This is a genomic window from Streptomyces sp. NPDC056361, assembly GCF_042262805.1.
GTDB lineage: Bacteria > Actinomycetota > Actinomycetes > Streptomycetales > Streptomycetaceae > Streptomyces.
The window spans coordinates 1-56,608 of sequence record NZ_JBHJQI010000016.1 but is presented as its reverse complement, the minus strand read 5'-3'; the positions used below and the strand labels follow the sequence as shown (position 1 = coordinate 56,608).

Below are 56,608 nucleotides of genomic sequence, written 5' to 3'. Positions count from 1 at the left end.
GATCTGCAGGCCGTCGGAGGTGAGTTCCAACCAGGCACCCGCGCTGCCCCCGTAGTCGGCGGATGACCAGATCACGGTGCTGGAGGTGTCGTAGACCTCGAGGTTGCCCTCGGCCGAGAACGCGGCACTCGCGCCGGTGCCCGCGGTGTCGGTGCTCCAGACCGCGGTGCCGTCCGGGAGGAACAGGGTGAGGTCGCCGCCGGCCTGGAAGGCCAGGGCGAATCCGCCCGCGGACATGACCGCACCGACCGGCAAGGGGGTACCGGCGGGGGAGGGGCTGGACAGGGACCGGAAGACCACGGTGTCATCGGCGTCGAGGATCTGCAGGCCTGTCGGGGCGAGCTGGATCCGGGTGCCCGCGGTGCCACCGAAACGGTGGGAGGACCAGATCGTGGATCTGTCGGACCCGTAGATCTCGAGACTGCCGCCCTCGGTACCGTTGCTCTGGGTGAACATGGCGTTCACCCCGGCCCCCGCGGTGCCGCTGTCCCATACCTGGTCACCGTCGTACGTGCACAGGGTGAGGTTGCCGTCCTCCTGCAGGGCCAGGACGAACCCGTTGCAGGACATGACGGAGACGTACGAGTTCTCGGCTCCCGCCAGCTCGGTGAGCGCAGGGCTGGGGCTGGGGATGGCCTGGTAGACGGGTTGCTGGCCCTGGAAGTCCAGCAGTTGAAGCCAGTTGTCGCTGTCGTCGAACGCCATCGTGTGGCCCGCGGGCTTGCCGTAGGTGTCGGAGGTCCAGACGGGGTTGCCGGCACCGTCGTACACCTCCAGGTGGCCGTCGGAGGTGAACGCGGCGTCAACCCCCCGGCCGGTGGTGCCGGTCTCCCACACCGCTGCGGAGTCCATGCCGTCGCTGACCGTGAGATTGCCACTGGGCTGCATGAACAGGTACCAGCCCGCCGACGACTGGAGGCCGGTCCCGGACGGAATCGCCGTGCCCGTGGACAGCGTCCCCTCCACCGTCCCGGTCTGGATCTGCGTCCCGCCCCACTGCCCTGTCCACGCCGACACGGTCGTGTCGAACGTGCCTTTCTGACCGTTGGGCTCGTACAGCCACAGGGTGTTGTCGGTGTCGACCGCGAAGACGCACGTGGCGTCGAACATCACCGTGTCGGGGGCGACGGTGAGCAGGTCGGTGCCCGAGCCCGCGGCGTGGAGCCGGGAGGGCAGGCCGAACATGGGCACCTGACCGTCGAAGCACTGCCCGACCTGGGGCAGCGCGTACACGCTGTTGTCACCGGTGACCAGGTACAGCGTGGTGTAGGCGCCCGACACGACGTTGCCGACCACCGCCGACTGGCAGTCGAGGTCCGGCACCGGTACCACGTACGGGGGCCAGGTCTGCGAGGCCGGCCAGTTCATCAGGTTCCCGGCGTTGTCCAGGTACAGGCAGTTGATCACGAGGTTCTCGGAATCCGCGAAGAACACCCCGCCGATGATCCCGGTGTCCCGCTTCATGCCTCCGCTGAGCGGCGGTTCTCCGACGAAGTTCGCCGAATTCGGGACGCGGCCGGGCTCCGACAGCCCGACGAACTGCCCGAGACCGGGAGTGCCGGTGCGGTTGCAGAACAAGTTCCAGGAGATGTCCTCGAAGTCGTCGGACTGGCCGAAGGGCACCAACGCGACGCCGTTGTAGGCCAGCCCGGCCCCGAACGGCTCTTCCTTCCCAGGTCCCGTGTTGTACTCGTCCAGGTAGGTGTTGACCGTCCACTGCGTACCGTTCCAGTGCATGACGACCAGCTCGCTGCTGCCGTTGGTGCCGTAGACCACCGAGTGCCCACCCCCGGTGGTCATCGTCTCCTCCCCGGGGCCGCCGGCGACCGTGACCGGTGTGTAGGCGACCCGGAGGTTGGCGGTGATCGGCGCACTCGGGTTGCCGTTCTGGCCGTCGAAGAGCACCGGCGTGTCCAGCTGCCCGCTCTCGTCCAGCCGGCACGAGGCCAGGTACCCGGACGGATCGGTCCAGAACAGGTAGATCCCGCCGGGCAGTTGCCACAGGTTCAGCACCGCGACGATGCCCCCGGAGCCCCCGCCCCCCAGCTGCCACCCGTCCGACGGCGCGCCGGGGGGATCCTCCACCGACCAGTACCGACCCGCATGGGAGCTCAGGTACTTCACCACCCCCGTTCCGTCCACGAAGAACGCCTCGCAGAACCCGGTGCCCACCGGCGCGTTCCCGTCGTACGGGAAGGGGTTGCGGAACGGCGCGACCGGCGACGCGGCGCTGCCCACCTGAACGGGTGCAATCATGCTGAAGCTCCTGCCGAAAGGCCCGGCTCACGACCCTGCGGCATGCCCTCCCCTCAGTGGGCGAGCGGGAGCGGCTGTCGGGTCCGTCACTGTCCAGGATCGCTTCGGATGCTCTCCCCGAACAGTCGGGTGTGGGCTGGGTGGCCCAGCCGATGCCCCAGACGGGCATACACCTCCGATCCGCGCCCTCCAGAACCCCGCCGACTACGGGCCGGCCCCTTCCGGTGCGGACCGGCAGTCCGGGGAAGGCGCGGTGCGCCCTCTTGGTGGCGAGGACGGCGAGCGGCGCAGGTCACGTCGTGGGCAGGGCTGGCAGGGCTGGCAGGGCTGGCAGGGCTGGCAGGGCTGGCAGGAAACCCTGCGGCGGTGGCTGTCCGCGCTCAGCTCGGAAGGTGGTCAGTCGATGCAGAACTCGTTGCCCTCGATGTCCTGCATCGCGATGCACGAGTCGTGGCCGTCGTAGAGGAGTTGGACGCGTACGGCTCCGAGCGCGACCACGCGCGTGCACTCCGCTTCGAGGGCAGCGAGGCGCTCTTCACCGACGAGCCCGGTGCCGACGCGGATGTCGAGATGAACCCGGTTCTTGACCACCTTGCCTTCGGGCACGCGCTGGAAGTACAGACGCGGCCCCACGCCGGTGGGATCGCCGCACGCGAACCACGACCCCCGTTCCTCGGGAGGCCGAGAGTCCCAGTACGCGTCCCACGTGGCAAAACCCGCCGGAGGCGGCGGTACGACGTAGCCCAGTAGTTCGCACCAGAAGCGAGCGAGGCGCTCGGGTTCCGCGCAGTCGAAGGTGACTTGGAACTTCTTGATGACCGACATCGGCGCACCATAACAAGGGGCGCTCGGTCGGCGAGCGGAATTTTCGGCGGCCGGTACGTCGGGACGACGAGGGCGTAGCGGATGTGGGGGTCCTGGTCGGTCATGCGGCGGAGCAGCCGACCGTAGGCGATGCCGGCGTCGATGCCCTTCTCGCCGGTGCGGCCGTTGGCCTCGCAGACGAGGCGCTCGGGACCGCGTACGGCCTCCAGGTCGGTCCAGCGGTCCGTGGCGTCGACGGGGGTCCAGCCTTCGGCGAGGAGCCAGGTGCGGAAGGTGTCGGTGACGCGGTCCTCGTCGCCGGCGCGTGCCAGGAGTGTGCGCAGGGCCGCGAGGTCGGTCTCCGCGTTGCGGCGCAGGCGTCCGCGGGTGTCCGCGTCGAGGTCGGCGGGGCGGACGACGACGAGCCGTAGCCCGTGTGCGGGGATCTCGTAGTCGCGCCGGGCGTCGTACAGGGCGCGCTGCTCGCCACGGTGGACGCCGCTGACCGTCATGCGGTCCGGTTTGTCGAAGTGGGGCGTCGGCTGGTCGTGCTGGAGTTCGCGGTACTCGACGACGATTCGGTGGCCGGGCCAGTACGCGTCGACCGGCAGCCTGGCCTGACGGCCGCTCGTCCCGGGATCGCCGAGCAGCCAGTCGAACTTGTGCTGTGTCAAGGCGACTTCGCCGATGGCCTGGTTGCACAGGCCGACGACGTACGCCTCGTCGCTGTCGTCTCTCGCTCCCATGGCCGGGCATCCTGCCACGCCACACCGACAGGAACAGGCTGCGTGCCTCGACGCCCCCGGACGCGGGGTCGAACCACGGCACGGATTCCCCTCGACGAGGCGGGCGAGAAGCGCGTCCGGCCTGCCGATCGACCCGCGCGCAGGGGTGAGCCGCGTCTCACCGGCGCGGTCGCGCTTGCTATGCACCTCGTTGCATAGCAAGATCCGGCACATGGCGCTCGACCACGCGATCCTCGTGTCCCTCCTCGAGAAGCCCGGGTCCGGCTATGAGCTGGCTCGGCGCTTCGAGCGGTCCATCGGATACTTCTGGACGGCGACTCATCAGCAGATCTACCGCGTGCTCAAGCGCATGGAGCAGGACGGGTGGATCGATGTGCGGGAGGTGCCGCAGCAGGGGCGCCCGGACAAGAAGGAGTACTCCGTGGCCGGGCGGGGGCGGGAGGCGCTCTCCGAGTGGCTGCAGGAGCCGATCGAGCCCGAGAGTGTGCGGCACGACCTCGCCGTGAAGATCCGCGGGGCCGCGTTCGACGATCCGGCGGCCTTGATCGGCGAGGTGGAGCGGCACCGGTCGGCGCACGCGGGGCGTCTCGCGCACTACCGCGCCGGCGAGGTGCGGGACTTCGGAGAGACGTCGGAGGACGGTCCGCTGGACGCCGAGCGGGAGCTCCAGCACGTCGTGCTGCGGGGCGGTATCGCGTACGAGCAGATGATGATCGCGTGGCTCGACGACGTCCTCGCCACGCTCGACCGATTCCGCGCAGAGCGGTGAGCCGGGCCGCCTCCGCCGGCGTACGACCACGGCCACGACCGCTGTCGCACCCGCACCCGCACCCGCACCCGCACGGTACGGGCACATGCCCGCCCGCCCCGTAGGCAACCCCTCGCGACGAGCTCCGGCATGCCCCGTACACCCCGCACGACGAGACCACTCGCACCACCAGCGTCACGGCCGTACAGCCGGCATGTCCGTACGGCCGTGTGCAAGCACCACCACCCTCATCCCCAGCCGGAAAGGCGGACGTCATGGCCGACTCGCTGCTGTTCAACCCGCACACCTACGACCCCGCGCACTTCGACCCGGAGACGCGCCGCCTGCTGCGCGCGACCGTGGACTGGTTCGAGGCGCGGGGGAAGCGCCGGATCATCGAGGACTACCGGACGCGGGCGTGGCTGGGTGACTTCCTGGCCTTCGCGGCCGAGGAAGGGTTGTTCGCGACGTTCCTCACGCCGTCCGCCGATGCGGGCGAGGGCGACAAGCGGTGGGACACCGCTCGTATCGCCGCGCTGAACGAGATCCTCGGTTTCTACGGGCTCGACTACTGGTACGCCTGGCAGGTGACCATTCTGGGACTCGGTCCGGTGTGGCAGAGCGGGAACGCCGCCGCGCGTGCCCGTGCCGCCGAACTCCTGGCGCAGGGCGAGGTGTTCGCGTTCGGACTGTCCGAGAAGTCGCACGGCGCAGACATCTACTCCACGGACATGCTGCTGGAGCCCGACGGTGAGGGCGGCTTCCGGGCGACGGGTTCCAAGTACTACATCGGGAACGGCAACGCGGCCGGGCTCGTGTCGGTCTTCGGGCGCCGGACGGACGTCGAGGGCCCGGAGGGCTACGTCTTCTTCGCGGCCGACAGCCGTCACCCGGCGTACCACCTGGTGAAGAACGTCGTCGACTCGTCGAAGTACGTGAGCGAGTTCCGGCTGGAGCAGTACCCGGTGGCCGCCGAGGACGTGCTGCACACCGGGCGCGCCGCGTTCGACGCCGCGCTGAACACGGTCAACGTCGGCAAGTTCAACCTGTGCACCGCGTCGATCGGCATCTGCGAGCACGCGATGTACGAGGCCGTCACGCACGCGCAGAACCGCATCCTGTACGGACGGCCGGTCACCGCGTTCCCGCACGTACGGCGGGAGTTGACCGACGCTTACGTGCGCCTGGTCGGCATGAAGCTCTTCAGCGACCGTGCCGTGGACTACTTCCGGACCGCGGGGCCCGACGACCGGCGCTACCTCCTCTTCAACCCGATGACGAAGATGAAGGTGACCACGGAGGGCGAGAAGGTCATCGACCTCATGTGGGACGTCATCGCGGCCAAGGGCTTCGAGAAGGACAACTACTTCGCCCAGGCGGCGGTGGAGATCCGGGGCCTGCCGAAGCTGGAGGGGACGGTCCACGTCAACCTGGCGCTGATCCTGAAGTTCATGCGCAACCACCTCCTCGACCCGGTGGCGTACGAGGCCGTTCCGACGCGGCTGGACGCGGCCGACGACACGTTCCTCTTCCGCCAGGGGCCGGCGCGAGGCCTGGGTTCGGTCCGCTTCCACGACTGGCGAGCCGCCTACGACGCGTACGCGCACCTGTCCAACGTCGCCCGCTTCCGCGAACAGGCGGACGCGCTCTGTGAGTTCGTCCTCAAGGCGGCGCCCGACGAGCAGCAGAGCCGCGACCTCGACCTGCTTCTCGCCGTCGGTCAGCTCTTCGCGCTCGTCGTCCACGGACAGCTGGTCCTGGAGCAGGCCGCGCTCACCGGCCTGGACGAGGACGTGCTCGACGAGCTGTTCGCCGTCCTCGTCCGCGACTTCTCCGCGCATGCGGTCGAACTGCACGGAAAGGACTCCGCGACCGAGCAGCAGCAGGTCTGGGCCCTGGGCGCCGTACGCCGCCCCGTCGTCGACGAGGCGCGGTCGGAGCGTGTGTGGCAGCGCGTCGAGGCGCTGTCGGGTGCGTACGAGATGGCGCCGTGAGCGTCGGAGTAAGGCTGGGTGTCGACGTCAGTCCCGCAGGCGGCGGGGCCGCGGAGGCTTCGCCGGCCTCGGAGGCGTCGCCGGCTGATTGAGGGTTTCGCCTCCGGCCGGACCCGTACCCCGTACCCCCCGGGGACGGTCCGGCCGGAGGGGCAAGCCCGTCCCCGGGGACGCACGAGAGACCCCTACTACAAGCTGAGCGCGTCCTCGGCGTTGTCCATCCACGCGGTCACGGAGTTGTCCGCGGAAACGTTCAGGCCGGGCGTCGAGGCCTTGAGCGGCACCTGCGTCAGGTCGGACTCCGTGTTCATCGTCATGGCGATCGACGAGACGGTCTTGCTCTTGGGGCCCTTCAGGCCGCCCATGAGTCCCGCGTAGGCGGACTGGCCCGGGGCCAGGCGGATAGCGTCCTCGATGCCGGGGGCGGTGCCTCGCTCGGTGGCCTGTCCGTCGAGGCCGCCGAAGGTCACGACGGGGTGGCCGAGCACGCGGCAGGGCTTGCCGGTCTTGTTGGTGATCTTCAGCAGGTAGCTGCTGGTCGTGGGCTCGGCGAGGTTCGCGGTGAAGGTCACGTCGAAGGTGCTGCAGGGGAAGACGTCGTAGTCCGGATCCGTCGTCGGCTTGCCCGGCTTGGCGGGCGGCGGCGTCGTCGGCTTGGTCGGCTTCGACGTCTTGGCGGGCGCGGAAGGGGCCGGGGGCGTCGTCGGCTTGGCCGTCGCGGACGGGGAGGTCGAGCCGGTGGGGGCCGCGGTGGGCACGTCGGTGCCGCCCGCGGCACCGTCTTCGGAGGGCCCGCAGGCGGTCAGGGCCAGCGCGGACGCGGCGACGAGGACGACGGCGGCTCTGCGAACGGTGCTCATGGCGGTGCTCCCCCCCGATGTCAGCGCACTGACCGCGCTGTGGTGAAGACCAGATTTGCGCGCTTGTTTCACAGTTCGGTGACGGCGTCTTACCGAATTCACCACGGTTCGCCCCAGGTTTCCCAAAGCGCCCCCGGCACGGGCGCCGGCCCGAGGATCGGCACGACGCCCACCCCTAGGAACGCTCGGTGAGCAGCTCCGCCAGGCGGTCGACGAACTGGGTGAGCCAGTCCAGCCTCGGGCCGCTTCGGGCGGCGCGAAAGCCGTGGTGGCGGCCCCAGTAGGCGGCCTTCACGGCGTGGAACTGGGACCACCGCCGGACGCGTTCACGGTCGAGTTCCGCGGCTTCGGCGAAGACGTCCAGGACGCGGTGGACGGCCTTGCGCAGGTCGTCCGCGGCGAGGAGGGACAGGGCGCGTGACTTCAGGAGGGTGCCGCCGTCGTACGCGGGGTCGCCCGCGTATCCCTTGGGGTCGACGGCCAGCCACGGCTCGCGGTCGGCGCGCAGGATGTTGCGGGCGTGGAGGTCGCCGTGGAGGAGGGTGTCGGGCTGGCTGCGGCCGAGTTCCCGGACGGTCGCCAGGGCGGCGCGCAGTACCCGGTCCGGTAGTGCGTGGGGCAGCTCTTCGGCATCCGTGCGCAGCCGTTCCTCCCAGGTGTCGGCCTGTCGGCTCAGACGGGGCAGGCCGGGTGGTGCGGGGATGGCAAGGCGGTGGTTGAGGCGTCCGGCGACCGCGGCCACCTCGTCGCCCTCCTCGACGTCCGCCAGGGTCGTCGGTCGGACCCGCTCCAGGAGCATGGCGAACCGTGCGTCGTCGCGCTCGTGCAGGTGGACGGCGCCGCGGCCGCCCCACGCCGCGAACGCGTCCGGTTCGTGGACGTTGCCGGGGTGCGGAAACGACACCTTGAGGACGGCGCTCTCCTCGGCCCGCCCCCGCACCCGTCCCCGTACCGGGACGATGACACCGACGCCGCCGTGCATGACCTCGCCGTCCGGCGTGCAGTCCCACTGCTCGAACAGCGTCTCCACGATCCCGGGCAGCTCGGAGAGCCATGCCGCTCCCGCCGCCCCTTCGCGGTCGACGGTGCTCCGGGCGAACTCCTCTGGCATCGTGATCATCCCGGCACCCTATGCGGCTGCCCGTCGCCTCCGCCGGGTCCGAGCCGGCGGAGGCTCGGGTGCGGCGGGACCGATCGAGGGGGAGTGCATGGCGCAGCAAGGGATCGTCACGATCGAGCGGATGGAGGGTGCGGCGGCGGTGCGGGCCCTCGACGCGTTCAGGCTGATCTACGCCGAGGCGTTCGCCGAGCCCCCGTACGACGAGACGGCGGAGGACGTCGACGCCGCTTTCCGTCGGTTCCCCGTACAGGCTCGCCGCGATGGCTTCCGGGCGGTGCTGGCACGTGGAGGGGATGGCGAGCCGGTCGGCATGGCGTACGGAAATCCGCTCGCGCCGGACGCGGTGTGGTGGGACGAACTGACCGAGCCCGTGTCGGACGACATGCGGCGGGAGGACGGGCGGCGCACGTTCGGGCTGATGGAACTCGCCGTACGGGGAGCGTGGCGCGGGCAGGGTGTCGCGCGGCGGCTGCACGGGGCGCTGCTCGATGTCGTCCGCGCCGAGCGGGTGCTGTTGAACGTCAACCCGGCGAGCGGGGCGGCAGCGGCCGCCTACCGGGCGTGGGGGTACCGGAAGGTGGGTGAGGCGCGGCCGTGGGGGGCCGAGGCGGACCTGCACGACGTGATGGTGCTCGATCTGCGCTGAGGCCGGTGGGCGGACGGACGGGTCGACCGGCCGGGGCTTGGTTGCTTGGCCGGCCGGTTGGCCGGTTGGCTGGCTGGCTGGCTAGTGCCGCATCAGGCAACCTCGCCCTATTGTCGGCCGGCAGCGCCACGTCGTGACCACTGCTCTGTCGATGTGCATGGCGTCGGAGGACGAGGAGGCTGCGTTCTACGCCCTGTGGCGGGCCGAGTTCTCCCTGCATCCGACCGGAACGCGCCCTGGGCCGGTCATCCGCCGTCCACGGAGGCGACGGCTCGCCGGAAGTCGTGCAGGCAGCGCTCCCACACCGGTGATCCCTCCCTCAGCGCGAGGAGAAGGGGCCACAGGTCGGCGGAGAAGGCGCGACTGGCCTCGGCGGGAAGCAGGGAGGGCAGGTTGTCGATGGCGATGACGTCGAGCGGCCGGGGGTGTCGGCGCAACCGCTCCACCGGATGCTCCCAGTCGGTGGCCCGGTCGTAGACCGGGAGCGCGTTGAGGCCCGAGCCGACATCGCAGGTGACGTCACTGATCACCGACAGGCGCCGCCGCGGGTCGTCCAGATCGGCCCTCGTCACGAACGGGGCCACGGGGTGGTCGGTGCCGATGGCGTTCACGAGGATGTCGTGCGCGAGCAGCGCGTCGCGGTCCAGGGCCTGGGTCTCCGTGCTGTTCCACCGGCTCGCCTCGACACCGGCGGTCCTCAGCGCATCGCAGGCCCCCCGCCCGCCACGCCCGTGCGCACCGATCACCACGGCCGTGAGGCTCTCGCCGGCAGGGGACGGACGTAGCGTCGCGTCCAGCGCGCTCTGGGAGACAGAGGCCAGCGGTGGGGTGAGCAGGCCCCTCCGGTGGAGAACCGCGAGAGCCGCACCCGCGTAGCCCGCCCAATGCCCGAACGCGGCAAGACGGTGGCCGTCCACGTCCACCAGGGACTCCAGGTCGAGCAGCACGCCCCCTCCGGCCTCGAACCGCCGCAGCAGGGGCCGGGCGCCCGCCTGTCCCTTGTATGCGTGCCCGAAGAAGATGTGCCGGTGTCTCAGCAGGGCTGGCTCGTCGGGAAGTTCCTTGAGGCCGAGGACGTACTCCTCTGCGGGGCACAGGCTCAACCAGCTGCCCTGCGGCACGATCTCGCAGCCGGCGGCGGCGTACTCGTGGATCGGGAAGACACGTTGAGTGGACTCCTCGACGGTGAGGCGGGCCCCGCGTTCGATCAGCTTGCGGGCGTCTTCTGGAGCAAGCGCGGCACGCTGCTCGTTCGGCCGGGTCTCGTGTCGCATCCACAGGCTCAGAGTGTCGGGCATCGGACGAGTGTCCGACGCACCCGCCGGGCTGTGTGCCGCGCCTCACCGCCATGGCATGCACGTGGCCCGTTCGCGTGACTACCGTTCGGCGCAGCCCGAGGGGGCAAGGAGGGACCGGTGACCTCCCGGTCACCCATGCCCTGCGCGGACAGCAGCACCTCTGGGCCCGCCGCCAGGTCACCACCGGCCCTGTGGCGGCGGGCCGCGGCAGGAGAGCACGCCGGCCGTGCGCCGATGAAGGGCTGCCGAAATTCGATGGGCGGCGTCCTGGGCCTGGGGGACAATGCCCGCGATGATCTCCCCTGCAGAAGCGTTTCTCGCCGCCGTCGAACCCCTGTCACACGCCGCCCGGCTCCGGTACACCGCCGTCACGGCACGTCGGTTGGGGGCCACCGGTGGACTACGGCCCCTGCTCTCGGCCCTTGACGGACTCGGGCCGTACGAGCGCCGCCTCGCGGCGCTGGCGGCCCTGACCGCCGAGGAGTCCGACCATCTGGCGGCACGGCTCGGCGACCCCGACCCGGTGGTGCGGCGGTACGCGCTCCGCGGCGCCCGGCGGCTCGCGATCCCCGACACGACCGTCGAGGCCGCGTACGACGACGCGCCCGCGGTGGTACGCGCCGACCTCGCGCGCCTGCTGCGCGACGGGCGACGGAGCGGGCTCGCCGAGCGGCTCGTGGTCCGCGTGCGGGCCGAGTACGGCGACCGGGACGCGGCCCGCCTGTTGCCGGGCTGCTCACCGGAGTTCACCGCGCGACTGCTGCCGGACCTCGGCGGAGCACTCGCCTTCGAGGACTGGAGCACGCTGGCCGTCCGCCATCCCGTCGCCGTCCTCGACCACGTGGAACGGGAACTCGCCGACCTCCCCCCGCGGTTGCGCGACACCTGGTGGCGGCGGCACGCCACCGGAATCGCCGCGGCCCTGCCCGCCTCGCCTGCGCGCGTGGTCGACCTGCTGGAGCGGTACGGCCCCGACAGCCTGCCCGGTCCGGTGCACGACCGGCTCGGCCTGCTCGTCTCGGCGGACGCCGAGCGGGTCGCCCGATGGATCAGCGACCCCCGCCGGGCGGTCGTGCGATGGGAGCGGACCCCCGGCCGGTCGGTGATGCGCCTGCTGGTGGAGGCCGATCCGCCGTCCCTGCCCGGAGTCGGGGCCCGCTGGTTCTACCGCGAGGCCTTCGGCGTCCTGCTGCGATCGGTGCCATCGGAACGCCGTGCGGATTTCATGGACGCCGTCATCTCCGCGAGCGGCCCGCGCAACACCCTGCAGGCGCACGAACGGATCCTCGCCCCGCTGCCCGCCGCCGAGCGCCACGCCCGAGCCCGAACCGCGATCGGGGAGGTCCGCGCCGAACACCACTCGGGCTGGGACCTCTGGGGCCTCCTCTCCCTGCTGCCACCCGCAGAGGCACGCCCCGAACTGCTGGCGGCCCTCGGCAGCGCCGACCCCGACGAGCGCGGCACGCTCTGGAACCGGCTGGTCTTCAACGCCGGCCTCACCCGTGATCCCCAGCAGGTCGCAGAGGTCCTCTCGCTGGCCGCCGGACGCCTGACGAACGACCGTGATTCCGTACGCGGGGAAGCCCTGTCCGCCGTCGCCGCGCTACCGGCGGCTCTGCTCGTGGCGAGCGCGGGGGCGGATGCGACCTCGGATGCGACCTCGGATGCGGATGCGGATGCGGCCGTTCGGGGTGGCGGCGGTGCCTCGGGGGGCGGTGCGTCCGCCAGGAGCCATGCCGAAGGCGTATCCGAAGCTGTATCCGAAGCCGTGCCCGTGCCCCTGCCCTCGTCCCTGTCCCTGTCCCTGGAGAAGCTGTGCCTCGACGCCCTGCGGGCCCGGGACTGCTCTTCCAGGACCCGGGCCACGATCCGAAGCCTGGCGGTGACTCTGCTCTCCGGTTCCCGGGAGGGAGCCCACGCCGACGGCGTCGATGGTGCGGCGGCGCGCCGTACCGCGGTACGCGTCCTGGAGGCGCTGACCGCGCACACCGGAGCGGTGGATCTCGGGCGTCTGGGCGGTGTGCTGCGCGGACACGAGATGCGAGCCGTCGTGGAGGCACTCGGCCCATGGCTGGACCGTGCCGCGGCTCGCGGCGACTTCGTGCCCCTGCTCGGGCTGGTCACGTCGTGCGGACACCACGCGTACCGGATCCCCGAACTCCAGGACCGTCTCGAACTGGCCTTGCGCAACTGTCCGGACGGCGTTTTCGGAGAGGTCGCCACGGCTTGGCTCGCCGACCGCGCGACTCGTGGGGACCGCGTGGCCGCGCTGGTGGCGTGGGAGCCGTCCGCCGTCTTCGTGGCTCCCGTTCTCGCCGTACTGGCGGCGGAGCGGACCGATCTGCTGGATCGCGCCACGACCGAACTGCCGCCCACGGAAGGTCGGTTCCCGGTGGCCGGCACGGCCCGGCCGCTGCCTCCCTTCCGGTACGCGAACCGGTGGGTGCCTCGACAGCAGGAGGCGGCGGTGCGGTTGGCCGCGTCCGTCGTCGCCGATCCCGGACGGGGGGTCGACGAGCGTGCCGCGCTGCTTCGCGCGGTGGCGCCGGTGCCGGTGCACGGGCGGGCGCTGCTCCGGCGGTACACGGCCTCCGTGCCGGCCACCGACGGGACCGAGGGCACGGCGGGGTCCGCCACCACTCCGTCTTCGGAGTACGCCGCCGCACCCTCGGCGGGGTCCCCCGCCGACCCGGGCGAGTCCGCCCTGAGGGCGGCCGCTCTGGACGCGGCCGCCCACACGGACGACCCGGCGTCGGCGCTCGGCACCCTGCTCGACCACGCGGGCGACGACCGGGCGGCCGCTGCCTGGTCCGCCGCCGCACGTGCTGCCGCGCATGCCCGGCCCGCACAGGTGGCGAGCCTGCTCCGTGACGTCCTGACTCGCGAGGGCGGGGTGAAGGTGACGGTCAGGAAGGCGGCTGCCCGGCTCGCCGTGCACCACCTTCCCCAGGGAGCCGCTACGACGCTCCTCGCCACCGTGGCCCGCACGCCCGGCCTGCACCCGGACGTGCACGCCACCGTCGTGGGGCTGGCGGCGACGCTGCTGCCGGCCGAGGAGATGTGGGCGCTGTTGGAGTCGGTGGTGGCCGACGGACCGGATGAGGCCCGGTGCGCGATCCTGGGCACGGGTCCGGCGGATCTGGCGCCGACCGATCGGCCGCGATACGGGGAGCTCGTCGCCCGGTTGCCGTTCGTCGCCGAGGAGCAGACTGCGGAGCAGGCCCTGTTCGGCCTGTGCGACTGGGCGCAGTACGCGCCGGCGGCGGGCGCGGCGCTGGCAGACGTCTACACCGACTTCGCCTCGCCGATGAACGTGTGGCGGGCGAGCTACGGGCTGATCACGCTGGCCCAGTCCGGGCTTCCCCATCCGACGGGTGGCGTGGAGCCCGGCAGCGTCCTGGGCGATGTCGTGGACCGGCTGCTGGAACTCGTCGCGGCCGGCGAACCCGAGGGCGGTGGGCGCGGTGGGGATCTCCCGGCGCGTCGTCGCCTGCACTATCTCGTGGGCTCGTCCCTCCGGGACCCTCGGCTGTGCGCCGTCCTGGCCCGCCGTTTGGCGTCCGAACCGGCGGTCGTCGCGACCCGTACCGCCCTCCTCGTCCGGGCCGTCGACCTGGCGTCCACCGAGACTGAACTGCGCAGCTCCATGGGCGAGTTGACCACCACCGTCGAAGGCCGTCCCGTTCTCGCGGTCCGGGTGGCCGAAGACCTGGAGGAGGTGCACCAGTACGGCGCCTCTCTCGCCGACCCCTCCCCCGCCCTCGCCCTGGTCCGCGCGCTGGCCGGCGACGGCGGTGTCGTGGAAGGCCTGCTCGCCGTCGCTCTCGCCTCGGCCGTCGGGTCCCGCCAGGGCTGGCCGGACGCCTGCCGCGCGGCCGTGGTCGCCTTGCGCCGCCACGCGGATCAGGAGGTCCGGGAGGCGGCGTACACCATGGAGCTGAGGTGAGGTGGGCGGAGGTGGGCGGCAGTGCGGTGACCTGAGGCCGAGGCGTGCCCGCGCCCCGTGGTCACGCTGTACGCGCTCCCACACGCCCCTCACTCTCCGGGAGGACCTGCTCGAAAGGCTCTCTTCCAGCGCATACCGTCCTTCTTCGTGATCACCCACGCATACGAGAAGGACGGTGCAGTGCCCGCATTCAGGAAAGCCCTCGCCTCGATCGCCTCCGTCACCGCCCTCGCCGTCGGCCTCGGCCTCGGCGCGGCCGCGCCGGCGCACGCCGCGAGTTGTCCTTCGTCCGCCAAGCCGACCATCAGGGGCGCCAAGGCCGAATGGGTGCTGAGCTGTTCCCGGGGCAGGCTCAAGGTGTACGGGTGGGTCGAGGACACCCTCCCGGACGGGCACAGCGCGCTCGTCGACGTGTGGCCCGGAGGCGGGCACCACTGGAAGCTCGTCGAGGCGGACGGGGTGGGCGAGAGGACCAACTTCGACTTCGAGTTCCCCGGGAAGACGTCGGCGTCGGTGAAGCTGCGGCTCAGCCGCTGACCGGAGCGTCCTGCGCGGGTGCGGCGGCGCGGCGCAGCGTGCGGATCGCCGGGGTCGCGAGGAGGGCCGCGCAGCCGGCCAGGCAGGTGCCCGCCGAGAGCAGCAGGAACCGCTGCGGGGAGAGGAGGGTACTGGCCGGTCCGGCGAGTATCTGGCCGAGGGCGATGCCGGACACGGAGCCGGCCAGTTCGTAGGCGGTGACCCGGTTGAGTACGGCGGGTGGGGTGTGGGTCTGCACGCTGGTGGCCCACATGACCGACCAGAACGCCAGGCCGCCGCCGCCGAGGGCGTGGCCCGCCAGGAGCCCCGGCAGTCCGGCACCGAGCGCCACGGACAGGGGCAGCGCGGTGTAGAGCGCCATGGCCACGGCGCCGGCGGCCAGGGGTCGGGCGGGGTGGACGCGCAGGGCGAGCAGTCCGCCGAGTACGGTGCCGACGCCGAGGAACGAGACCGCGAGGCCGTAGGCGTCGGGGCCGAGCCTGGTCCCGACGAGCGCCGAGCTGAGGGGGACGAGCGGGCCGAAGAGCAGCACCCCGTAGGCCACCCAGATGAGGATGACCGCCCACATCCAGGTGCGGGCGCGGAACTCGTGCCAGCCCTGGCGCAGGTCGCGGCGGAGTGAACCGCGGTTCGGCGCGGTGGGGTCGGCGTCGGCGTCGGCTCCAATGACGGTGACGGTGTCCGAGGGCGCGCGGGCCGGGGCGAGGCGGATGAGTGCGAGGCAGAGCGCGCTGAGCAGGAAGGTGCCGGCGTCGATCGCGTACACGGTCCCGGCGTTGGTCAGGGTGATGAGGAGTCCTGCCGCGGCGGGACCGACCAGATGGGCGAGGGCGTCGGCCACCTTGAGCGTGGCGTTGGCCCGCTGGGGGTCGGCGGCCACCAGCGGGACCATGCCGTTGACGCCCGGCAGGAACATCGCGACGGCCGCGCCGGCCACGGCGGCCATCGTCACGAGCAGCCAGAACGGCGGCGGCCCGGCGAAGAACGCCACTGCGAGTACACCCTGGGTGAGCACCCTGACGAGGTCCGCGGCGACCATCATGCGACGTGCGCCGAAGCGGTCGGCGAACACTCCGCCGAACAGGACCAGGAGGACGAACGTCCCGGTCCAGACGCCGAGGACGAGGCCGACGCCGGAGATTCCGTAGAGCGCACCGACCGCGAGGGCGGCGGCCACGGGCATCATCGCGTCGCCGACGAGCGAGACGGTCCGGGCGGTGAAGTAGAGCGTGAAGCGGCGGTCCCACAAGGGAGGTCCGACGGGCGGTCGGCTGCCGGGTGGGGCGGCGGGCGGCGCTGCGGGCAGGTCGCCGGAAGGGTCGCCGGGCGGATCGTCCTGCGGCGAGGACGGCTGGGTCTGATCGTGCGTGGTGGTCACGACTCGCCATCCTGGTCTACACCAATCGGCCGTCCCCAGTGTCCCGACCGACATGATGGGGTACTTTCGCGCCATGACGCCTCGTCCGCTGCCGAAGTCCCCGGCGCCGCACCGGGTGGTGGCCCTGCTGCAGTCCCCGCAGGCGACCTTCCCGCTGGCCTGCGCGGCGGAGGTGTTCGGTGATCACGGTCCGGCGATCCCGGCGCGGTACGCGTTCGAGGTGTGCGCCGAGCATCCGGGGCCGGTACGCACCCAGGCCGGCTACGACATGCTGGTCACGACGGGCCTGGAGGCGCTGGAGCGTGCGGACACGGTGCTGGTCCCGGGGCGGCAGCGGCCGGCCGGCAGCGCCGTGCCGCCGGCGGTGGTAGCGGCGGTCCGCAAGGCGCACCGGCGGGGCGCGCGGATCGTCGGCATCTCCTCGGGCGCGTTCGTGCTCGCCGCCGCCGGACTCCTCGACGAGCGGCGGGCGGCCACCCACTGGGCGCAGGCTGCCGAGCTGGCCGCCCTGTTCCCCCGCGTCCGGGTCGACGCGGGGGTGCTGTACGTGGACCACGGCGACGTCGCCACGAGTGCCGGATCGGCGGCCGGCGTGGACCTGTGCCTGCACCTGGTGCGGACCGACCACGGCGCCGCGTACGCGATGCGCATCGCCCGCCAGATGGTGATGCCGCCGCACCGCGAGGGCTGCCAGCTGCAGTACGCCGAACTGCCCACCTCCGGGCCGGTCGCCGACTCCCTGGCCCCGCTCCTGGAGTGGCTGGGCGGCCGGCTCGACCAGCCGGTCAGCGTCGCCGACATGGCGCTCCGGTCCCAGGTCTCGACCCGCACCCTCACCCGGCGCTTCACCGAGCAGCTGGGCATCAGCCCCGGTCGGTGGCTGCTCGACCGGCGGCTCGCCGCCACCCGGGCCCTCCTGGAGGAGACCGACCTTCCCGTGGAGACCATCGCCCGCCGGGTCGGCCTCTCCTCGGCCGTCAACCTCCGCCGGCGCTTCCACGAGGCGCTGCGCACCACGCCCGCCGCATACCGGCGCACGTTCCGCGCGGACGAGGCCGGATAGCCGACCCGGGGCCCCGTCGGGGGCGTCGGAGGCGTCGCCGGGAGCCTCGACGGGGTCCTCTTGGCCGGGGTCCTGGCCGGGCCTTGCCAGGGGCCTCCTCGGACGGTGCGCCGGGCGTCCGGGCGCCGGGGTCGATTGTCAGTGGTGGATGAGACGGTAGGAGTATCAAGTCGGGAACGGGATGAGGGGGATTCGCCATGTCCGGAAACCAGAACTACATCAACCACGTTGCTCTCGTTTTGGATGCCAGTTCGTCCATGTCGCACCTGAGCCGCAAGGTCGTCGACGTGGCCGACCAGCAGATCGAGTACCTCGCCCGGCGTTCGCGGGAATTGGACCAGGAAACCCGTGTCACGGTGTACGTGTTCGCGGACACGGTGGAATGCGTCATCTACGACAAGGACGTGCTGCGCATGCCGTCCCTGAAGCAGCTGTACCGGGTCGGCGGCATGACGTCGCTGCTGGCGGCGGCGCTGAAGTCGCAGCGTGAGCTGGCGGCGACGGCGCAGCTGTACGGCGACCACAGCTTCCTGACCTTCGTGCTGACCGACGGTCAGGAGAACGCGAGCCACCGCTGCCCGGATTCTCCCGCCCGGAATGCGAGCACATTGGTCAAGGCCGTCTCCACGATGATCGAAAACCAGCAGGACAATTGGACGCTGGCCGTCCTGGTACCGGATCAGATGGGAAAGCGGGAGGCCATGCAGTGCGGTTTCCCGAAGGAGAACGTGGCCATCTGGGACGCCACGAGCACGCAGGGCCTGGAAGAGGCCGGACAGGTCATTCGGGAGGCGACCGAGAAATTCATGGTCGGCCGCACGAAGGGCATTCGCGGGTCGCGGGCGGTGTTCTCCACGGGCGCGGAGGCGGTCAACAAGGACACCATCAAGGCCGCCGGTCTCACCCCGGCCGAGCCGTCCGCGTACCAGCTGATCCCCGTCGCCCGTGACGCGGCGATCCGGGAGTGGGTCGTCGAGAGCGGGCACACCTACCGCACGGGGTGCGCCTTCTACCAGCTGAGCAAGTCGGAGAAGGTCCAGGCCCGGAAGCAGATCGCCGTCCTGGAGAAGAAGACGGCCCGCGTCTACACCGGACCCGAGGCCCGGGCGCTGCTCGGCCTCCCGGACGTGGAGGTGCGCGTCAAGCCGGACCACAACGACGACTTCACCATCTTCGTGCAGAGCACCAGCGTGAACCGCAAGCTCGTCCCGAACACGCAGCTCCTGATCATGACCTGATGCACCGAAATCCCCGGCGGGCCCCGGCGCTTCGGCGTCCGGGGCCCGCCGTCGTCCCCTCGACGGAATCAGTTCGGCGGCATGTCCTTCAGGAAGACGATGCCGTCGCTGTCCGCCAGGTGGGCCGGATCGAGTGGGGCGTAGCCGAACCAGGGGGAGACGCGGGGTGCGGGCGGGGTGTCGCCGAGGGCGGCGGCGAGGCGGGGGCCGGCGGCGAGGAGGCGGTCGCGCGGGAGCGCGTAGAGGATTCCTTCGAGGGTGTTCGGCGGGGGCGTGTCCACGCCTTGGTGGCGGATCGTGCCGAGGGCGGTGGCCACGAAGGCGTATTCGGCGCCGAGTCGGGTGCCGACCAGCGCGCCGGCGCTCCACCAACGCAGCAGGGTCCCGCCCATCCGCATCGAGCTCTCGTGCCGCTGGAGATGGGAGTTGTGGGCGTGGACGAGGACCGGGCCCGTGGCGGCGACGGCGAGGAGGTTCTCGGCCATCATCTGGCCGCGCAGGCCCACCAGGCGGGCCAGGCGCGCGGGCGAGTCGTCGGCCGTCCAGTGGTGGTAGCGCAGCAGGCCGACGGCGGTGCGCGCGTGGAGGCTCGCCCGGTCGAAGTCGTCGCGTGAGGTCGCCGCGACCATGTGCGGTTCGTGAGCGGCGAGCAGTGCCACGAGGTCGTCGGCGAGCAGGCGCAGCCGACGGGCGTCGGCGGACTGCCCGACGGAGCGGGACGGGTCCCTCATCGCGGCGGGCTCGGTCCACCGGTCGTCCGGGCCGAGGAGGTCGGCGAGCGTGTCCGCGGCACAGGGAAGCAGGTCCGCGTCCACCCGGGCGGCGAGGTAGCCGTGGAGGGCGAGCAGGGCTTGCCGGGGGCTCTCGGCGCCGGTGATCTCCAGCGGTCCGTCGATGCCGGCGAAGCCGACGCGCTCGGGCGCGGGCCGGTCGGCGTTGTGGGCGCGCATCCACCGGACGAGCTCGCGGTTGGCGGCCGAGGCGCCCCATCCGTGGCTGAACCCGTGCTCCATGACCTCGTCGAGGGTCCCCTTGCCCGCGGTGACGTAGTCGTCCACGGCCAGACCTCTGAGGCAATCGCTCTCGATCGCGATCGTCCGGTAGCCCTCCTGCTCGACAAGCTCCCGGAACAGTTCGTTCCGAACCTCGAGCAGCATCTCCTCGCCGTGCGTGGGCTCCCCCAGGGCGAGCACTCCGGGGCGGGCCGGGAACAGTCCCATGACAGCGGCCGCCCCGACCGCGTGGATGGTGTCCTTGATGTCAGTCGTCGCCATGCCTTCAACGGTATCGTTGAAGCTTCGGTGGAAACTTGGCCGCGATATCGTGGCTTTCATGGGGCGAAACCTTCAAAGCGGTGAGCGGCTCAGGCCGGTCGATCTGGCGCGCGAGCACGGTCTGTCCACCCAAGCGGTCCGCAACTACGAAGAGGCCGGCATCCTCCCCGCCGCGCAGCGCACGCCCCACGGCTACCGCACCTACACGCCTCGCCACGCCCAGGCCCTCCGCACCTTCCTCGCCCTCGCCCCCGGCCACGGCCACCGGACGGCGACGGAGATCATGCGGGCGGCCACCCGGGGCGCGGTCGACGAGGCCTTGCGCCTCATCGACGAGAGCCACACCCGGCTCCTCGACGACCGGCGCACCCTCCAGGCCGTGGAAGCCGCCCTGCGCGACCTGGAACCCACAGCGGAAGGGCGCGGAGGAGGGGCGGACCACGCGGGTACGGATCACGCGCGGGTGCCACACGCGGGGGCGGTCGAGGCAGGGGTCGCCGACGCGGAGGTCGCCCGGCCCGGCGACATGTTCATCGGCCCCCTCGCCGACCAGCTCGGCATCCGGCCCGCGACCCTCCGCGTGTGGGAGCGCGCCGGCCTGGTCCACCCCCGTCGCGATCCCAAGACCGGCTACCGCGTCTACGATCCCGCCGCCGTCCGCGACGCACGCCTCACCCACCAGCTCAGGCGAGGCGGATACCTCCTGGAGCGCATCGCCCCCCTGATCGCCCAGGTGCGGACGGCGGGCGGCCTGGAGCCGCTCAAGGCCACGCTGGGCGACTGGCACGCCCGGCTGTCCGCCCGGGGCAGGGCGATGCTCGCCGGCGCCGCCCAGCTGGACAGGTACCTCGGGCAGGGAACCGTCGGACAAAAAGCCTTGGGCGGGGAAGCCTTGGGCGGGAATCCTCTTAGTTCTACACAAAACAAATAAATCGTACTTTTGGGACCTTGGGCACTTATGCGTGCACGCGACCTGCGGCGAGGCTGAGGAGGGGAAGCAACGGGGGAACCGTCAGGGAGGCGTCTTCATGATCGGGACCATCAGACAGGAACAGGCCGCGGGCGCGACCGTGGTGGCGCCCGCAGGGCGGCAGGAGTTGCCGCGCGTGGCCGGGCTGCTCCTGGCTGTGGTCGCCGTGCTGTACGTGGCGACGCCGGTCATGCAGGCCTCCGTGACGCCGCTCGTGGAGTCCGACCTCGGGTTGACGCCCGGGCAGCAGGCCGCCGCCCAGGTGGTGGGTCTGACGCTGTCCATCGCGGTGCTCGCGGCGGCCGGGCGGGGGACGTGTGGGGCCGGCGGTCGGTACTGGCCGGGGCGCTGGTCGGGCTGGGTGCCGGCGGGCTGCTCCTCGCGGCGGCGTTCAGCCCGTGGGTGTACGTGCTGGGGCGGGTGACCGTGGCCGGGGCGCTGGCGGCGCTGTTCGTGTCGTGTCTGGCGTTCATGGCGTCCGCGTCGATGCCGGGACGGATCCGGCGGGTCATGGGCGGATGGCTGGCGGCGATGTCCGTCGGGTTCGTCCTCGCGGTCGTGCTGCTCCCCCGGGCCGCCCGGATGGTCGGGTGGCGGCCGCTCATGGCGCTGCTCGCCGCGGCGGCGCTCGCGGCGCTGGTGCTCGTACGCCGCTGTCTGCCCGCGACCAGGGCGGACGCGGAGGCGATGCACGACCCCGTGCGGACGGCGCTCCGGGTGGGTTGTGCGGTGACGCTGGCGGCCGCCTTGCAGCTCGCGCCCCTGTGGGGGTGGCGGGACGTCCGGATCGGGGCCCTGCTCGTGGTGGCCGTGCTGGCCTGCGGGGCGGCTCGGCTGCGGGTTCTCGTGCGGAGGCCGGGGCGGGACGCGTCGCCGCCCGTGGCCGGCGCGGTCTGGTGCGCGACCGTGGTGGCCGGGCTCGCGCTCGGCTTCACGCAGACCGTGCTCACGCTGGCGGTCCCGACGCTCACGGCGGCGGCGGGTGCCTCCGCCGACGGCGGCGCGCTGGTGCTGTCCGCGTTCGGCGCGGGTGGGGCGGCGGGGTGTCTCGTGGTCCGCCACCGGAACGTGTCGCCGCTGGCCGGTGCCTCGCTCGGCCTGCCGCTCGCGGCGCTCGGGCTTCCGCTGCTGCACGTCCTCCTCGACCGTGGCGGTCACGCGATGGCCGGCGGGCTGGCGACCGTGGCGCTGATCGGCTTCGGCATCATGCTGGCGATGACGCCGCAGACGGCGCGGTTCCTCGCCGCCATCCCGCGCCCTCGTCTCGGCGTGGAGGCCGCCCTGCTGCCCTCGGCCGTTCTCGTGGGGGTCGCCGCGGCCCAGGCGACGCCGTACACGTCGGCTGCCGGAGTGGTGCCGCTGCCCGGGGAGGCGCGGGAGCTGCTGTGGATCGGGACGGTCGTGGTCGCGGTGGCCGCACTGGCGCTCGGCCGTCCCGTCGTCGCGCTCGCCGTGGCCGCGGCCGCGGCGCTGCAGTACGTGATGGTGGACGCCGTCACGAGCCCGTCGGTGAGCGTCGTCGTCGCGCTGGCCGTCGGGGCCGTCGCGGGCTCCGCCGCGTGGTCGCGGCGCGAGCAGACCGAGCGCCTCAGCCGTACGCGCGCGACCGCGAGTGCGCTCCAGCACGCCGTGCTGCATCCCATCCCCCGGTCGCTGGGCGGCCTGCGCCTCGCCGGTCTCTACCGGCCGGCGACCGTCGGCACCGCCATCGGCGGCGACTTCCTCGAAGCGCTCGACACCCCGCACGGCACGCGCATCCTCATCGGCGACGTGCGCGGCAAGGGCCTCCAGGCCGTGCAGACCGTGACCGACCTGCTCGGGTGCTTCCGCAGCCAGGCGCACGAGACGGAGGACCTCGGGCGGGTCGCCGCGTGTCTGGACCGCCAGGTGCGGCGCGCCGCCGAGGCCCGGGGCGACGACGAGCTCTTCGCCACGGCCCTGCTCCTCCAGTACCCGGGTGCGGCGCACGAGCTGGAGGCCGTCAACTGCGGTCACCTCGACCCCGTGGAGGTCACCGCGGCCGGCACTCGTGAGCTGTCCGTTCCGGCCGAACTCCCCCTGGGATTCGGCGTCCTGGGAAGTGCCGCCGCCGTCCGTCCGCACCCGGTGCCCCTGGCGTCGGGGGCGACGCTCCTCGCCCACACCGACGGCCTCAGCGAGGCGCGCAACTCCACCGGCGAGTTCTATCCGGTCACCCGGCGGGTGGCCGACACGCCCCGGCACACCCCGGACGCCCTCGTCCGCCACCTCGACCACGACGTCCGCGACTGGACCCACCGCCTGACCGACGACATCGCCGTCATCGCGCTCGCCCGGCGCTGACGGGACGGCCGTCCCGGGTCCGCTCCGTCGGCGGGCCCTGGGGCGGGGAGAAGTCCCACCCGGCTGGCAGACACGCGACCTGGGCCGAGAGGGGGCGCGGAAAGTATGATCAGGCGATGTCCGACATGACTGAGACCACGCCCGGCTGGCTGACCACGGATGAACTGGGCAGCGCCAGGGCCCTGATGCCCATCCTGTACGTGGAAGCCGTGCCCGTACGCGTGGACGACAGCGGCGAAGTCACCAGCATCGGCCTGCTGCTGAGGATCGGCGCGGACGGGACGATCAGCAGGACGCTGGTGTCCGGCCGGGTCATGCACCACGAGCGGGTCCGCGACGCGCTGCTGCGTCACCTGGAGAAGGACCTCGGTCCGGTGGCGCTGCCGCGCGTGCCCGCGTCCCTGCAGCCGTTCACGGTCGCCGAGTACTTCCCGACGGCGGGCGTCACGCAGTACCACGACCCGCGTCAGCACGCGGTGTCGCTGGCGTACGTCGTGCCGGTGACCGGCGACTGCCGCCCCCGGCAGGACGCGCTGGACCTGGTGTGGTTCAGCCCGCAGGAGGCGGCCTCGCCGGCGGTGCAGGGCGAGATGCCGGGCGGTCGGGGCGTCCTGCTGAAGCAGGCGCTCGCGCACGTGGGGCACGCGTACTGAGTCCCCGCCCGGGGCTTTCCCGGGGGCGGGCTCAGCCGCAGCTGTACGTGAAGGCTCCCTCGGCCGCGTGGGCCGTGGGGGACGTGATCACGAGGCGGGCGACGGCCTGGTGGGAGCCGGGCCCGTGGAAGGTCCACAGGAGGTGCAGGCGCGCCTCCTCCTGACCGCGGGTCAGGGTCTCGCGCAGGGGTGCGGACCGGGTGCCGTCGCTGCGCTCCCAGTGGTAGGTGAGCGTGCCGGGGCGGCCGTCGGTGCGGACGACGCCGACCACGTTCGCCGTTCCGTCGCAGCCGAGCGGCCGGTCGGGGGCGGTGACCGCGACGGCCCGCACGGCGACCTGGGGCCCGTACTCCCGCCAGGCGAGGAAGGCCAGGACCGCGACGAGGACGAGGGCCGCGAGGGCGTACCGCCACGGCCGTCGCCGGCGGGGTGGCGGGGGTGGCGGCGCGCCGGGCAGGGTGCCGTGCCAGATCTCCACGGCGGTGGGCGTGTTCTCCGCGCGGCGGGCGGCGACCGCGGTGACGCCCGGACCGAAGCGCAGGACCTCGCCCTCCACGCGGTCGGGGGTCGGGGCGGGTGTCGGGCCCTCGAACCAGTGGCTGCCCAGTTCGGTGGCGCTGTAGTCGTCGTCGTTCATGTGATCACACACCGTCGGATGAGGACCTGCTGGAAGGAACCGCCGTTCCCGGCGGCCGGGTTCGTGGTCGCACGCGCTCCCCAGTAGCAGCCGGCGCCGCGGACGGTGTGGGAGACCGTGAGGGTGTAGCGGGTGGCTCCCTGGCGCCGGAAGGTGTCGGAGCCGTCGGGGACGCCCGGCGAGCCCTTCTCGTCGCCGGTGGACCACGCGACGACGAGGGTCACCGGTCCGGTGCCGTCCGTCGTGATCTCGATGGTGGCCTCGGCGGAGGTCGGTCCGATCTGGCGGAGGCTCGTGACGGAGACGGCCCTGACGGAGACGGCCGGCGGCCTCGTCGGAGCCGTGGTCGGCGGGGTCGTGGGCGGGGTGGTGGGCGGGGTCGTGGTGGGTGTGGGCGGTGGCGTCGTCGGGGGCTCGGTGGTGGGTGCGGTGGTGGTGTCGGTCGGGGAGGGGGCGGTGGTGGTCTCCGTCGGGGTGGGGGTGTCGGACGAGGCGGAGGGTTCGGGTCCGGTCGTCGTCGCCGTCGGAGTCGGAGTCGGGGTCGGGGTCGGCGGTGGGGAGGTGGTCGGATCCGGCGGGGCGGTGGTCTCGGTGGTGTTCGTCGTCGCGAAGGCCTGGGCGGCCCGGTCCCCGTCCGACGGTTCGCTCCCGGCCCGTGCGGCGACGGCGATGAGGAGCGCCAGGACGAGCGCGGCGGCGCCCGCGGGCAGGCCGCGCGGGAAACGGCGACGGGGGCGCGGCGTCGGAGGCGGGGTGAAGGTGGTCGTGGCGAGTGCGGTCGTGCCCTGCGCGGTGCCTCCGGCGGAGGGGAAGAGGAGGGGCAGGAGCGCGGCCAGCGCGGCGAGTCGGCCTCGTCCGCGCTTCTCCCAGTCGGGGCCGTAGGCGGCGGTGGCGACCGACTCCAGTTCGGTGACGAAGGCGGCCGCGTTCTCCGGCCGCTCCTGCGGGGCCTTGGCGAGGCCGCGCCGGATGAGCGGGCGCAGCGGTTCGGGTGCCTGCCCGTCGGGGACGGGTGCCTCCAGGTGCTGGAGGGCGAGTTCGGCGAAGTTGTCGCCGACGAAGGGCTTGCGGCCGGTGAGGCATTCGAAGAAGGTCGCGGTGGCCGCGTAGACGTCGGCCGCCGGTGTGGCGGGGGCACCGTTCCACTGCTCGGGTGCCATGTAGGCGGGGGTTCCGGCGATGCCGGGTCTGCTGTCCTGCCCGGCCGCGATGCCGAAGTCGACGAGCTTGGAGGCCCCGTCGGCGGCGACGAGGACGTTCTCGGGCTTGTAGTCGCGGTGTACGACGCCCGCCCGGTGCGCGGCGGCGAGGCCGAGGAGCGAGCCCTTCAGCACGACGAGGGCGGCTTCGGGGCCGGTCGAGCCCTCCCGGGCGAGGAGGGCGCGGAGCGCGACGCCGTCCACCAGTTCCATGACGATGGCCGCTCCCTGGGGGGCTTCGACGTACTCGTAGAACCCCACGACGTACGGGGTGTCGAGGGCGCCGAGGAGGCGGGCCTCGGAGCGGAAGCCGTGGAGGAACGCCTCGTCGGAGCGGAGGCGCTCGCCCAGGTACTTCACCGCCACCGGCGTCCCGGTCGCGTCGTGTCTCGCCAGCACGACGCGGCCGCTGCCGCCCGCGCCAAGTTCCCGGGACTCGGTGTATCCCGGGACCACCCATGCGCTCATTCGTTTCCCCCTCGGCGCCGTGGCCGTTCGTCCACAGGGACAGATTCTCGCCACGGCCGGTTCCCGGGGAAAGGGAGGGAAGCGGAAAAATGGGGACGGCCCCCCAGGGTGTGGGGGGCCGTCCGTGCGCGGCGTGCGCCGCGGGGGTCAGGGAGTGATCTTCAGGAGCTTGTTGGCGGTGCCTGCGGAGGGGTTCTTGATGGCGTCCGGGGTGGCCGCGCCGGTGAGCGCGGCGGCGGTGTCGGCCGGGGTCGCCGTCGGGTTGGCCGCCAGGTAGAGGGCCGCGGCTCCCGTGACGTGGGGCGTGGCCATGGAGGTGCCGGAGATCGTCTTGACTCCGGTGTCGCTGTCGTTCCAGTCGGACGTGATGTCCGAGCCGGGGGCGTAGAGGTCGACCACCGCGCCGAAGTTGGAGAAGTCGGACTGCTCGTCGTCCTTGGTGCTCGAGGCCACGGTGAGGGCTTCGGGGACCCGGGACGGCGAGCCCTGGCCGGCGTCGGAGGATTCGTTGCCCGCGGCGACGGCGAAGGTCACGCCGGAGGCGATGGCGCGCTGGACGGCCGCGTCGAGGGCCTCGTCGGCGCCGCCGCCCAGGCTCATGTTCGCGACGGAGGGGCCGGTGTGGTTCTTCGTCACCCAGTCGATGCCCGCGACGACCTGCTCGGTGGTGCCGGAGCCGTTGTCGTCGAGGACGCGCACGGCGACGATCTTCGCCTTCTTGGCGACTCCGTGGGAGGTGCCGGCGATGGTGCCCGCGACGTGGGTGCCGTGGCCGTTGCCGTCGTCGGCCGAGTCGTCGTTGTCGACGGCGTCGAAGCCGTGGGTGGCGCGGCCGCCGAAGTCCTGGTGCGAGATCCGGACGCCGGTGTCGATGACGTACGCGGTCACGCCCTCTCCCCCGCCGTCGGGGTAGGTGTACTTGTCGTCGCCGGCGGTCTCGGCCTGGTCGATCCTGTCCAGGCCCCAGGACGGGGGCTTCTCCTGGGTCTCGTTGATGCTGAACCGCTTGTTCTGCACGACGGTTTCGACGGCGGGGTCGGCGGCGAGCCGCTTGGCCTCCTGGACGGTCAGGCCGGACGCGGAGAAGCCGTTGACCTTCGAGCCGTAGGAGCGCTGGAGGGTGCCGCCGTACTTCTTCGCCAGGTCGCCCTTGTTCGCGGATGCGTCGAGGATGACGACGAAGCTGCCGTCCACGGCGCCGGGGGCGCCGAGTCCGTGCACGGTCCCTTCGGCCGGGGCGGCGGCCCCGGCGAGGTTGGTCGCGAACAGCGCGGCGGCGGCTGCGCCGGCCACACCTGTGGCTATGGCCGCGTTGCGAAGTCCGTGGGATCGCTTGTGAGTTGCCATGAAGTGGTTCTCTCCTCGTGTTGACGTGTGGGGCGTCAAACGTTCGAGGGAAACCCTGTGCGGGTTGGCAGGAGCAAATCAAGTGCGAACCGGCGGTACGGGTTATTCAACAAGCTTTCTTAAAAAGCTCTCCGCACCGCCTCCACGTCGCACACCCCCTCCCGCGAACTCCTCCCTGAAACGCACACGTTCACCGGGAGGGCCCGGGAGGGCTACAGTCCCGGGCCGTTGTAGGCGCCGCGGTGCGGCTTCGTGGTCGCGGAGACCGGGTTGCCCCAGTAGTCGCGGCCTCCGTTGCCGGTGATGACGGAGCCGTTGTTCAGGCCGGGGGACGTGGCGCGCAGCTTGTAGCCGTCGACGGAGTGGATGGTGTCGCCGCCGGTGCCGGGGTTCACGAACTGCGGGTCGGCCGCGATGCCGTTGGCGGTGGGCCTGGGGACGCCCTGGAAGACGTTCCACAGCCAGGAGACGCCGGGGCCGGTGGGGAGCCGGGAGTCGGTGGTGCCCACCCACACGTTGTTCTCGACGACGCTCTCGTCGGGGAGCGTGATGTCGAACTTCTTGTCCGTGCAGTACAGGACGTTGTTGTACATGTGCAGGGCGGAGCGGCCGGCGCTGACGCTGCTCATGCGGCAGTCGTTCTCGGAGATGTTGTAGCGGACGACCTGCTTGGCGGCGCCGATGGTGCCGCATCCGTCGCAGTCGAGGAAGAAGCCGCCGATGTTGTCGCGGCTGAAGTTGTACTGGACGGTGCAGGTGCCGGTGTTGCCCCAGTCGCAGTCGAACGCCTGGCTGTCGGCCGCGGACATCCGCGTGATGCCGTGGACGGCGTTCTTCTGGATGGTCGGGTCGTGGTCGCCGAGCACCCAGATGCCGGCGAAGTTGCCTCCGGAGAAGGGGTACACGCCGTTGCCGACGCCGGAGGCGTTGTTGTACTGGATCATGGGGGCGTGGGCGTAGCTGGCGATGATGCCGTCGCCGCCGACGTCCTTGACGACGTTGTTCTCGATGAGCACTCCGGCGCCCTTGACCGCCATGGAGCCGACGCGGATCTTGAGGCCGCCGCCGCCGGTGTTGCTGATCTGGTTGTCGTGGACGTGGACGTCGTTGAGGGTCGAGTTCGTGCCGCTCGCGCCGGTGACGATGCCGGCGGACTGCACGAAGTCCTCGGTGGTCGGGCTGCTCTTGCTGGTCTGGCCGGCGACGCGGTCGATGACGAGTGGGCCGATGTCGTAACCGCGGTGCGCCGTACCGTCGGTGGCGGAGATACGCAGTCCGGTGCGCCGGGCGACCGTGGTGGCGGGGTTGGTCAACTTGAGGTCGGCTATCCGCCAGTGGTCCTGGTTGGTCAGGGTGACGGCGCTCGCCGCCCCGCCGCCGTCGATCACGGGCAGGGTGCCGGTGCCGTAGCGGGTGAGGGTGATGGGGGCGGCGGCGGTGCCGCTGCCCTGCGGGGCGAGCGAGCCGGTGCAGGTGGTGCCGGAGGCGAAGGCGAGCGTGTCACCGGGTCCGTACGCCGTCGCGTTGGCCTGGGCGATGCTGTTGAAGGGGGAGGTCTGGCTGCCGTCGCCGGCGGACGGCCGTGAGCAGTCGACGTAGGTGGTGGTCCCCACCGCGGAGGCGGGCGCGTCGACGAGGGCGACGGTGCCGCCGAGGGCGAGGGCCGCGGCGAGGAGGCCGCGACCCGCCAACTGGCGTACGGGGAAGGGTCTGGTGGTCATGAAGCGCGACACCTTTCTGAGGTCCGGTGCCGCCAGAAGCTAGGTGCGGTCGATGATCGAGTCAATGCGATTCTGTCGATTGATCGAGTTTCGATCACAAGATGGGCGATTGGTCGATTTCCTCCGCTCGCCGTCGCCGGGCACGCGCTTCAGGGCGAGCGCAAGCAGCGCCGCCGCGTAGGCGGCGAGGACCCCGAACCCGGCCCACCAGGGAAGCGGGAAGTACCCGGTGGACGGCGCGTAGTGGGCGAGGACGTGGGGGTACGCGGTCAGGGTCTGCTGGGTGGCGAAGCCCGCGGCCGGAGTCAGGCGCAGCAGCCACCGGGACGGGCCGTCGGCGAGCAGCGGGAAGGAGGTCACCGCGTACGGGACCGCGACCGCCAGGACGGCGACGGCGACCGCGGCCCAGGCCCGTCGCAGGAGGGCGCCGAGGGCGAGGCCGAGCACCGCGGAGAGGGCGAGCGCCGCGGCGGTGCCGACGACCACGCGCGCGCCGGTGAGCGGGGACACCGCGGGGACGGGGATCCCGTTCCCCTTCAGGATCGCCGCTCCCGCGGGGATCACGACGCCCAGGGCGAGGAGGCCCGTCACGAAGGCGGCGGCGGCCACGACGGCCGCCTTCGCCGCGAGTTCCGTACTGGTGGGCGGCGGCCCGTCCGCGGGGTCGCGGCGGTACGCGGACGTGGCGAACCGCACCGCGACCACGAGCACGACGAGCAGGGCGAGGGCCAGGCCGCCGAGGGTGCGCTCCACCGGGCGTGCGCCGTCCTCGGCGCCCGCCGGGCCGATGTCGCCGGCTCCGGTCACGGTGATCGTGCCGTTCTTCCGCACCGCGCCCGATCGCGTGAAGTACTTCTCCCAGTCGGTGCGGTTCGCCTCGCCGACGAGGTCCTCCTTCCAGCTCGCCGCCGGCACCGTGCCGGTGAGCGCCACGTGGTCGAAGACGCCGCCCGCCTGCGTCCAGCGCACCTGCTCCGTGGCGCCGCCGAGACCGACCGGCCGCAGCGTCAGATCTCCGGGAGAGGTGGCGAACAGGCCGACCCGTACGGTCTCGGGCAGGCCGGGCAGCCGTGCCGTACCCACCTTCGCCCAGTGCTCGCCGTCGGCGGACTCGTGGCCGGTGACGCTGTCGCCCGAGCGGGTCAGCCGCAGCCAGCGCGGCGAGCGGGCCGAGACCCCGCCGCGGCTGCCCGCGATGTCGTGGAGGTAGTCGTACTGCATCCGCACGCCGTGGCCGCCGGTGAGCATCAGTGCCGCGTAGGAGGACCCCGGGCGGACTCCGTCCTTGACGATGATCCCGGCCTTCGCCCACGGCACAAGGCCGGGGACGATCCGGTCGTGGTGCGGCGGCGGGTAGGTGATCGTGCCCGTCATGGACGTGAGCCGGACGGTGATGCTGCCGTTCCGCCCCAGATCCTGGTGCAGGAGGGAGAACTGGTCGTTGACGAGGGTGCCGTCGGGACCCGTCGGATCGGCCGGGCAGGGGCCGTCGCAGGAGGCGTGGTTGCCGTACGCGTAGAGCAGGCCGAGGGCGACGACGGCCAGCGCCGCGAGGGCGAGGGCGACGAGCCGGCCCGGTCGCCGGAACCGGGTCCATTCCCGCCGGAGCGCTTCGTTGGTCTTCTCCATGGCTCCGGTTGTACGGACGCGGCCGTGACAGGGGCCGAACCGCGCCTGTCACGTCGCTGTTAGGTGCGGCACGGCATGCTGGGTCCGGCCGGACGCGAACGGGAAGAGGACCATGGGCATGCTGCGGGGCGGAACGGTGCGACGGCGCTTCACGATCTTGTACGCGGCCGGGTTCCTCGTGTCGGGGATCGTGCTGCTCGCACTGACCTATCTGATGTCCGGAGTACGGCTGAGCACGGTCGCCCCCGGCCAGGCACCGACGCCCGTCCCGACCGGCGAGCCCCGTCTCGCCGCCGCCGAACAGCGGATCCGGTCCTTGGAGGGGCAGCTCGCGGACGTGCACGGGCAGCAGGACCAGCGGCTGTTCCTCGGCTCGCTGATCGCGCTGGTGGTGATGGTGGGGCTCTCGCTCCTGCTCGGCCGGTTCCTGGCGGACCGGGTGCTGCGCCCGCTGCGCCTGATCACGGCGGCGACGCGGCGGATCTCGGCGGAGAACCTGCACGAGCGGCTCGCCGTGACCGGACCGGCCGACGAGGTCAAGGAGCTCGCCGACACCGTCGACGGCCTCCTCGAACGCCTGGAGGCGTCCTTCGACGCGCAGCGCCGGTTCGTCGGCAACGCCTCGCACGAGTTGCGTACGCCCCTGGCGACGCTCCGGGCGTCGCTGGACGTCGCCGTGGCCAAGCCGGAGCCCGCCGCGCAGACCCTGGCGCTCGCCGGTCGGCTGCGGACCGAACTGGACCGCCTGGACCACCTCCTCGACGGCCTCCTCGTCCTCGCCCGAGCGCAGCACGGCGCCTTCGCCGACCGGACCCTCGTGTCGCTCGCGGAGCTCGCGCGGGAGGCGCTGGCCGACCGGGCCGCCGACATCGCCGCCAAGGACCTGGCGCTCGACGCCGAGGTGCGGCCGGACGCCTGGTCGCGCGGGAGCGGCGTACTGCTGTCGCGTACGGTGCGGAACCTGGTCGACAACGCGATCGTGCACAACGAGGCGGGCGGCTGGATCCGGGTCTCCGCCGACGGCGACGGCGCCGAGGCGCGCCTCGTCGTCGAGACGGGCGGGCGCGTCCTCGACCAGGGCGAGGTGGACCGGCTGGGGCGGCCGTTCGAGCGGCTCGGGGCCGCCCGTACGGGACCGGAGGGGAGTTCGGGGCTCGGGTTGTCGATCGTCGCCGCGATCGTCGAAGCGCACGGCGGCCGCCTCTCGCTCCAGGCCCGGCCGGAGGGGGGCCTGTGCGTCACGGTGGCGCTGCCGGCCGCGTCCGACCGGCCGGACGGGGCCGCGAAGGCCCGGGTGACGGCATGAGGATCCTGGTCGTGGAGGACGCGCGGTCGCTCGCCGAGGTCGTCGCCGAGGGGCTGCGGGACCAGGGGATGGCCGTCGACGTCGCGTACGACGGCCTGGAGGCCGCCGCGAAGCTCGACCTGAACCCGTACGACGTGGTCGTCCTCGACCGGGACCTGCCCGGCATCCACGGCGACGCGCTCTGCCGGATGATCACGGAGCGGGACGACCGCGCGATGGTGCTGATGCTGACCGCCGCCGGTGCGCCCGGCGACCGGGTCAGCGGGCTGACCCTCGGCGCCGACGACTACCTCGCCAAGCCCTTCCACTTCCCCGAACTGGTCCTCCGCGTCCGGGCGCTGGCCCGCCGCCGGCCGACGGCCCGGGCCCGCACCCTGCGTGCCGCCGGCCTCGAACTCGACCCGGTGCTCCGCACCGTGCTCCGCGACGGCCGCCCCCTCGCCCTGTCCGTCAAGGAGTTCGCCGTCCTGGAGGCGCTCCTGCGCGCCAGTCCGGGTTTCCTCAGCGCCGAGGACCTCCTGGAGCGGGTGTGGGACGAGAACGCCGACCCGTTCACCAACACCGTGACCGTCACCGTCGGCCGGCTGCGGCGCAAGCTGGGCAGCCCGCCGGTCATCACGACGACGACCGGGGTGGGGTACCGGATCGCCGACGAACCGGCGCCGTGACGGCCCGGGTGGTCAGTCGTCGCCCGCGGGCAGCGTGAGGGCGAGTCGTTCCAGCAGGTCCGCGAGGTGCGCCTGGTCGTCGGCGCCGAGCCCGGCGAGGAGGCGGCGCTGGTTGTCCAGGTGGACGGCGATGAGCTCGTCGGTGAGGGCGACGCCTTCGGCGGTGAGGGTGATCAGCCGCCCGCGCGAATCGGCCTCGGCGACGGTCCTGGCGACCAGACCGCGGGCTTCGAGCCGGTCGACGCGCTTGGTGATCGCGCCGGTGGTGACGAGGACGGTACGGCTGAGGTCGCCCGCGGACAACGCGTAGGGCTCCCCCGCACGCCGGAGCGCCGCGAGCAGGTCGAAGTCGCCGCTCCCCAGGTCCGCGGCGGCGAACGGCGGGCGCAGGCGCTGGTCGAGGGCGTGGGTGAGCCGGAAGAGCCGTCCGACGACGAGCATGGGCGTCGTGTCGAGGTCGGGGCGTTCCCGCTGCCACTGGTCGACGATGGCGGCGATGGCGTCGGACTGCATGCCTTCACTCTATCTTCCACGGATGATAAATTATCTTCCATGGAAGATACTTCTGTCCGGTCGGATGCCCCGGCGGCCGTCCCGGCCTCCCGGCCCGATGCCCGTACGCGCCGCCGCCTCGTCTCCGCGAGCCTGGCGGGTTCGATCGGCGACGGCATCTACGTACCCCTGACGATGCTGTTCCTCCACTCGCTCACCGGCCTGTCCCTCACGTCGATCGGCGCGGGACTCACGGTCGCCGGGCTCTGCGCGCTCGCGTTCATGCCCGCCACGGGCGTCCTCATCGACCGGTTCGGCGGCCGGCGGGTGCTCATCGGCGTCCTCGCGCTGCGCGCGATCGGCTTCGCCGCCTACCCGTTCGCCGACACCTACCCCGCCTTCCTGACGATCGCCCTGGTGGTCGCGGTCGGGATGTGGGCCTCGTCGCCCAGCCAGCACGCGCTGATCGGCGACCTCGCCCGAGGCGTCGAGCGCGACCGGCTCCTGGCCTGGGACCGCAGCCTGCGCAACGCCGGCATGGGCTGCGGCAGCCTGGCGGCCGCGGGCATGCTCGCGTGGAACGGCACCACCGGCTTCGTCGTCGCCGCCGAGGCCCTGGCCGCGGTCTTCGCCCTCTCCGCGGTCCTCGTCGCCCGGATCCCCCACGTCCGCGGTCGGGCCGAACGGCCGGCGGCCCGCGACGGGTACCGGCAGGTCCTCGCCGACCGGCCCTACCTGCTCGTCACCACGGCCAACTTCCTCGTCGCCTTCGGCTACACCACCCAGGCCATGGCCCTGCCGGTCTTCCTCACCCGCGACATCGCCCTGCCCGACGCCCTGGCCGGCATCGTCTTCGCGGTCAACACCGCCCTGGTCGCCCTCCTCGGCGTCCCCGCCACCCGCCTGACGCTCCGCGCCCGACGCACCCGCGCCGCCGCCCTCGGCGCGGTCGTCTTCGCGCTCTCCTTCGCCGCCTTCGCCGCCCTCCCCCACCTCGTCGGCGGCCCGAACGCCCTCGTCGCCGTCCTGACCGTCGCCGTGCTCTACACCGCCGGCGAACTCCTCCACTCCGCCCCCTCGCAGAGCCTCTCCGTCCAGGCCGCCCCCGACCACCTGCGCGGCCGGTACCTGTCGGTGTACCAACTGTCCTGGTCGGTCTGCCGCACGGTCGCACCCCTGCTCCTCGGCTTCCTGCTCGACGCCGGGCCGTGGCAGCTGTGGGCCGTGCTCGCCCTGCTGGTCCTGACCGGGGCGGCGGTACTCCTGTGCGCGGAGAGGTCGTTGCCCGCGCACGCGGTCGGTACCAGCGGCGCCGGGGTCGGCGTCAGCGGGACCGGGGACGGGGGCGGGATCCGGGCCGGGGTCGGGGCCGGGGCGACCGCGCGCCGCGGAGCTGCCGACCAGCAGGCGGTGGCGGGCGCGGCGGGCCGGGACGACGCCCGCCGTTCCGCGTACACGGGAACCACGGGGCGCTGACCGCCGCCGCGACCACGCCGCTCGTACGCGGCCGCCCGGACGGGTCGCGGCTCACCATCCGCCGTCGAAGAACGCCAGGAGCGCGGGGCCGGGGTCCGCCGCGGTCGTCGTGTTCGCCGCCGCGACCACCACCGCGGCCAGCGACGACGAGGCCGAGAGGACCACGAACGACACCCGGAGCAGCCGCGTCGGCCGGTCGGACGCCACCGTGCTCCGCAGCCTCCGCCACGCCGTCACGCTCGCGCCGAGGAGGACGACCGCCACGACCGCGGCGATGACGGCCATCGCCACGTGGTACCGGGCGAAGTCGCCGACCATCACGTCGACCGCGGGCGGGGTCGGGCGACCCCCGTCCGAGGAGTCGGCCAGTCGCGCCCTCACCTCGGCGAGGGTGGCGGCGAGTCGCCCGTCGGCGGTCGCGCCGGTCGGCAGCACCGGGAACAGGGAGGCGAACGGAGCCGCAGCACCCTGGACGTTGGCCATCACCGCCGCGAGCGAGAGCACCGCGACCGAGACCACCGCGAACAGCGTGCCGAGAACGCCGGTCGACGCGAGGGTCGGCCTCCTTCCCGCGCCGAACCCGCCGGCCGTCAGGAAGGCCTTCCGGAGCAGGACGGCGAGCGCGACAAGCGTGATCAGCAGCAGAGCGGCGATCACGGCCTTGGCCACGTGGAACCGGAACCAGTAGTCGATGATCCTCGCCAGGTTCGGGGAGGGATCCCGGTCGCCGGAACTCCAGTACGCGACGAACGCCCCGCGGAACTCCCGGGCGAGGCCGCGCCGGTCGGCGAGAGCGCCGTCCGCGCCGGTCGCCGCCACCGTACGGGGAACGAGGACGAAGGCCGCGACGAGGGCGCAGGCCAGGGTGCCGAGGACGGCGAGGGCGCGCCGGGGGACGCCCGCCGGCCGCGACGGGGCCGTGGGGTCGGCATGGGCGGTGGAGCCGGTGAGGCCGGGTGCTGAGGTCATGCCGACCACCGTCGCGTACGGACGGCAGGGTGGTCACCGGAGCCTGCCGCACCTCCGGGGGTGTGGCAGGCCACACCCCCGGAGGACGTACGGGACGACGACGTCAGCCCCTCAGGTGGGCCAGGACGGCGAGGACCCTGCGGTGGTGGGCGTCGTCCGGAAGCAGGCCGAGCTTGGCGAAGATGTTGCCGATGTGCTTCTCCACCGCGCTGGCGGAGACGGCCAGTCGCCGGGCGACGGCCGTGTTGGAACAGCCCTCGGCCATGAGTGCCAGGATCTCCCGCTCCCGTGGGGTCAGGGCGTCGACGGGGCTGTCCCGGCGCCGCTCGGCGAGCAGCTGGGCGACCACCTGGGGGTCGAGCACCGTCCCGCCGCGGGCGACCCGGTCCAGCGCGTCCAGGAACTCGTCGATCCTGGCGACGCGGTCCTTCAGGAGGTAGCCGACGCCGCCGGAGCCGTCCGCGAGCAAGTCCCCGGCGTAGGAGGCCTCCACGTACTGGCTGAGCATCAGCACGGGGGATCCCGGCAGCCGCGAGCGGACGGCGATCGCCGCCCTCAGGCCCTCGTCGGCGTGCGTCGGCGGCATCCGTACGTCGACGATCGACACGTCCGGCCGGTGCGCGAGCACGGCCTCGACCAGGGACGGGCCGTCCCCGACCGCGTCCACCACCTCGTGGCCGTCCTCGACGAGCAGGCGGACCAGGCCTTCGCGCAGCAGCACCGAGTCGTCGGCGACGACGATCCGCAGGGAGCGGCGCAGCGGCGCGGGATCCGGTGGCGGCACGGACTCCCGTGCGGGCGGGGTCAGGGGCACGGCATCTCGGCGGTGATCGTCGTCGGGCCTCCGGCAGGGCTTTCGACCCGCAACCGGCCGCCGACCGCGCGCAGTCGGTCCTCCAGACCCCGCAACCCGTGTCCCTTGCCGAGCGCCGCGCCGCCCACCCCGTCGTCCGTCACCCAGACCCTCAAGGTTCCCTCGCCGTGTCGTAGTCCGATCGCGCACCGGTGCGCGTGGCTGTGCTTGGCCACGTTGGTCAGCGACTCCGCGACCACGAAGTACGCGGCCGTCTCCACGCCGGCGTCCGGCCGGTGGTCCAGGGGTACGGTATCGAGTACGGCGGGGACGGTGGAACGCGCGGCCAGGGCGGTCAGCGCCTCGGACAGGCCCCGGTCGGCGAGGATCGGCGGCGCGATGCCGCGCGACAGCGCCCGCAGCTCGTCCAGCGCCCCCTGGGCCTGCACGATCGCGTCGGCGAGGGCGGCCCTGGTCACCTCCGGCCTGGTGTCGAGAGAACGCTGCGCCCGCCCGAGTTCCATGGCCAGGCGCACCAGCCGCTGTTGGGGCCCGTCGTGGATGTCCCGCTCCAGTCGGCGCAGCGCGGTCGCCTCGGCCGTCACCGCGGCGACGGTCTGCGCACGGGCGGCATCCCGCTCTCGCTCCAGCCCGCCGATCCTGCGGTGCAGCGCGGACGCGTCGGAGAGCAGCGCCTGTCCGAGCCCGGCCTGGGCGGTGGCGCACGCCCGGGTGACCAGCGGCAGGACGCACAGCAGCACCAGGCCGGTAACGGTGCCGAAGGCGACCCGCTCAGCCGGCGACGACAGCCCGAGGCTCACGGTGACGTGCGACGCCGCGTCACCGACGTTCAGCGACAGGGGCCGCAGCGATCCGCGCGGCGCGTCCTCGTAGCGCAGCGCGCACGTCACGCAGGCGAGGCCGACGAACCACCACAGCGCGGTCACCACCGCCGTCACGAGGACGACGGGCAGCACCACCACCGCGTGGGCCGCGTCGAGCCAAGCCCCCGGAGCCGGCGCGGCCCCCTTGCCCGTCGGCCTCGGCCGCGGTTCGTACCGCGCACCCCCCACCACCTTGGCGATGCGCCACCGCTCCACGTTCGCGCACCACCTCGCCGGCTCCAGCGCCCACGCCGCCACCGGGGCGCCCCCGGGCAGCAGGAGGCCGACCGTCGCGCCCGGCACTCCGGCGAGCACCGCCACGAGTCCCGCCACCGCGGTGAACGGCGCGGTGAGCAGGTAGAGCGAGCCGACGAACGTGTGCCGCACCGTACGCGTGAGGGCCGCGGCGACGCCCGGTCGTCTCGGCCCGGCGGTGGCGGTGCCGGTGCCGGTGGCGGTGCCGGTGTCACCGACTTCGGCTTCAGCCGCAGCACCGGTTCCGTTCCAGGCTCCGGCTTCGGCTCCGGATCCGGAGGCGAGTGGCTTGGTCATCGGCCCACGCTAATACGACTGTCGGCCGCGCACAGGGGGCGGCTCCCCCTGGCGCCCCTGGCCCCGTCCCCTGGTCCGTCCCCTGGTCCGTCCCCTGGTCCGTCCCCTGGTCCCGACTCCCCCCGACCCGTCAGGGGTTCGCGATGAGTTGGCCGAGTCGCGTGGCCAGCCAGGGTCGCCGGCCGCCGGCTCGCATGCGGCCGCGGGCGACGGCCTTCCAGATCGGGGTGCGCCGGAAGGAGACGAGGAGGAAGTCGACCGGCGCGACGGTGAGGCGGCAGTCGTAGGCGCGGGGTGGCGCGTCGCGGGTGACCGTCATGGCGCCGTCGTCGATGACGACGGCGAGCCGTGGGCCGTCCTTGACGACGAGGTCGAGGGCGAGGGTGACGCCTCGGGCCTTCGCGGTGTCCAGGGCCAGGGCCATCATCGTCGGCATCGTCTGGCCGAGGACGAGCCGGGCCTCCTCCGGGACTATGGGCCAGGGGAGCCCCGCGCCGCGGGCGATGTCGAGGCCGTGGACGAGGCTCTCGCTGAGCATCAGGCCGGTCAGGACCGCGAGCGTCAGCTCCCGCCCGAACCAGGGGACGGCGACGGGGGTGTCCGGGGCGAGGCCTTCGGTGCCCCGGAGGAACGCCTCGCCCCGCTCGGCGACGAAGTCGCCCAGGCGCGCGCGCTCGTCGTCGCCGAAGAGGCCGATGGCGGTGGCGTTCATCGCCGTGATGCGTTCGCCGAGCGATCCGTCGCCCGGTGGGAGCACGCTGTCCCAGTCCACCGCCTTGTCGTCGAACGCGAGGGAGCAGTACGCGAGGTACACCGCGGCCACGTGCGCGCCGACGTCGCCCACCGTCCAGACCGGGACGCCGGACGCCGCGTTCCGGTCCGGCACCTCGCGCAACAGCCGGACCAGTCGCGGGATCACGTCGGCGAGGGCGGCGCGGGTCCTCTCGTGTTCGGCGACGGGATCGAACGCAGTGACGGTACCCATACCACTCCCCCACGAGCCGCGGACCGGGCCCGCAGATTACCGTCGAGTAGCTTGATTGCGATACCCCTTCGCCCCCCTTCCCCGCCGTCCGTCGCGGGGGTGCGCTCAGCCCTGCCGCTCGCCGATGTCGACCATCCAGGTGTTGACCTGTTGCCGCAGAACCCCGGGACTCCGGGGTGGGCCTGGGCTCCGGTGCTCCGCGGCGTCTACGCCCTCGTCTTGGCGCGGGCGGGCGGGGCGAGGGTGTGGCCGGCGGCGCGCAGGGCCTGGTCGTAGGCGTGCATGGCGTCCTCGGGGGACCCGAGCTTCTGGTGGAGGAGGGCGGCGCGGTGCCAGTACCGGGTGGCGTGCTCGTCGCCGACGGGCAGGGCGGAGAGGAGGTCGGCAGCAGCGGCGAGGGCGGTGGCGGCGCCGGTGTGGTCCTCGTCGGCGAACGAGGCCTCCGCCAGCACGATGTGCGCGTGGGCGCGCTGCGTTTCGTGCGCGTCGGGGGCGCGGTCCAGGGTGGCCTGGGCGAGGAGCCGTCCCCGCGCGGGGTCGTCGGCGCGGACGAGGAGGCCGGCGAGGGCGAGTTCGCAGCGGGAGAGGTCGGACGGGGCGCCGAGGCCGAGGAGGTCGGTGCGGGCCCCGTCGAGCAGTCGTACGGCCTCGCCGAGGCGGGTGGGCCGGGATTCGGCCAGGAGGACGCCGGTCAGGGCCCGCAGGTTGGCGGCGTCGACGGCCCGGTCCGCCTCGGCGAACAGCGCCAGTGCTCGCGTCGAGAGCGCGTGCGCCTCGCGGAACCTGCCCTGGTCGTGGGCGTGCCGGGCGGCGTCCGCGTATCCCTCGGCGCGCGCCCTGGGGGTGGACCTGGTGGCGGCGGCCCGCCCGATCCGTTCCAGGAGGGCGCCGGCGCCGTCCTGGTCACCCTGCTGGGCGCGTACCTCGGCGAGGAGCATCGCGAGCCGTGTCACCTCGTCGGACCAGAGCAGTTCGCGCTCCTCGTACACGGCGAGGGCGCGCTCGCCGAGTTCCGCCGCCGAGAACAGGTCGCGGCCGGCCAGGTAGCAGCGCACGAGGTCGACGGCCTGGTCGGCCCACGGGAGCGAGCCGGGCTCGGCGTGGCCGAGGAACTCCTCGTGGCCGTCGGTGGCCTCGTCCAGGCGGCCCAGGCGCTCCAGGGCGCGCAGTCGCGCCGCAGCCGCCGCCGGGTCGTCGAGGCCGTCGAAGAGGGCGAGGGCCTCCTCGGCGCGGCCCTCCCGCAAGGCCAGCAGGCCGATCCGGACCGTGCTGTCGGTCTCGGTCCGGGTGTCGGCCCGGCGCCCCTGCGCGAGGAACTCGACCGTCGTGCCCAGCCGGGCGGCGAGGTGGCGCAGCGCGGCGGGCGAGGCGCCGCGGGATCCCGACTCGATCATCGACAGGTAGCTCGCGGACATGCCGGGGCCGGCCAGGTCGGCCTGCGAGCGGCCCTGGGTGACCCGCAGGGTGCGGATCCGGCTGCCTGTCTGCTCGTCGGGGGTCATGTCGACCGATCCTAGAGGGTGTCCCGACGATCGGACCGGGCCCGGGGCCTCCGGCGCCGCTCGCCGATCCGGCCTGGTCTGGATCCGGCCTGGTCTGGATCTGGTCTGGTCTGGTCTGGTCTGGTCGGCAGGACACGCCCTAACTCCATACCGGCGGGCCGTGACCGGTGAGCAGGAGTGCCTGCCGGTACGCGTGGAGCGCGGCCTCCACGGCCCCGCAGGCCCGGTGCAGGGCGGCCGTACGGTGCCACTCGCGGGCGAGGAGCACGCGCTGCGCGCCGTGGGTCGCGTCGAGGATCGCGGTGGCCTGGGCGATCTCCTCCTCGCACCCGGCCCGGTCGCCCACCGCCAGGAGGGCCTCGGCGAGGACGAGACGGCTGTCGGCCATGGCCAGGGTGGCCGGGGTCTGCGGGCGGGCGAGGGCGGTCCGCACGTACGGCAGGGCGCGCTCGGGCTCGTCCGCGCGCACGAGGAGGTCGGCCACCTCGGTCTCGCAGTCGATCAGGAGGTAGCCCTGGTTGAGTTCGGACAGTTCCGCGTGGGCGCGCAGGAGCAGGGTCAGCGCCTCCTCCCAACGGTCCGGGTGGGCGCGGCCGAGCATCCGGCCGTGGATCCCGCGGACCGTGGCGAGGTTGACGTGGTGCTCGGTCTCGCCGAACAGGGCGAGGGCCTGCCGGGAGAGTTCGCACGCCTCCTCGGGCCGGCCGAGCCAGTAGGCGTTGAGCGCGGAGTTCCAGAACACGGCGCCCCGGGCCCCGGGCGCGCCCAACTCGTCGGCGACGGTCTGAAGTCTGCGCAACAGCCGGTTGGCGCGGCGCAGTTCGCCGCGCCTGCCGTAGACGCCCTCCAGCGTCACTCCGAGTCGTACGGCCTGCTCGTGCCAGGGGTGGCCGTGGTCGGTGAAGTCGGCCAGGGCTCGTTCGCCCCGGTCCGCCGCGGTTCCGAGGTCGCCGCACTGGGTGTGACACCGCACCAGGGCGACGCCCCGTTCGGCCCGTTCGGACGATCCGGGTTCCGCCGCGCGCCACAGCGCCTCGTAGTGGGTCGTCGCCTCGGTGTGCCGGTCCAGCGCCTCCAGGGCCCTGGCCTCGCCGTACCGCGCGGCGGGGCCCGGCAGGCGGGCGAAGGCGTCGAGCGCCTCGCCGGGCGAGCCGTTGTGCAGCGCTATCTCCGCGAACGCCAGGAGCCGTTCGTCTTCCGTTGGCATGCCCATCGCGGGCACAGCATAGCCACGTGAAGTTTCTTCACGTCCAACTTCACAGAACTTCACATTCGGGCTAGGTTTCGTCGCGATCGCACTCGAACCAACTGGGGGAACTCCCGTGTCCGACCTGACGATTCACACCCACACCGGCTCCGAGGCCGGCCTGTTCGTGAACTCCTACATCGTGGAGACCGACAGCGGCCTCGTGGTGGTGGACACCAACCTGCTGAACTCCGACATCGCCGAACTCGTCGCCAAGGTCGCCGCGTTCGGCAAGCCGCTGCTCGGCGTCCTCGTCACCCACGCGCACCCCGACCACTTCAACGGCGTCCACGCGCTCCTGGACGGTCGCGACATCCCCGTGTACGCCACCGAGGCGGTCGGCAAGGCCATCGTCGAGATCGCCGACGCGAAGCGGGCGCAGTGGGGGCCGGTGTACGGCGACGAGTGGCCCGCGGTCACCGCGTACCCGACGGTCCTCCTCGAGGACGGGCAGACCGTGGAGCTGGGCGGGGTCGCCTTCACTGCCCGCCACGTCGGCCCCGCCGAGAGCCACGCCGACAGCTACTTCCTCGCCTCGGTCGACGGCGGCGCCCCCACCGCCTTCATCGGCGACCTCGCCTTCCACGGGACCCACCCCTACACCGCCGACGGCCACGGCGCCCTCTGGCTCGACGCGCTCACCACCCTCACCACCGACCTGGCCGGCGCCCGCACCCTCCTGCCCGGCCACGGCACCCCGACCGGCGTCGAGGTCCTCGCCGCCCAGCACCGGTACCTCCAGCACTACCGCGAGACCGTCCGCGAACTCGCCGACGGCCGACCGACGCTCGCCCAGGCCGCCAAGGAGGAACTCGACCGCCGCCTCCAGGAGTTCGCCCCCGACCTCCCCCTCACCTGGATGATCGCCCTCGGCGCCGACGCCGTGGCCGCGGAGCTGGCCGGCTCCTGACGCACCCGGGCCCCACCCGGCCGATCGCCGCAGGACACCGGTTCCCACCCGGCCGGCCACCGCGGGCCACCAGTTCCACCCCGGCCGGTCACCGCGGGCCACCGCTTCCCACCCCGTACCGAGACGGTGCGTGGGAGCGGTGGCCCGCGGTCCCCCGTAATGCTCAACTCTCTTACGATGAAGGTTTGTTGCGCAGGCCTTCACCCGTGCCGAATCAATCCGCTGCCGCGACCGTGCCCCGTACGGGGTTCACGCGGGCCGGCTACCCGTCGACGGCGTCGGTCACGTGCAGCCAGCCGTCCAGGTCCGCGATGCGCGCCTCCAAGGCGGGGCGCATGCCCGTCGCGCTGGAGGTGCCGAGGGCGAGGCGCAGCGGAGGGTTGGGGGCGTCGACCGCGGCGCGGATGCCCGCGGCGATGCGCGCCGCGGCGGAGAAGGCGGATGCCGGCAGCTCTCCGATGGCCTTGTGGACTTCGCGGACGGTCCCGTCGTAGTCGTCCAGGCCGGCCGCGACGTCGAGGTTGGCGAGGAAGGGGGTCGCGGTCATCCCGGGCTGGATGAGCGTGACCTTGATGCCGAGCGGTGCGACCTCGGCCGCGAGTGCGTCCGACAGCCCCTCGACCGCGTACTTGGTGGCGGCGAGGAGGCCCACGCCGGGATGGGCGGACTGCCCGTAGACGGACGAGGCCTGGAGGATGTGCCCGGACCGCTGGGCGCGGAGCACCGGCAGCGTCGCACGGAGCACGTTGAGCACGCCGAAGACATTGGTGTCGAACACGGCGCGGGCCTGCGCGTCGGAGGCCTCCTCGACCGCTCCGAACAGTCCGTATCCCGCGTTGTTGGCCACGACGTCGATGCGGCCGAACCGAGCGAGCGTGCGCTCCACCGCGTCCCGGACGGCCCCCTCGTCACGCACGTCCGCCGGGACGAGGAGCAGCCGTTCCCCGTGCGCTTGCGCGAGTTCGGCCAGGGAGGAGGTGTCGCGGGCGAGGGCCGAGACGGTGTCGCCGTTCTCCAGTGCCTGGAGCGCGAGTTCGCGGCCGATGCCGGACGTCGAGCCGGTGATCAGCCATGTGCGGAGCGGGGCCTGGTGATTCGATGCTTCATTCATGTTGCGACCGTAAGCCGTTAGCTCGCAACAGGTCAACGTCGATCGACCGCGAGGTTGCCCGCTACTCGAATTAGCGCATCTCACGCTGATGTACTGTGGGGGGATGGTCACCGAGGCATCCGGATCCCCCGAACCCAGCCCACGCACCGTCACGCCGACGGTGGAGACCGTTCTCGCGTTCGTGAACACGCGGGCGGACGGATCGGGTCGCCGAGAGCTGTTCGGGGACGGGGACGCGTTCGCGGAGTGGCTGGCGGGGCGCGACGAGTTCGGTGGCGAAACCGTGGTGACCGACGCCGACGCCGCGGTCGCGCGCGAGCTGCGCGATGCCCTGGTGGTCGTGCTGCTCGCGCACTCGGGCGATGAGGAAAGCCTGGGTGAACCGCTGGTGCGTGCCGAGCGGCACCTGCGACGCGTGGGTGCCCTCTACCCGCTGGCGACGGTCGTCACGGCCGGCGGTGCAGAGCTGGCATCGCCGCAGGCGGGGGTGCCGCGCGTGTTCGGAACCGTACTGGCCGCGGTGACGACGTTCGCGCAGAGCGGCGACTGGGGGCGCGTCAAGGCATGCCGGAACCCCCCGTGCCATTTCGGTTTCTTCGACCGCACCCGCAACGGGGCCGGGCTGTACTGCAGCACCGGCTGCGGCTCCCAGGTGTCCATGCGCAAACACCGCCAGCGGCAGCGCCGTGGCGGTGTTGCGGAGTCAGGGGCGTGAGAGCGCCCCTCCGGCAAGGCCGTGCGGCCGCGTCGTGAGCGCGCGTCGCCGTCCTCGCTCGGGCCTGTCCGGCGGATCGGGTCCGGACACGGACAGGGCCCGGGGCGAGTCGGCCCGGTCGGCCTAGCCGGTGGTGCCGTCGAGCATCTCGCGGAGGATGTCCAGGTGGCCGTTGTGGCGGGCCGTCTCCTCGGTGAGGTGGAGGAGGATCCAGCGGAGGTCGACGTGGAGGCCGTTGCGGACGGGGCGCTTCGCCCGGGTGTCGAGGTGGTTGGCGGAGACCAGGTCGCGGTAGCGGGCGCTCTGGTCGGCGTACTCGTCGAGGAGCTGGGCGAGGGGGAAGTCGACGGCGACCCGCATCTCGCGGTCGGGGTCCTCCTCGGTCCAGGGGCCGTGGTCGTCCTCGCCGAGGAAGACGACCTGGAACCAGTAGTACTCGACCCAGCGGAGGTGGTTGATCAATCCGCTCATGGTCATCAGCGGTGAGCCGGGCAGGAGCGCCTTGCGGGCGTCCTCCTCGGAGAGGCCGGCGCACTTGGCGCGGGCGGTGCCCCGGGCGTAGTCGAGGAACGTGGTGAGCTGGGTGCGCTCGTCCCACGCGGGTGGCGTGTCATCGGTTCTGGTCATCGTGCGAAGCGTCGCCGATCACCGTGACCGGTGTCGACGGATTTACGGGGAGTGCGGGCGGACGGGCCCCGCGGGGTCGGCGGCGGGCCCGGCGCGGAAGGCGATCATCGCGGTGTCGTCGCGGTGGTCGGACAGTTCGTCGAGGAGGCGGAGGAGGGCGGCGAGGGGCTCGTCGCGGTGGTGGGCGGCGGCCTCGGCGAGGCGTCGCTGGCCGTCCGCGAGGGAGGAGGTACGGGACTCGATGAGGCCGTCGGTGTAGTGGAGGAGCGTGTCGCCGGGAGCGAGGGTGTGGTGGTGGCTCGTACGGGCGATGCGGGGTCCGACGCAGAGCGGCGGGTCCTCGCCGCTGCCGGTGAGGAAGCGGGGGCTGCCGTGGGCCGGGACGAGCAGGGGCGGTGGATGGCCGGCGTTGGACCAGGTCATGTGCCAGGTGCCGTCGGGGCGGGGACGGAGGTGGGTGTGGACGGCTGTGGTGAAGGGGGCGCCGGCGAGGCCTTCGGCGACGTCGTCGAGCATCGAGAGGACGGTGGCCGGGGTGCGGTCGGGGCCTTTGTGCCAGGCGAGGGCGCGGAGCATGCTGCGCAGCTGGCCCATGGCGGTGGCCGCGGCGAGGTCGTGGCCGGCGACGTCGCCGATGTCGAGGACGAGGGTGCCGTCGGGGTGGACGATCGCGTCGTACCAGTCGCCGCCGATCTCGTGTGACGAGCTGGCGGGCTCGTAGCGGGCGGCCAGATCGGCGCCGGGCACCTCGGGCGGCCTGGTGAGGTGGGCGCGCTGGAGGGCGAGGGCGGTGCGGCGGGCCTGCTGGAGGTCGACGGCCTTGCGGATCGGCCGCTGGGCGTGGTGCAGCACCTCCCGCAGCAGCTCGACGTCGGCCGCCGCCGGGACGGGCGTGTCGCCGTTGGTGGCGGTGGCCGCGTACCCCAGGACGATGTCCTCGACGACGAGCGGGACGAGCGTCAGGCTCGTCGCGCCCGAGGCGACGAGCCACCGCTCGGTGACGGCCGGGACGAGGTCGGGTGGCACGGGCCCGCCCTCCGGGAGCAGGAACGTCCGCGGCACCCCTCGCTCCAGCACCTCGCGCACCGTCTCGGTGACGGTCACCCGCTGGCCGAGCAGCGCCGGCGGGGCGGGCAGGCCCGGGCGGGTGGCGGAGGCCACGCGGCGGGCGGTGACCGTGGCGTTCTCGGGCAGCGGCCACTCCTCGTGGGACAGCAGCAGGATCAGACACGCGTCGGCCAGCTCGGGCACCACCACCTCCACCACGGCGGCGAACGCCTCCTCCGGGCTCCCGCCCGACGCCGCGGCCACCTGCGCGAGGAGGCTCTCCCGCAGCTGCGTGCCCCACGTGTCCTCCACGTCGGCGGTCGCCGCGATCCACTCCGTCACGCGGCCCTCCTGGACGATGGGGACGCTGCGCGTGGACAAGTGCCGGTACGAGCCGTCCGCCGCCCGGATCCGGAACGTGCCCTGGAAGACGCCGCTGCCGCCGGGTCCCGCGGCCGCCCGCCACGCGCCCCTGAGCCTCTCCCGGTCGCGGGGATGCACGAACGCGTACCAGCTCCCGTCCGCCCGGCCGACCCACGGCGCCCCGGTGAGCTGCTCCCAGCCGGGCACGACCTCCTCCATGGAACCGTCCGCGTGCAGCACCCAGACCATCTGGGAGACGGCCGAGACGAGCGCCTCGTACCGCTGGAGCGCACGGCTCTCCGGCGTCGTGTCCATCGCCACCACCAGGATCCCCGCACCGTCCCTGGTGGTGACGGGGCTGCACGAGTAGACGAAGCGCGCCGCCTGCTCGACGGCCCCCGGATCCGTCTCCCGGGCGCCCGTGACCTGCCGGGCGCGTCCCGTGGCCCGCACGTCGGCGAGCACCGACAGGAACCGCCCCGAGTCCGGGTCCGGGAACGCCTCCCGGGCCGGCAGTCCCACCGACCGCGAGCCGAACAGCCTGGTGAAGGCCTCGTTCGTGTAGATCAACCGGTGCTCGGGCCCGGCGAGCAGCGCGACCGCCGCGATCGTCGCGTCGAACAGCTTCGGGTCCAGCGCCCATGCCGGACTCATCGCGGCCCCGCCGCGCCGGATGCGCCCGGGCCGAAGCCGCGCGCGACGCCCGGGACCCGCCTTCGTCCGAGGCCGTCACCGAAGGTCCGGCCGGGAGGCCCCGCCACGGAGGTCCGCCCGTCTCTCATCACACCAGCGCCGCGCATTTCCTCATCTTCCCTGGTCAACCGGCTCGTCCCGCCGCGCCACGCGGGCTCGGGAAGGCCCCGGCCCGAGAGCGGCGCCGGGGAGCGACCCGGTCGTGCCGCCGATCCTGGATACTGCTGCGATGCAGCAGACGCCGCCGCCCGTGGGGCCCGAACCCATATCGGCGGACCCTCCGCACCGCACGGACCGCACCCTGCTGACCCAGTCCTGGCTCGACCTGGCGTTCCTGCACTGGCCGGTGGAGCCCGCCGAGGTGGCGCCGCTGCTGCCGGCCGGTACGGTGCCGGACACCCTCGACGGGGTCACGTACGTGGGGCTCGTGGCGTTCCGGATGCACCGGGTCGGCTGGTTCCGGCTCCCGGGGATCCCGTACCTCGGCAGCTTCCCCGAGACGAACGTCAGGCTGTACTCCGTCGACGGGCACGGGCGCCGCGGGGTGGTGTTCCGCTCGCTCGACGCGTCCCGACTGCTTCCGGTGGCCATCGGCCGATGGGGGTTCCGGATCCCCTACGTCTGGTCGAGGATGAGCGTCCTGAGCGACGGCTCCACCGTGACGTACCGCAGCAGGCGGCGGTGGCCCGGGCCGCGCGGGGCGCACAGCGCGATCACGGTGGACGTCGGGGAAGCGGTCGAGGAGCCCACGGCGCTGGAGCACTTCCTCACCGCGCGGTGGGGCATGCACAGCTCCCTCCTGGGGCGACCCCTCTACCTCCCCAACACCCACCCGCGCTGGCCGCTGCACCGGGCCCGGCTCGTCTCCCTGGACGAGAGCCTCCTCGCCGCCGCGGGACTCCCCCGCCCCCTCGGCGAGCCCGTCAGCGTGCTGTACTCCCCCGGCGTCCCGGTCCGGTTCGGCGGTCCGCCCCGGCGGCCGTACGGCGTGGGCATCCCGCACCAGAGAAGGGCCGGCGACGACTGACCCGCGACGGTCCGGCGGCCGACCCGCGTCGCACGCCCTGCCGGTCCGGTCGGGGCCCGTCGGGGCCTCCCGCCGCCGCGCCCGCCGGTCGGTGCGTGATCGGGGTCGGACGCGCGACGGTCGGCGGGTGAACTCACGGGCCGCGGCGGTGAGGATGGTCGTCATGGACCCCGAACTCGAAGCGTTCGTCCCGTGGTTCCCCCGGAACGACCTGAGCGACCCGCTCGCCGCGCGCGTGCGGTTCGCCGAACTGGCCGCCGCGGTACCGGTCGACGTCACCGGCCTGGAGATCCAGGACCGCACCGTGCCCGGCGACCCCGACGTGGCCGTACGGATCTACCGCCCCGCCGAGACCCGGGGGGCCGTCGTCTGGCTGCACGGCGGCGGCTTCGTCATGGGTGGCGTGGACACCGAGCACCCGTGGGCGGCGCGGATCGCCACCGCCTCCGGTGCGGTGGTGATCTCGGTGGACTACCGGCTGTCCCCCGAGCACCGGTTCCCGGCGGCCCTGGACGACGCGTACGCCGTCCTGACCTGGGTGGCCGGACACGCCGACGAGCTCGGCGTCGATCCGGAGCGGGTCGCGGTCGGCGGGCACAGCGCCGGCGGCTGCCTCGCGGCCGCGGTGGCGCTGCGGGCACGCGACCTCCAAGGGCCGCCGATCCGCTTCCAGTTGCTCAACCAACCGGGGCTCGACGACCGGCAGGAGACCTGGTCGCAGCGGAACTTCACCGACACGCCCTGGTTCCACCGGGCCAAGGCCGCCGCCGCGTGGCGGCACTACCTGGGTTCCCAGGCCGCCACGCCGTACGCGGCCCCCGCACGCGCCACGGACCTCGCCGGTCTGCCACCGGCCTACATCGCCACCGCGGAACTCTGTCCGAACCGCGACGAGGACATCGCGTACGCCCTCCGTCTCATGCGCGCCGGCGTGCCGGTCGAACTGCACCAGTGGCCGGGCACGTTCCACGGCTCCCAGGCGATCCTCTCCGCCGATGTGTCCCAGCGGCAGAACGCCGAACTCGGCGCCGCGCTGCGCCGCGCGCTGTCCGAGTGAGCCGCGGGCCGCGACACGCACGAGGACGGGACGACACGTGTCCCGCGTACGGGGACGGGACGGCTCTCGTCCTCCCCATCCCATCCCGCCCCGAAAGGACGGACATCATGAAGATCCGACGTGTGCTGCGTGGAAGTGTGGCCGCGCTCAGCGCGTGTGCCGGGCTGGTGGCAGCGGTGCCCGCTCCCGCCGCGCCGCCGACCGGGCCGACGGGGCCGACGGGCTACACGAGCCCGGCGGTGGACGGCACGAGCCCGGCGAGGAGCGGCACGGACCACGCGACGACCGTCCTGGATCCCGCGAACCTGCAGTCCGCGATGGACGCCGTGCACCGCGCCGGAATCCCGGGCGTGTTCGGCGAGGTGCGGGACGGGGGCCGGACCTGGCGCGGCGCCTCGGGAGTGGCCGATGTCGCCACGGGCCGTCCCGTCCGGCCCGGCATGCGGCAGCGCGTCGGCAGCATCACCAAGACCTTCACCGCGGCCGCGGTCATGCAGCAGGTCGAACAGGGCCGTATCCGCCTCGACGCGCCGATCGGCGACTACCTGCCCCACCTGGTGCCGGGAGAACGCGGCAGGAGCATCACGGTCCGCATGCTGCTCAACCACACGAGCGGCATCCCCGATTACCTGCCGTACGCCTTCCCCTCCCTCCAGGGCTTCCCCACCTCGCCCGACGTCTCCGCCGACAGCCTGGACGACAACCGGTTCCGGCGGTTCCGGCCGGCCGAGCTCATCGCGATGGGGCTCGCGGCACCGCCCACCGGCGCACCCGGAGGCCCCGTCGGCGTGTACTCCAACTCCAACTACCTCCTCCTGGGCGAACTCCTGGAGCAGGTGACCGGAACCCCGGCCGAGGAGTACATCACCCGCCACGTCATCGCCCGGGCCGGCCTCCGCCACACCGAGTTCCCGACCGGCCCCCGCGTCAGGGGACCGCACCCGCGCATGTACGAGGCCTTCTACGGCGTCATCGACCCGCCGCGCGACTACAGCGTCTACGACATGTCCTGGGTGGGCACGGGTGCCGCCCTGGTCTCGACCATGCCGGACGTCAACCGCTTCTACGCCGAGCTGCTCGCCGGGCGCATCGTCGGCCCGGCGTCGCTGGCGGAGATGCAGCGCACGATCCCGGTCCGCGCCCTCGACGGGTCGACGGTCGACTACGGCCTCGGTCTCCACCGGTTCGCCCTCCCCGGCTGCGGCACCTTCTGGGGCCACGACGGAACCGTCTGGGGAGCCGGCACGATGACCATGACCAGCGCGGACGGCACCCGTCAGATGTCCGTGGCCGTCAACCTCATCCGCTGGAACAAGCCGGACGCCTCCGGCCGGCCGCAGCCCCATCCCATCGACGGAGCGCTGAGGACGCTGTACCGGACGGCGATGTGCGACTGATGCGGCGCGTCCGCGGCGAGTCGGCAGCCGTCCGCCGCGGACCCGGCAGTGGTCCGTCGTAGACCCGGCAGTGGTCCGCCGCAGAACCGGCAACCGTCCGCCGCAGACCTGGCAACCGTCCGCCGCGGACCCGGCAACCGTCCGCCGCGGACCCGGCGTCCGCGATCACGTCTCGTCGTGGAGGAGTTGCCAGGTCGTCAGGGCGACTCTGGCGCGCATGAGTTCCGTGGGATCGGTGAGGTCGATGCACAGGGAGGTGCCGATGTGGTCGAGGCGGCGGGCGACGGTGCTGTGGTGGAGGTGGAGGGAGTCGGCGGCGCGGCGGAGGGAGCCGGTGGCGCAGTAGGCCTCCAGGGTTTCGAGGTCCTCGGGGTTGCGGGCGAGGTGGGCGAGGGCGGTGACGTCGGGGTTGGCCCGCGCGGCGGCCTCGGGGACTTCGGCCAGGAGTGCCAGGGCGCCGAGGGCGCCGTGGGGGACGACGGGCCGGCGCGGGGTGGTGAAGCGGAGGGCGGTGCGGGCCTGCCGCCAGGAGCGGTCGGGGGTCTCGGCGGTGCCGATGCCGGCGCGGACGCCGGAGGGGAAGGCGTCCTGGGCGACGGTCGTCGCCAGGATGACGCCGACGTCGGCCACGACGGCCGCCTTCACCGGGCGGGCGGGGCAGATCAGGGCGCCGATCCGGTCGAGCGGGAGCCGCGAGCGTACGGCGACGACGCGGACGGGCAGGTCGGGGGCGAAGCCCAGGAGGCGGAGGGCCCGGGCCCGGCCCGCCTCGTCGCAGCCCGCGCTGACGACGAGTTCGACGAGGGCCGGGTCGGCCATGGTGGTCCGGGCGGGGCCGTAGCGCTCGACGACGGCCGCGGCGGCGAGGGCGAGACGGTCGAGGAGGACGTCGTCGAACACGCCGGGTGGGCCCGGGCGTTCCACCCAGACCGTGCCGATCTCCTCGTCGTCGAGGGTGATCGGCGCCGTCGCCGAAGCGGCTGCCTGCGGTCCCGTCGCGTCCCTGCCGTCGGGTGCGACGCGGATCGACCGTCCGGTGCCGTGCAGTCTGATGCCGGCCACGCATTCGGCGAGACCCGCCGAGGCCCGGGCGAGCGCGGGCAGGTCCACCCGGCGGCGCATCAGGGTGTCGTAGAACGCGACGACGCGGATGGCGCCTTCGCTGTGCGGGTCCAGTTGCGACAGCCGTTCGGCCAGTGCCTCCATGCCAGGAGAATAGGGTTCCGCGGTGGCGCGCGGGGGCGCCGGTCGGCGCGCGATCGGCGGGGGACGCGCGACGGTCGGCGGGTGACGGGTCGGGGGGCGGCCGGTGAGGATGACCGTCATGGACCCCGAACTCGAACCGTTCATCCCGTTCCTCCCGCAGACCGACCCCGCCGACCCGGTCGCCACCCGCAGGACGTTCGCCGCGCTGGCCGCCGCGCGGCCCGCGCCGGACACCACGGACTTGGAGATCGAGGACCTCACGGTTCCGGCCGATCCCGACGTGGCGGTACGGATCTACCGGCCGCGCCGGGCCCAGGGCGCCGTCGTCTGGCTGCACGGCGGCGGCTTCGTCTTCGGGGACCTGGACACCGAGCATCCCTGGGCCGCCCGCGTCTCGGCCGCGTCCGGCGCCGTCGTCGTCTCGGTCGACTACCGCCGCTCCCCCGAGCACCGTTACCCGGCGGCCCTCGACGACGCCTACGCCGTCCTGAACTGGACCGTGGACCACGCCTCCGAACTCGGCGTCGACCCGGGCCGCATCGCCGTCGGCGGCCACAGCGCCGGCGCGGGACTGGCGGCCGGCGTCGCCCTGCGGGCCCGCGACGAGCAAGGACCGCCGATCCGCTTCCAACTCCTCAACCAGCCCGGCCTCGACGACCGCCAGGACACCTGGTCCCAGCGGAACTTCACCGACACCCCCTGGCACGACCGCGACAGGCTCACCGTCATGTGGCGCCACTACCTGGGCTCCCGGCCCGCCACCCCGTACGCCGCCCCCGCCCGCGCCACCGACCTCTCCGGCCTGCCCCCGGCCTACGTCTCCACCGCCGAGTTCGACCCCCTCCGCGACGAAGCCATCGCCTACGCCCAGCGCCTCATGCAGGCCGGTGTCCCGGTCGAACTCCACCACTGGCCCGGCACCTTCCACGGCTCCCAAGCGCTCCTCTCCGCCGCCGTCTCCCAGCGCCAGAACGCCGAACTCGCCGCCGCCCTGCGTCGCGCGCTGGCGGGGTAGGTCGCGAGCGGGAACGGGCCGATCGGGTGCGATCGGGTGCGATCGGACCAGGGGTATTCCCCGTCGACCCATCGGAATCCCGATGGCGGGCATCGGGTTCTCCATTGGTGGGGTGTTCGCGACGGGTCTACGTTCGAGGACATCGCCGCACTGATGGTCCGGAAGGGACGCGTCGGGGTGGGCGGTGGTGATTCCCCGGGCCCGGAGGGCCCGCATCCGGGCCCGTATTCCTTGGAGCGAGAGCATGTCGAAGATTCTTTTCGTGATGACCGGTGCCGACCACTGGACGCTGAAGGACGGTACGAAGCACCCGACCGGCTTCTGGGCGGAGGAGGCGGTGGCGCCCTACGAGGCGTTGACGGCGGCGGGTCACGAGATCGTCGTGGCGACGCCGGGCGGTGTGGTGCCGACGGTGGACCGGGGGAGCCTGGCGCCGGAGGCCAACGGCGGACAGGAGGCGGCGGACAGGATCGCGGCGGTGCTCGCGTCGATGGACGAGCTGGAGAAGCCGATCCGACTGGAGGACGTGGAGCTGGGCGAGTACGAGGCCGTCTTCTACCCGGGCGGGCACGGTCCGATGGAGGACCTGGCGGTGGACGCCGTGTCCGGGAAGCTGCTGATCGAGGCGCTGGAGTCCGGGAAGCCGCTGGCGGTCGTCTGCCACGGGCCGGCCGCCCTGCTGGCGGCGACGCGGCCCGACGGCGGCAATGCGTTCGCCGGGTACGAGGTCGCCGCGTTCACCGACGACGAGGAGACGCAGGCGGGGTTCGCGGACAAGGCGAAGTGGCTCCTGGAGTCCCGCCTGGTCGAAGCCGGTGTCCGGGTGCGGGTGGGCGAGCCGTGGGCTCCCAACGTGGTCGTGGACCGCAACCTGGTCACCGGGCAGAACCCCGCCTCCTCCGCGCCGCTCGCGGCCGAGGTCGTCAAGATGCTGGGCTGACCGGGGCGACGCCTCCCGGTCGGATCGTCTGCGGCGCGCACCCCGCACCCATAGAGGGATCGATAGGGTGACGGGGTGGCGCATATGAATTCCGATGGCACCGCACCGGTGTCGCCGTCCGGCATCGCCCCCGTGTCGGACCTGAACCTGCTGCGTACGTTCCTGGCGGTCTATCGCTCCGGCTCGTTCACGGCCGCGGCCGGGCTGCTCGGCCTGTCGCAGCCGACGGTGACCGCGCAGATCCGTTCACTGGAGCGCCAGACGGGCCGGGAACTGTTCGCGCGGCTGCCGCGGGGTGTCGCGCCGACGCCGGTCGCCCATGACCTGGCGGCGCGCGTGGCCACGCCGCTGGACGCGCTCGCCGCCGCGACGGGGCACGACGACGCGCGCGACGAACGGGCCGCGCCGGTCCATCTGGCCGGGCCCGCCGAACTGCTCTGTATTCGGGTGATGCCCGCGCTCGCCCCGCTGGCCGCCGAGGGCGTGCGGCTGCGGGTGGCGCCGGGGCTGACGGAACCCCTCCTGGACGAGCTGCGGGCGGGCCGGCACGACCTGGTCGTCGCGACGTTCCGGCCGCGCGGGCGGACGCTGGTCGCCGTACCGCTGATGGACGAGGAGTTCGTGCTCGTGGCCGCCCCGGTGTGGGCCGACCGCCTCGGGGAACGCCTGACCGGGGAGGGGCCGTCGGCGCTGCACGCCGTGCCGCTGGTCGCGTACGCGGAGGACGTGCCCATCGCGCGCCGCTACTGGCGGCACGTCTTCGGCGCCCGGCTGTCCTGCCCCGCCGCCGTCACCGTGCCCGACCTGCGCGGCGTCCTCGCGGCGGTCGTCGCCGGGGCGGGCTTCACGGTCCTGCCGCGCTACCTCTGCGAAGCCGAACTCGCCTCGGGCGCTCTCGCGCTGCTGCACGAGCCCGAGGAACCGCCCATCAACACCGGCTATCTCGTCCAGCGCCCCGGGCGGCCGGACAATCCCGATGTCGTCCGGGTCCGCGATCTGCTGGTCGACGCGGGGCGGAGCTGGTGATCCGGCGGGTACGGGGCGGGCGACCGCGGCGGGCCGGGGTCAGGCGGCGGGGGTGAGGGGGATGGCGGCGGAGAGGACCGTGCCCTCGCCCGGGGTGGATTCGACGGTGAGGGTGCCGCCGAGCTGTCGGGCGCGGACGCGCATGGCGGGCAGGCCGTGGCCGCGGACGCCGCCGGGGGTGTCGGCGGGGTCGAAGCCGCGGCCGTCGTCGGCGATGTCGAGGACGACCTGGTCGTCGAGGTAGGTGAGGGTCAGGGCGGCGGATTCGGCGCCGGCGTGTTCGCGGATGTTGGCGAGGGCGCCCTGCGCGATCCGCAGCAGCGCGGACCGCACCCGCTCGGGCAGCGGGGTGCCGGGGGCTCCGTCCTGGTGGAAGCGGACGCGGAGCGTGTCGGAGGCCTCTCGGTCGGCGAGGCCGCGCAGGGCGTCTTCGAGGGTTCGCCCGTCGGCGAGGTCGGCGGGGGCGAGGTCGTGGACGAAGCGGCGGGCCTCGGTGAGGTTGCGCTCGGCGATGGTCTCGGCGGTACGGATGTGGCGGCGGGCGGCCACCGGATCGCTGTCCCAGAGCCGGTCGGCGGCCTGGAGCAGCATCTGCTGGCTGGACAGGCCCTGGGCGAGGGTGTCGTGGATCTCCATCGACAGCCGCTGCCGCTCCGCGAGCGTCCCTTCGCGCCGCTCGGTCGCGGCGAGTTCCCTGCGGGTGCGGACGAGGTCGGCGATGACCGTGCGCAGCCGGTCGGCCTGGCGCTGGGAGTAGACGAAGACCGCGGTGGCGACGGCGGCGCCGGCCGGCGGGGCGAACAGCAGGTTGGGGTCGAAGCCGAAGCGCAGCCGCAGCTTCATCTGTCCGGCCACGACGCAGGCGGTGATCAGGGCGGCCAGGAGGATCGCGGATCGGGTGCGGAGGGACCGCAGGCCCGTGTAGTAGAGCGGCACGGCGCACCAGGCGAAGCTGGGCGCGAGCACGACCAGGGTGAACCAGGAGCCGATCACGGCGGCCAGCCAGAGGCCGTGGGTCGCGGTGCGCCTGCCCGATGCGGGGGTCCGCCGGGGGCCGAGGATCGGGCCGAGGACGTAGAGGAGGGCCAGCGCGACGGTGAGGACGACCACCCAGGGGGTGGCGGGGGCGCCGGGGTGGACCATCAGGTAGCGAGTCAGCGACGAGCACAGGAGGACGAAGAACGCCACGTGCATCACGGTCGCGAGCCAGCCGGCGTCGGGATCGGCGTCCTCCGTGTCCAGGGGCCACCGTTCGTTCGTCCGCACCGTTCGCTCCTCGTCTCCGGCCGTGTCCTCGGGGCCAGATTATCCGGAATGATCTATTCCGAATCAACCGATCGGCTGACCCCCGCGTCCCCCACCGGGCGCGCCGGGCAGAGCCTCCAGGTCGACCGGAACGGCCCGCGTCCGCCCCCAGGATGGATGTCAGAGCGGGAACGCAGAGGCTTCCCGGGCCCCGAGGGGCGATCACCAAGGAGCTGAAGACCATGAAGAAGCTGTCCCTGCGCACCCGTGTCCTCACCGGTACCGTCGCCGCCGGTGCCCTCGCCGCCGGTACGTTCGGCGCCGTCTCCGCCAACGCCGCCACGCCGACCGCCGCCCCCGCCGCGGTCACCGCCGATGCCGCGAACGCGAACACGACGCAGTCGACGCACCTGACGATCGAGGCCGCGACCAAGGCCGCGCAGGCCGCCCTCGACGCCGCCGAGAAGGAGAACCAGCGCGTCTCCGTCGCCGTCGTCGACCG

Annotated in this window: 46 protein-coding genes and 1 pseudogene (1 of these 47 cut by a window edge); 23 read left to right on the top strand and 24 right to left on the bottom strand. The window is 73.2% G+C overall.

Translation table 11 applies throughout. The annotated features are described in order from the left end of the window. Positions 1-2,256 carry the 5' portion of a hypothetical protein gene (locus ACFCY7_RS07870; protein ID WP_376482310.1) on the bottom strand. Its footprint begins 1,005 nt before the window's first position, so 2,256 of the gene's 3,261 nt are visible here — the first part of the coding sequence; its start codon is at positions 2,254-2,256; the stop codon falls past the left edge of the window. Positions 2,257-2,652: 396 nt separating this feature from the next. Then, entirely contained in the window at positions 2,653-3,081 is a 429-nt protein-coding gene (locus ACFCY7_RS07865) for a VOC family protein (protein WP_376482309.1), read from the bottom strand. A gap of 936 nt (positions 3,082-4,017) precedes the next feature. On the opposite strand from ACFCY7_RS07865, the gene ACFCY7_RS07860 reads away from it, so the two are divergent. Both ACFCY7_RS07860 and ACFCY7_RS07855 read left to right on the top strand, forming a co-directional pair. After that, positions 4,018-4,575: a PadR family transcriptional regulator gene (locus ACFCY7_RS07860; protein ID WP_376482308.1), complete on the top strand. Its 558-nt coding sequence runs from the start codon at positions 4,018-4,020 to the stop codon at positions 4,573-4,575. Positions 4,576-4,829: 254 nt separating this feature from the next. Further along, entirely contained in the window at positions 4,830-6,548 is a 1,719-nt protein-coding gene (locus ACFCY7_RS07855) for an acyl-CoA dehydrogenase family protein (protein WP_376482306.1), read from the top strand. A 188-nt stretch (positions 6,549-6,736) separates the two neighbouring features. On the opposite strand, the gene ACFCY7_RS07850 is transcribed toward ACFCY7_RS07855, so the two are convergent. Next, on the bottom strand, positions 6,737-7,408 hold the full coding sequence (locus ACFCY7_RS07850) for a DUF4232 domain-containing protein (protein ID WP_376482305.1): 672 nt from the start codon (positions 7,406-7,408) through the stop codon (positions 6,737-6,739). Positions 7,409-7,583: 175 nt separating this feature from the next. Then, the gene (locus tag ACFCY7_RS07845) at positions 7,584-8,528 is read right to left on the bottom strand and encodes an aminoglycoside phosphotransferase family protein (protein ID WP_376482303.1); all 945 of its coding nucleotides are present in this window, start codon (positions 8,526-8,528) and stop codon (positions 7,584-7,586) included. Between the two features lie 88 nt (positions 8,529-8,616). Here ACFCY7_RS07845 and ACFCY7_RS07840 point away from each other — a divergent pair, with 88 nt between their 5' ends. Next, positions 8,617-9,174, top strand: coding sequence for a GNAT family N-acetyltransferase (locus ACFCY7_RS07840; RefSeq protein WP_376482301.1), 558 nt, complete (start codon positions 8,617-8,619; stop codon positions 9,172-9,174). Between the two features lie 245 nt (positions 9,175-9,419). On the opposite strand, the gene ACFCY7_RS07835 is transcribed toward ACFCY7_RS07840, so the two are convergent. Further along, positions 9,420-10,472, bottom strand: coding sequence for a saccharopine dehydrogenase (locus tag ACFCY7_RS07835; RefSeq protein ID WP_376482299.1), 1,053 nt, complete (start codon positions 10,470-10,472; stop codon positions 9,420-9,422). Between the two features lie 292 nt (positions 10,473-10,764). Here ACFCY7_RS07835 and ACFCY7_RS07830 point away from each other — a divergent pair, with 292 nt between their 5' ends. After that, positions 10,765-14,418, top strand: a complete 3,654-nt coding sequence (locus ACFCY7_RS07830) for a hypothetical protein (RefSeq protein WP_376482298.1) — start codon at positions 10,765-10,767, stop codon at positions 14,416-14,418. A gap of 147 nt (positions 14,419-14,565) precedes the next feature. Further along, positions 14,566-14,955: a hypothetical protein gene (locus ACFCY7_RS07825; protein ID WP_376482296.1), complete on the top strand. Its 390-nt coding sequence runs from the start codon at positions 14,566-14,568 to the stop codon at positions 14,953-14,955. On the opposite strand, the gene ACFCY7_RS07820 is transcribed toward ACFCY7_RS07825, so the two are convergent. Then, entirely contained in the window at positions 14,945-16,333 is a 1,389-nt protein-coding gene (locus ACFCY7_RS07820) for an MFS transporter (protein ID WP_376482294.1), read from the bottom strand. The genes ACFCY7_RS07825 and ACFCY7_RS07820 overlap by 11 nt on opposite strands. Before the next feature lie 73 nt (positions 16,334-16,406). On the opposite strand from ACFCY7_RS07820, the gene ACFCY7_RS07815 reads away from it, so the two are divergent. Both ACFCY7_RS07815 and ACFCY7_RS07810 read left to right on the top strand, forming a co-directional pair. Next, complete coding sequence (locus ACFCY7_RS07815) at positions 16,407-17,396, top strand: GlxA family transcriptional regulator (RefSeq protein WP_376482292.1); 990 nt, start codon at positions 16,407-16,409, stop codon at positions 17,394-17,396. 197 nt (positions 17,397-17,593) lie between these two features. After that, a complete protein-coding gene (locus ACFCY7_RS07810) occupies positions 17,594-18,634 on the top strand; it encodes a vWA domain-containing protein (protein WP_376482291.1) in 1,041 nt (346 codons plus the stop codon). A gap of 68 nt (positions 18,635-18,702) precedes the next feature. Here ACFCY7_RS07810 and ACFCY7_RS07805 read toward each other — a convergent pair whose 3' ends face one another. Beyond that, the gene (locus tag ACFCY7_RS07805) at positions 18,703-19,908 is read right to left on the bottom strand and encodes an erythromycin esterase family protein (protein ID WP_376482290.1); all 1,206 of its coding nucleotides are present in this window, start codon (positions 19,906-19,908) and stop codon (positions 18,703-18,705) included. Between the two features lie 58 nt (positions 19,909-19,966). Between ACFCY7_RS07805 and ACFCY7_RS07800 the strand changes: the two genes are divergently transcribed. The 4 genes from ACFCY7_RS07800 (at position 19,967) to ACFCY7_RS07785 (ending at position 23,853) form a co-directional block, all read left to right on the top strand. Continuing rightward, entirely contained in the window at positions 19,967-20,839 is an 873-nt protein-coding gene (locus tag ACFCY7_RS07800) for a TioE family transcriptional regulator (protein WP_376482288.1), read from the top strand. Positions 20,840-20,936: 97 nt separating this feature from the next. Next, complete coding sequence (locus ACFCY7_RS07795) at positions 20,937-21,302, top strand: hypothetical protein (protein ID WP_376482286.1); 366 nt, start codon at positions 20,937-20,939, stop codon at positions 21,300-21,302. Then, positions 21,194-23,200, top strand: coding sequence for a PP2C family protein-serine/threonine phosphatase (locus ACFCY7_RS07790; protein WP_376482284.1), 2,007 nt, complete (start codon positions 21,194-21,196; stop codon positions 23,198-23,200). Before ACFCY7_RS07795 ends, ACFCY7_RS07790 begins: the two co-directional genes overlap by 109 nt. A 125-nt stretch (positions 23,201-23,325) precedes the next feature. Further along, complete coding sequence (locus ACFCY7_RS07785; protein ID WP_376482372.1) at positions 23,326-23,853, top strand: NUDIX hydrolase family protein; 528 nt, start codon at positions 23,326-23,328, stop codon at positions 23,851-23,853. 31 nt (positions 23,854-23,884) lie between these two features. On the opposite strand, the gene ACFCY7_RS07780 is transcribed toward ACFCY7_RS07785, so the two are convergent. From ACFCY7_RS07780 to ACFCY7_RS07760, 5 genes are all read right to left on the bottom strand, one after another. Further along, complete coding sequence (locus tag ACFCY7_RS07780; protein ID WP_376482282.1) at positions 23,885-24,490, bottom strand: hypothetical protein; 606 nt, start codon at positions 24,488-24,490, stop codon at positions 23,885-23,887. Continuing rightward, on the bottom strand, positions 24,487-26,157 hold the full coding sequence (locus ACFCY7_RS07775; protein ID WP_376482280.1) for a serine/threonine-protein kinase: 1,671 nt from the start codon (positions 26,155-26,157) through the stop codon (positions 24,487-24,489). The genes ACFCY7_RS07780 and ACFCY7_RS07775 overlap by 4 nt, the downstream gene beginning before the upstream one ends. Before the next feature lie 147 nt (positions 26,158-26,304). Continuing rightward, positions 26,305-27,504 carry a S8 family serine peptidase gene (locus ACFCY7_RS07770; protein ID WP_376482279.1) on the bottom strand — a complete coding sequence of 400 codons (1,200 nt, stop codon included), beginning with the start codon at positions 27,502-27,504 and terminating at the stop codon, positions 26,305-26,307. 212 nt (positions 27,505-27,716) lie between these two features. Next, a complete protein-coding gene (locus ACFCY7_RS07765) occupies positions 27,717-29,225 on the bottom strand; it encodes a right-handed parallel beta-helix repeat-containing protein (RefSeq protein WP_376482277.1) in 1,509 nt (502 codons plus the stop codon). A gap of 39 nt (positions 29,226-29,264) precedes the next feature. Then, positions 29,265-30,854, bottom strand: a complete 1,590-nt coding sequence (locus tag ACFCY7_RS07760) for a hypothetical protein (protein WP_376482275.1) — start codon at positions 30,852-30,854, stop codon at positions 29,265-29,267. A 112-nt stretch (positions 30,855-30,966) separates the two neighbouring features. Here ACFCY7_RS07760 and ACFCY7_RS07755 point away from each other — a divergent pair, with 112 nt between their 5' ends. After that, complete coding sequence (locus tag ACFCY7_RS07755) at positions 30,967-32,160, top strand: sensor histidine kinase (RefSeq protein WP_376482274.1); 1,194 nt, start codon at positions 30,967-30,969, stop codon at positions 32,158-32,160. Further along, a complete protein-coding gene (locus ACFCY7_RS07750) occupies positions 32,157-32,828 on the top strand; it encodes a response regulator transcription factor (protein ID WP_376482273.1) in 672 nt (223 codons plus the stop codon). The genes ACFCY7_RS07755 and ACFCY7_RS07750 overlap by 4 nt, the downstream gene beginning before the upstream one ends. Positions 32,829-32,840: 12 nt before the next feature. On the opposite strand, the gene ACFCY7_RS07745 is transcribed toward ACFCY7_RS07750, so the two are convergent. Next, entirely contained in the window at positions 32,841-33,341 is a 501-nt protein-coding gene (locus ACFCY7_RS07745) for a MarR family winged helix-turn-helix transcriptional regulator (protein ID WP_376482271.1), read from the bottom strand. A 39-nt stretch (positions 33,342-33,380) separates the two neighbouring features. Between ACFCY7_RS07745 and ACFCY7_RS07740 the strand changes: the two genes are divergently transcribed. Next, positions 33,381-34,796, top strand: coding sequence for an MFS transporter (locus ACFCY7_RS07740; RefSeq protein ID WP_376482270.1), 1,416 nt, complete (start codon positions 33,381-33,383; stop codon positions 34,794-34,796). Between the two features lie 51 nt (positions 34,797-34,847). Here ACFCY7_RS07740 and ACFCY7_RS07735 read toward each other — a convergent pair whose 3' ends face one another. The 6 genes from ACFCY7_RS07735 to ACFCY7_RS07710 form a co-directional block, all read right to left on the bottom strand. Continuing rightward, complete coding sequence (locus ACFCY7_RS07735; protein WP_376482268.1) at positions 34,848-35,765, bottom strand: hypothetical protein; 918 nt, start codon at positions 35,763-35,765, stop codon at positions 34,848-34,850. Between the two features lie 103 nt (positions 35,766-35,868). Beyond that, positions 35,869-36,513, bottom strand: a complete 645-nt coding sequence (locus ACFCY7_RS07730; RefSeq protein ID WP_376482370.1) for a LuxR C-terminal-related transcriptional regulator — start codon at positions 36,511-36,513, stop codon at positions 35,869-35,871. A 56-nt stretch (positions 36,514-36,569) separates the two neighbouring features. Further along, positions 36,570-37,994 (bottom strand): sensor domain-containing protein, encoded by a 1,425-nt coding sequence (locus tag ACFCY7_RS07725; protein ID WP_376482266.1) that lies wholly within the window; start codon positions 37,992-37,994, stop codon positions 36,570-36,572. Between the two features lie 130 nt (positions 37,995-38,124). Further along, entirely contained in the window at positions 38,125-38,979 is an 855-nt protein-coding gene (locus ACFCY7_RS07720) for a maleylpyruvate isomerase N-terminal domain-containing protein (RefSeq protein ID WP_376482264.1), read from the bottom strand. Positions 38,980-39,185: 206 nt separating this feature from the next. After that, positions 39,186-40,481 carry a helix-turn-helix domain-containing protein gene (locus ACFCY7_RS07715; protein WP_376482263.1) on the bottom strand — a complete coding sequence of 432 codons (1,296 nt, stop codon included), beginning with the start codon at positions 40,479-40,481 and terminating at the stop codon, positions 39,186-39,188. Between the two features lie 139 nt (positions 40,482-40,620). Next, complete coding sequence (locus ACFCY7_RS07710) at positions 40,621-41,694, bottom strand: hypothetical protein (RefSeq protein WP_376482261.1); 1,074 nt, start codon at positions 41,692-41,694, stop codon at positions 40,621-40,623. A 109-nt stretch (positions 41,695-41,803) separates the two neighbouring features. On the opposite strand from ACFCY7_RS07710, the gene ACFCY7_RS07705 reads away from it, so the two are divergent. Beyond that, positions 41,804-42,637: an MBL fold metallo-hydrolase gene (locus ACFCY7_RS07705; protein ID WP_376482260.1), complete on the top strand. Its 834-nt coding sequence runs from the start codon at positions 41,804-41,806 to the stop codon at positions 42,635-42,637. 262 nt (positions 42,638-42,899) lie between these two features. On the opposite strand, the gene ACFCY7_RS07700 is transcribed toward ACFCY7_RS07705, so the two are convergent. After that, a complete protein-coding gene (locus tag ACFCY7_RS07700; protein ID WP_376482258.1) occupies positions 42,900-43,748 on the bottom strand; it encodes an SDR family NAD(P)-dependent oxidoreductase in 849 nt (282 codons plus the stop codon). A 103-nt stretch (positions 43,749-43,851) separates the two neighbouring features. Here ACFCY7_RS07700 and ACFCY7_RS07695 point away from each other — a divergent pair, with 103 nt between their 5' ends. Then, positions 43,852-44,463 (top strand): CGNR zinc finger domain-containing protein, encoded by a 612-nt coding sequence (locus ACFCY7_RS07695; protein WP_376482257.1) that lies wholly within the window; start codon positions 43,852-43,854, stop codon positions 44,461-44,463. Between the two features lie 123 nt (positions 44,464-44,586). Here the strand turns inward: ACFCY7_RS07695 and ACFCY7_RS07690 are convergent, their stop codons facing one another. Both ACFCY7_RS07690 and ACFCY7_RS07685 read right to left on the bottom strand, forming a co-directional pair. Continuing rightward, a complete protein-coding gene (locus ACFCY7_RS07690) occupies positions 44,587-45,090 on the bottom strand; it encodes a DinB family protein (protein ID WP_376482255.1) in 504 nt (167 codons plus the stop codon). Positions 45,091-45,132: 42 nt separating this feature from the next. Further along, the gene (locus tag ACFCY7_RS07685) at positions 45,133-47,154 is read right to left on the bottom strand and encodes a SpoIIE family protein phosphatase (RefSeq protein ID WP_376482253.1); all 2,022 of its coding nucleotides are present in this window, start codon (positions 47,152-47,154) and stop codon (positions 45,133-45,135) included. Between the two features lie 268 nt (positions 47,155-47,422). Between ACFCY7_RS07685 and ACFCY7_RS07680 the strand changes: the two genes are divergently transcribed. The 3 genes from ACFCY7_RS07680 (at position 47,423) to ACFCY7_RS07670 (ending at position 50,674) form a co-directional block, all read left to right on the top strand. Continuing rightward, positions 47,423-48,220: a YqjF family protein gene (locus tag ACFCY7_RS07680; RefSeq protein WP_376482251.1), complete on the top strand. Its 798-nt coding sequence runs from the start codon at positions 47,423-47,425 to the stop codon at positions 48,218-48,220. Positions 48,221-48,383: 163 nt separating this feature from the next. Next, positions 48,384-49,277: an alpha/beta hydrolase gene (locus ACFCY7_RS07675; protein ID WP_376482369.1), complete on the top strand. Its 894-nt coding sequence runs from the start codon at positions 48,384-48,386 to the stop codon at positions 49,275-49,277. A 317-nt stretch (positions 49,278-49,594) separates the two neighbouring features. Next, the gene (locus tag ACFCY7_RS07670; protein ID WP_376482367.1) at positions 49,595-50,674 is read left to right on the top strand and encodes a serine hydrolase domain-containing protein; all 1,080 of its coding nucleotides are present in this window, start codon (positions 49,595-49,597) and stop codon (positions 50,672-50,674) included. Positions 50,675-50,839: 165 nt separating this feature from the next. On the opposite strand, the gene ACFCY7_RS07665 is transcribed toward ACFCY7_RS07670, so the two are convergent. Further along, positions 50,840-51,880, bottom strand: coding sequence for a helix-turn-helix domain-containing protein (locus ACFCY7_RS07665; RefSeq protein ID WP_376482249.1), 1,041 nt, complete (start codon positions 51,878-51,880; stop codon positions 50,840-50,842). A 118-nt stretch (positions 51,881-51,998) separates the two neighbouring features. On the opposite strand from ACFCY7_RS07665, the gene ACFCY7_RS07660 reads away from it, so the two are divergent. The 3 genes from ACFCY7_RS07660 (at position 51,999) to ACFCY7_RS07650 (ending at position 54,861) form a co-directional block, all read left to right on the top strand. Continuing rightward, positions 51,999-52,895, top strand: coding sequence for an alpha/beta hydrolase (locus ACFCY7_RS07660; protein ID WP_376482247.1), 897 nt, complete (start codon positions 51,999-52,001; stop codon positions 52,893-52,895). A gap of 244 nt (positions 52,896-53,139) precedes the next feature. Continuing rightward, positions 53,140-53,835 carry a type 1 glutamine amidotransferase domain-containing protein gene (locus ACFCY7_RS07655; protein ID WP_376482245.1) on the top strand — a complete coding sequence of 232 codons (696 nt, stop codon included), beginning with the start codon at positions 53,140-53,142 and terminating at the stop codon, positions 53,833-53,835. Between the two features lie 84 nt (positions 53,836-53,919). After that, entirely contained in the window at positions 53,920-54,861 is a 942-nt protein-coding gene (locus tag ACFCY7_RS07650; RefSeq protein ID WP_376482243.1) for a LysR family transcriptional regulator, read from the top strand. A 39-nt stretch (positions 54,862-54,900) separates the two neighbouring features. On the opposite strand, the gene ACFCY7_RS07645 is transcribed toward ACFCY7_RS07650, so the two are convergent. Continuing rightward, positions 54,901-56,055, bottom strand: a complete 1,155-nt coding sequence (locus ACFCY7_RS07645; protein ID WP_376482366.1) for a sensor histidine kinase — start codon at positions 56,053-56,055, stop codon at positions 54,901-54,903. Between the two features lie 293 nt (positions 56,056-56,348). Between ACFCY7_RS07645 and ACFCY7_RS07640 the strand changes: the two are divergent. Beyond that, positions 56,349-56,608: pseudogene (locus tag ACFCY7_RS07640) on the top strand (heme-binding protein); the annotation flags it as partial.

Excerpts from the sequence above, each read along its gene's own strand:
- ACFCY7_RS07865 (WP_376482309.1), bottom strand. The coding sequence starts at position 3,081 with ATGTCGGTCATCAAGAAGTTCCAAGTCACCTTCGACTGCGCGGAACCC.
- ACFCY7_RS07860 (WP_376482308.1), top strand. The coding sequence starts at position 4,018 with ATGGCGCTCGACCACGCGATCCTCGTGTCCCTCCTCGAGAAGCCCGGG.
- ACFCY7_RS07855 (WP_376482306.1), top strand. The coding sequence starts at position 4,830 with ATGGCCGACTCGCTGCTGTTCAACCCGCACACCTACGACCCCGCGCAC.
- ACFCY7_RS07850 (WP_376482305.1), bottom strand. The coding sequence starts at position 7,408 with ATGAGCACCGTTCGCAGAGCCGCCGTCGTCCTCGTCGCCGCGTCCGCG.
- ACFCY7_RS07845 (WP_376482303.1), bottom strand. The coding sequence starts at position 8,528 with ATGATCACGATGCCAGAGGAGTTCGCCCGGAGCACCGTCGACCGCGAA.
- ACFCY7_RS07840 (WP_376482301.1), top strand. The coding sequence starts at position 8,617 with ATGGCGCAGCAAGGGATCGTCACGATCGAGCGGATGGAGGGTGCGGCG.
- ACFCY7_RS07835 (WP_376482299.1), bottom strand. The coding sequence starts at position 10,472 with ATGCCCGACACTCTGAGCCTGTGGATGCGACACGAGACCCGGCCGAAC.
- ACFCY7_RS07830 (WP_376482298.1), top strand. The coding sequence starts at position 10,765 with ATGATCTCCCCTGCAGAAGCGTTTCTCGCCGCCGTCGAACCCCTGTCA.
- ACFCY7_RS07815 (WP_376482292.1), top strand. The coding sequence starts at position 16,407 with ATGACGCCTCGTCCGCTGCCGAAGTCCCCGGCGCCGCACCGGGTGGTG.
- ACFCY7_RS07810 (WP_376482291.1), top strand. The coding sequence starts at position 17,594 with ATGTCCGGAAACCAGAACTACATCAACCACGTTGCTCTCGTTTTGGAT.
- ACFCY7_RS07805 (WP_376482290.1), bottom strand. The coding sequence starts at position 19,908 with ATGGCGACGACTGACATCAAGGACACCATCCACGCGGTCGGGGCGGCC.
- ACFCY7_RS07800 (WP_376482288.1), top strand. The coding sequence starts at position 19,967 with ATGGGGCGAAACCTTCAAAGCGGTGAGCGGCTCAGGCCGGTCGATCTG.
- ACFCY7_RS07795 (WP_376482286.1), top strand. The coding sequence starts at position 20,937 with ATGATCGGGACCATCAGACAGGAACAGGCCGCGGGCGCGACCGTGGTG.
- ACFCY7_RS07785 (WP_376482372.1), top strand. The coding sequence starts at position 23,326 with ATGACTGAGACCACGCCCGGCTGGCTGACCACGGATGAACTGGGCAGC.
- ACFCY7_RS07780 (WP_376482282.1), bottom strand. The coding sequence starts at position 24,490 with ATGAACGACGACGACTACAGCGCCACCGAACTGGGCAGCCACTGGTTC.
- ACFCY7_RS07775 (WP_376482280.1), bottom strand. The coding sequence starts at position 26,157 with ATGAGCGCATGGGTGGTCCCGGGATACACCGAGTCCCGGGAACTTGGC.
- ACFCY7_RS07770 (WP_376482279.1), bottom strand. The coding sequence starts at position 27,504 with ATGGCAACTCACAAGCGATCCCACGGACTTCGCAACGCGGCCATAGCC.
- ACFCY7_RS07765 (WP_376482277.1), bottom strand. The coding sequence starts at position 29,225 with ATGACCACCAGACCCTTCCCCGTACGCCAGTTGGCGGGTCGCGGCCTC.
- ACFCY7_RS07760 (WP_376482275.1), bottom strand. The coding sequence starts at position 30,854 with ATGGAGAAGACCAACGAAGCGCTCCGGCGGGAATGGACCCGGTTCCGG.
- ACFCY7_RS07755 (WP_376482274.1), top strand. The coding sequence starts at position 30,967 with ATGGGCATGCTGCGGGGCGGAACGGTGCGACGGCGCTTCACGATCTTG.
- ACFCY7_RS07750 (WP_376482273.1), top strand. The coding sequence starts at position 32,157 with ATGAGGATCCTGGTCGTGGAGGACGCGCGGTCGCTCGCCGAGGTCGTC.
- ACFCY7_RS07745 (WP_376482271.1), bottom strand. The coding sequence starts at position 33,341 with ATGCAGTCCGACGCCATCGCCGCCATCGTCGACCAGTGGCAGCGGGAA.
- ACFCY7_RS07740 (WP_376482270.1), top strand. The coding sequence starts at position 33,381 with ATGGAAGATACTTCTGTCCGGTCGGATGCCCCGGCGGCCGTCCCGGCC.
- ACFCY7_RS07735 (WP_376482268.1), bottom strand. The coding sequence starts at position 35,765 with ATGACCTCAGCACCCGGCCTCACCGGCTCCACCGCCCATGCCGACCCC.
- ACFCY7_RS07725 (WP_376482266.1), bottom strand. The coding sequence starts at position 37,994 with ATGACCAAGCCACTCGCCTCCGGATCCGGAGCCGAAGCCGGAGCCTGG.
- ACFCY7_RS07720 (WP_376482264.1), bottom strand. The coding sequence starts at position 38,979 with ATGGGTACCGTCACTGCGTTCGATCCCGTCGCCGAACACGAGAGGACC.
- ACFCY7_RS07715 (WP_376482263.1), bottom strand. The coding sequence starts at position 40,481 with ATGACCCCCGACGAGCAGACAGGCAGCCGGATCCGCACCCTGCGGGTC.
- ACFCY7_RS07710 (WP_376482261.1), bottom strand. The coding sequence starts at position 41,694 with ATGGGCATGCCAACGGAAGACGAACGGCTCCTGGCGTTCGCGGAGATA.
- ACFCY7_RS07700 (WP_376482258.1), bottom strand. The coding sequence starts at position 43,748 with ATGAATGAAGCATCGAATCACCAGGCCCCGCTCCGCACATGGCTGATC.
- ACFCY7_RS07695 (WP_376482257.1), top strand. The coding sequence starts at position 43,852 with ATGGTCACCGAGGCATCCGGATCCCCCGAACCCAGCCCACGCACCGTC.
- ACFCY7_RS07690 (WP_376482255.1), bottom strand. The coding sequence starts at position 45,090 with ATGACCAGAACCGATGACACGCCACCCGCGTGGGACGAGCGCACCCAG.
- ACFCY7_RS07685 (WP_376482253.1), bottom strand. The coding sequence starts at position 47,154 with ATGAGTCCGGCATGGGCGCTGGACCCGAAGCTGTTCGACGCGACGATC.
- ACFCY7_RS07680 (WP_376482251.1), top strand. The coding sequence starts at position 47,423 with ATGCAGCAGACGCCGCCGCCCGTGGGGCCCGAACCCATATCGGCGGAC.
- ACFCY7_RS07675 (WP_376482369.1), top strand. The coding sequence starts at position 48,384 with ATGGACCCCGAACTCGAAGCGTTCGTCCCGTGGTTCCCCCGGAACGAC.
- ACFCY7_RS07670 (WP_376482367.1), top strand. The coding sequence starts at position 49,595 with ATGGACGCCGTGCACCGCGCCGGAATCCCGGGCGTGTTCGGCGAGGTG.
- ACFCY7_RS07665 (WP_376482249.1), bottom strand. The coding sequence starts at position 51,880 with ATGGAGGCACTGGCCGAACGGCTGTCGCAACTGGACCCGCACAGCGAA.
- ACFCY7_RS07660 (WP_376482247.1), top strand. The coding sequence starts at position 51,999 with ATGGACCCCGAACTCGAACCGTTCATCCCGTTCCTCCCGCAGACCGAC.
- ACFCY7_RS07655 (WP_376482245.1), top strand. The coding sequence starts at position 53,140 with ATGTCGAAGATTCTTTTCGTGATGACCGGTGCCGACCACTGGACGCTG.
- ACFCY7_RS07650 (WP_376482243.1), top strand. The coding sequence starts at position 53,920 with ATGAATTCCGATGGCACCGCACCGGTGTCGCCGTCCGGCATCGCCCCC.
- ACFCY7_RS07645 (WP_376482366.1), bottom strand. The coding sequence starts at position 56,055 with ATGCACGTGGCGTTCTTCGTCCTCCTGTGCTCGTCGCTGACTCGCTAC.